The 57,671-nt window shown below is 42.3% G+C and carries 53 protein-coding genes, 1 other RNA gene, 1 pseudogene and 1 riboswitch (1 of these 56 only partly in view); of the genes and pseudogenes, 34 read left to right on the top strand and 21 right to left on the bottom strand.

Features of this window, described 5'->3' with window-relative positions:
- Positions 1–418: 418 nt before the first annotated feature.
- The 5 genes from HMO_RS0105925 to HMO_RS13970 form a co-directional block, all read right to left on the bottom strand.
- The gene (locus HMO_RS0105925) at positions 419–856 is read right to left on the bottom strand and encodes a hypothetical protein (RefSeq protein WP_010299974.1); all 438 of its coding nucleotides are present in this window, start codon (positions 854–856) and stop codon (positions 419–421) included.
- A gap of 48 nt (positions 857–904) precedes the next feature.
- Positions 905–1,414, bottom strand: a complete 510-nt coding sequence (locus HMO_RS0105920; RefSeq protein ID WP_010299971.1) for a hypothetical protein — start codon at positions 1,412–1,414, stop codon at positions 905–907.
- Positions 1,415–1,460: 46 nt separating this feature from the next.
- On the bottom strand, positions 1,461–4,844 hold the full coding sequence (locus tag HMO_RS0105915; RefSeq protein WP_010299967.1) for an FAD-dependent oxidoreductase: 3,384 nt from the start codon (positions 4,842–4,844) through the stop codon (positions 1,461–1,463).
- An 80-nt stretch (positions 4,845–4,924) separates the two neighbouring features.
- Complete coding sequence (locus tag HMO_RS17645; RefSeq protein WP_083821266.1) at positions 4,925–5,083, bottom strand: glutathionylspermidine synthase family protein; 159 nt, start codon at positions 5,081–5,083, stop codon at positions 4,925–4,927.
- Positions 5,084–5,249: 166 nt separating this feature from the next.
- Positions 5,250–5,705: an NUDIX domain-containing protein gene (locus HMO_RS13970; protein WP_010299966.1), complete on the bottom strand. Its 456-nt coding sequence runs from the start codon at positions 5,703–5,705 to the stop codon at positions 5,250–5,252.
- Between the two features lie 81 nt (positions 5,706–5,786).
- Between HMO_RS13970 and folK the strand changes: the two genes are divergently transcribed.
- Positions 5,787–6,254: a 2-amino-4-hydroxy-6-hydroxymethyldihydropteridine diphosphokinase gene (folK, locus tag HMO_RS13965; protein ID WP_010299964.1), complete on the top strand. Its 468-nt coding sequence runs from the start codon at positions 5,787–5,789 to the stop codon at positions 6,252–6,254.
- A gap of 109 nt (positions 6,255–6,363) precedes the next feature.
- Here folK and HMO_RS0105900 read toward each other — a convergent pair whose 3' ends face one another.
- The 4 genes from HMO_RS0105900 to HMO_RS0105885 form a co-directional block, all read right to left on the bottom strand.
- Positions 6,364–8,313, bottom strand: coding sequence for an acetoacetate--CoA ligase (locus HMO_RS0105900; RefSeq protein ID WP_010299962.1), 1,950 nt, complete (start codon positions 8,311–8,313; stop codon positions 6,364–6,366).
- Between the two features lie 55 nt (positions 8,314–8,368).
- Entirely contained in the window at positions 8,369–9,004 is a 636-nt protein-coding gene (locus HMO_RS13960) for a MarC family protein (RefSeq protein ID WP_010299960.1), read from the bottom strand.
- 9 nt (positions 9,005–9,013) lie between these two features.
- Positions 9,014–10,087: a Glu/Leu/Phe/Val family dehydrogenase gene (locus HMO_RS0105890; RefSeq protein ID WP_010299958.1), complete on the bottom strand. Its 1,074-nt coding sequence runs from the start codon at positions 10,085–10,087 to the stop codon at positions 9,014–9,016.
- Between the two features lie 129 nt (positions 10,088–10,216).
- Positions 10,217–11,026, bottom strand: coding sequence for a hypothetical protein (locus HMO_RS0105885; protein WP_010299955.1), 810 nt, complete (start codon positions 11,024–11,026; stop codon positions 10,217–10,219).
- A gap of 76 nt (positions 11,027–11,102) precedes the next feature.
- On the opposite strand from HMO_RS0105885, the gene rsmG reads away from it, so the two are divergent.
- From rsmG to accC, 6 genes are read left to right on the top strand one after another with little or no spacing between them, the layout of a single operon-like run.
- Positions 11,103–11,717, top strand: a complete 615-nt coding sequence (gene rsmG, locus HMO_RS0105880) for a 16S rRNA (guanine(527)-N(7))-methyltransferase RsmG (protein WP_010299953.1) — start codon at positions 11,103–11,105, stop codon at positions 11,715–11,717.
- 5 nt (positions 11,718–11,722) lie between these two features.
- Positions 11,723–12,517: a ParA family protein gene (locus HMO_RS0105875; protein WP_010299952.1), complete on the top strand. Its 795-nt coding sequence runs from the start codon at positions 11,723–11,725 to the stop codon at positions 12,515–12,517.
- Positions 12,486–13,361 carry a ParB/RepB/Spo0J family partition protein gene (locus HMO_RS0105870; RefSeq protein WP_033444552.1) on the top strand — a complete coding sequence of 292 codons (876 nt, stop codon included), beginning with the start codon at positions 12,486–12,488 and terminating at the stop codon, positions 13,359–13,361. The genes HMO_RS0105875 and HMO_RS0105870 overlap by 32 nt, the downstream gene beginning before the upstream one ends.
- On the top strand, positions 13,354–13,797 hold the full coding sequence (gene aroQ, locus HMO_RS0105865) for a type II 3-dehydroquinate dehydratase (RefSeq protein WP_010299946.1): 444 nt from the start codon (positions 13,354–13,356) through the stop codon (positions 13,795–13,797). The genes HMO_RS0105870 and aroQ overlap by 8 nt, the downstream gene beginning before the upstream one ends.
- A 1-nt stretch (position 13,798) precedes the next feature.
- Positions 13,799–14,287 carry an acetyl-CoA carboxylase biotin carboxyl carrier protein gene (accB, locus tag HMO_RS0105860; RefSeq protein ID WP_010299944.1) on the top strand — a complete coding sequence of 163 codons (489 nt, stop codon included), beginning with the start codon at positions 13,799–13,801 and terminating at the stop codon, positions 14,285–14,287.
- Positions 14,288–14,306: 19 nt separating this feature from the next.
- Entirely contained in the window at positions 14,307–15,659 is a 1,353-nt protein-coding gene (gene accC / locus HMO_RS0105855) for an acetyl-CoA carboxylase biotin carboxylase subunit (protein ID WP_010299941.1), read from the top strand.
- 742 nt (positions 15,660–16,401) lie between these two features.
- Here accC and HMO_RS0105850 read toward each other — a convergent pair.
- The 5 genes from HMO_RS0105850 to HMO_RS0105825 form a co-directional block, all read right to left on the bottom strand.
- Positions 16,402–17,364, bottom strand: a complete 963-nt coding sequence (locus HMO_RS0105850) for an F-box protein (protein ID WP_033444551.1) — start codon at positions 17,362–17,364, stop codon at positions 16,402–16,404.
- 549 nt (positions 17,365–17,913) lie between these two features.
- Positions 17,914–18,525 carry a LysE/ArgO family amino acid transporter gene (locus tag HMO_RS0105840; RefSeq protein WP_010299937.1) on the bottom strand — a complete coding sequence of 204 codons (612 nt, stop codon included), beginning with the start codon at positions 18,523–18,525 and terminating at the stop codon, positions 17,914–17,916.
- 166 nt (positions 18,526–18,691) lie between these two features.
- A complete protein-coding gene (gene ispG / locus HMO_RS0105835) occupies positions 18,692–19,948 on the bottom strand; it encodes a flavodoxin-dependent (E)-4-hydroxy-3-methylbut-2-enyl-diphosphate synthase (protein ID WP_010299935.1) in 1,257 nt (418 codons plus the stop codon).
- Positions 19,949–19,954: 6 nt separating this feature from the next.
- The gene (locus tag HMO_RS13955) at positions 19,955–20,707 is read right to left on the bottom strand and encodes a phosphatase PAP2 family protein (RefSeq protein ID WP_010299933.1); all 753 of its coding nucleotides are present in this window, start codon (positions 20,705–20,707) and stop codon (positions 19,955–19,957) included.
- Between the two features lie 167 nt (positions 20,708–20,874).
- Positions 20,875–21,726: a hypothetical protein gene (locus HMO_RS0105825; protein ID WP_010299931.1), complete on the bottom strand. Its 852-nt coding sequence runs from the start codon at positions 21,724–21,726 to the stop codon at positions 20,875–20,877.
- Between the two features lie 338 nt (positions 21,727–22,064).
- On the opposite strand from HMO_RS0105825, the gene HMO_RS0105820 reads away from it, so the two are divergent.
- Positions 22,065–24,179 (top strand): OPT family oligopeptide transporter, encoded by a 2,115-nt coding sequence (locus HMO_RS0105820; protein ID WP_217490991.1) that lies wholly within the window; start codon positions 22,065–22,067, stop codon positions 24,177–24,179.
- A gap of 198 nt (positions 24,180–24,377) precedes the next feature.
- Entirely contained in the window at positions 24,378–24,527 is a 150-nt protein-coding gene (locus HMO_RS17000; RefSeq protein ID WP_010299925.1) for a hypothetical protein, read from the top strand.
- 271 nt (positions 24,528–24,798) lie between these two features.
- On the opposite strand, the gene HMO_RS17640 is transcribed toward HMO_RS17000, so the two are convergent.
- Together HMO_RS17640 and HMO_RS0105795 are read right to left on the bottom strand one after the other, a co-directional pair.
- Complete coding sequence (locus HMO_RS17640; protein WP_425358517.1) at positions 24,799–25,137, bottom strand: leucine-rich repeat domain-containing protein; 339 nt, start codon at positions 25,135–25,137, stop codon at positions 24,799–24,801.
- A complete protein-coding gene (locus HMO_RS0105795) occupies positions 25,134–25,619 on the bottom strand; it encodes an F-box protein (RefSeq protein WP_010299919.1) in 486 nt (161 codons plus the stop codon). The genes HMO_RS17640 and HMO_RS0105795 overlap by 4 nt, the downstream gene beginning before the upstream one ends.
- 240 nt (positions 25,620–25,859) lie before the next feature.
- On the opposite strand from HMO_RS0105795, the gene HMO_RS0105790 reads away from it, so the two are divergent.
- The 7 genes from HMO_RS0105790 (at position 25,860) to HMO_RS0105760 (ending at position 33,558) form a co-directional block, all read left to right on the top strand.
- Positions 25,860–26,507 (top strand): hypothetical protein, encoded by a 648-nt coding sequence (locus HMO_RS0105790; RefSeq protein ID WP_010299917.1) that lies wholly within the window; start codon positions 25,860–25,862, stop codon positions 26,505–26,507.
- Between the two features lie 383 nt (positions 26,508–26,890).
- Positions 26,891–27,409 (top strand): DUF3576 domain-containing protein, encoded by a 519-nt coding sequence (locus HMO_RS15515; protein ID WP_010299915.1) that lies wholly within the window; start codon positions 26,891–26,893, stop codon positions 27,407–27,409.
- An 11-nt stretch (positions 27,410–27,420) separates the two neighbouring features.
- Positions 27,421–29,952 carry a leucine--tRNA ligase gene (leuS, locus tag HMO_RS0105780; RefSeq protein WP_010299913.1) on the top strand — a complete coding sequence of 844 codons (2,532 nt, stop codon included), beginning with the start codon at positions 27,421–27,423 and terminating at the stop codon, positions 29,950–29,952.
- A gap of 32 nt (positions 29,953–29,984) precedes the next feature.
- A complete protein-coding gene (locus tag HMO_RS0105775; RefSeq protein ID WP_010299912.1) occupies positions 29,985–30,497 on the top strand; it encodes a hypothetical protein in 513 nt (170 codons plus the stop codon).
- Entirely contained in the window at positions 30,494–31,111 is a 618-nt protein-coding gene (ruvA, locus tag HMO_RS0105770) for a Holliday junction branch migration protein RuvA (RefSeq protein ID WP_010299910.1), read from the top strand. Before HMO_RS0105775 ends, ruvA begins: the two co-directional genes overlap by 4 nt.
- Complete coding sequence (ruvB, locus tag HMO_RS0105765) at positions 31,111–32,097, top strand: Holliday junction branch migration DNA helicase RuvB (RefSeq protein WP_010299908.1); 987 nt, start codon at positions 31,111–31,113, stop codon at positions 32,095–32,097. Before ruvA ends, ruvB begins: the two co-directional genes overlap by 1 nt.
- A 114-nt stretch (positions 32,098–32,211) precedes the next feature.
- Complete coding sequence (locus HMO_RS0105760) at positions 32,212–33,558, top strand: hypothetical protein (RefSeq protein ID WP_139016840.1); 1,347 nt, start codon at positions 32,212–32,214, stop codon at positions 33,556–33,558.
- A gap of 75 nt (positions 33,559–33,633) precedes the next feature.
- On the opposite strand, the gene HMO_RS0105755 is transcribed toward HMO_RS0105760, so the two are convergent.
- Together HMO_RS0105755 and HMO_RS0105750 are read right to left on the bottom strand one after the other, a co-directional pair.
- Positions 33,634–34,206 carry an MATE family efflux transporter gene (locus tag HMO_RS0105755; RefSeq protein ID WP_010299904.1) on the bottom strand — a complete coding sequence of 191 codons (573 nt, stop codon included), beginning with the start codon at positions 34,204–34,206 and terminating at the stop codon, positions 33,634–33,636.
- A gap of 47 nt (positions 34,207–34,253) precedes the next feature.
- The gene (locus HMO_RS0105750; RefSeq protein WP_010299903.1) at positions 34,254–35,117 is read right to left on the bottom strand and encodes a lipid II flippase MurJ; all 864 of its coding nucleotides are present in this window, start codon (positions 35,115–35,117) and stop codon (positions 34,254–34,256) included.
- Positions 35,118–35,403: 286 nt separating this feature from the next.
- Here HMO_RS0105750 and HMO_RS0105745 point away from each other — a divergent pair, with 286 nt between their 5' ends.
- The 5 genes from HMO_RS0105745 to tssG all read left to right on the top strand — a co-directional run bounded on the left by HMO_RS0105745 (position 35,404) and on the right by tssG (position 42,880).
- A complete protein-coding gene (locus HMO_RS0105745) occupies positions 35,404–36,297 on the top strand; it encodes an O-antigen ligase family protein (RefSeq protein WP_175282094.1) in 894 nt (297 codons plus the stop codon).
- A 254-nt stretch (positions 36,298–36,551) separates the two neighbouring features.
- Positions 36,552–38,111: an Npt1/Npt2 family nucleotide transporter gene (locus HMO_RS0105740; RefSeq protein WP_010299901.1), complete on the top strand. Its 1,560-nt coding sequence runs from the start codon at positions 36,552–36,554 to the stop codon at positions 38,109–38,111.
- 363 nt (positions 38,112–38,474) lie between these two features.
- Positions 38,475–39,782 carry an MFS transporter gene (locus HMO_RS13940; RefSeq protein ID WP_083821250.1) on the top strand — a complete coding sequence of 436 codons (1,308 nt, stop codon included), beginning with the start codon at positions 38,475–38,477 and terminating at the stop codon, positions 39,780–39,782.
- 300 nt (positions 39,783–40,082) lie between these two features.
- A complete protein-coding gene (gene tssF / locus HMO_RS0105725) occupies positions 40,083–41,894 on the top strand; it encodes a type VI secretion system baseplate subunit TssF (RefSeq protein WP_010299898.1) in 1,812 nt (603 codons plus the stop codon).
- Positions 41,858–42,880, top strand: a complete 1,023-nt coding sequence (tssG, locus tag HMO_RS0105720) for a type VI secretion system baseplate subunit TssG (RefSeq protein WP_010299897.1) — start codon at positions 41,858–41,860, stop codon at positions 42,878–42,880. The genes tssF and tssG overlap by 37 nt, the downstream gene beginning before the upstream one ends.
- A 41-nt stretch (positions 42,881–42,921) precedes the next feature.
- On the opposite strand, the gene HMO_RS0105715 is transcribed toward tssG, so the two are convergent.
- From HMO_RS0105715 to HMO_RS0105705, 3 genes are all read right to left on the bottom strand, one after another.
- Entirely contained in the window at positions 42,922–44,178 is a 1,257-nt protein-coding gene (locus HMO_RS0105715; protein WP_010299896.1) for an MFS transporter, read from the bottom strand.
- Positions 44,170–44,282, bottom strand: a riboswitch (TPP riboswitch). (Overlaps the previous gene by 9 nt.)
- A complete protein-coding gene (locus HMO_RS13935) occupies positions 44,275–44,874 on the bottom strand; it encodes an exopolysaccharide biosynthesis protein (protein WP_010299894.1) in 600 nt (199 codons plus the stop codon). Its footprint overlaps the riboswitch before it by 8 nt.
- 247 nt (positions 44,875–45,121) lie before the next feature.
- Positions 45,122–45,589, bottom strand: coding sequence for a hypothetical protein (locus HMO_RS0105705; RefSeq protein ID WP_010299892.1), 468 nt, complete (start codon positions 45,587–45,589; stop codon positions 45,122–45,124).
- Between the two features lie 248 nt (positions 45,590–45,837).
- On the opposite strand from HMO_RS0105705, the pseudogene HMO_RS17635 reads away from it, so the two are divergent.
- The 13 genes and pseudogenes from HMO_RS17635 to HMO_RS0105645 form a co-directional block, all read left to right on the top strand.
- Positions 45,838–46,842, top strand: a pseudogene (locus HMO_RS17635) (MFS transporter); the annotation flags it as partial.
- A gap of 275 nt (positions 46,843–47,117) precedes the next feature.
- Positions 47,118–47,215, top strand: an RNA gene (gene ffs, locus HMO_RS16095) — signal recognition particle sRNA small type.
- 60 nt (positions 47,216–47,275) lie between these two features.
- A complete protein-coding gene (locus HMO_RS0105695) occupies positions 47,276–48,919 on the top strand; it encodes a DNA polymerase III subunit gamma/tau (RefSeq protein ID WP_010299888.1) in 1,644 nt (547 codons plus the stop codon).
- Positions 48,920–48,933: 14 nt separating this feature from the next.
- On the top strand, positions 48,934–49,254 hold the full coding sequence (locus HMO_RS0105690; RefSeq protein WP_010299884.1) for a YbaB/EbfC family nucleoid-associated protein: 321 nt from the start codon (positions 48,934–48,936) through the stop codon (positions 49,252–49,254).
- A gap of 354 nt (positions 49,255–49,608) precedes the next feature.
- Positions 49,609–50,307: a metal ABC transporter ATP-binding protein gene (locus HMO_RS13930; RefSeq protein ID WP_010299878.1), complete on the top strand. Its 699-nt coding sequence runs from the start codon at positions 49,609–49,611 to the stop codon at positions 50,305–50,307.
- Positions 50,300–51,139, top strand: a complete 840-nt coding sequence (locus HMO_RS0105680) for a metal ABC transporter permease (protein WP_010299876.1) — start codon at positions 50,300–50,302, stop codon at positions 51,137–51,139. The genes HMO_RS13930 and HMO_RS0105680 overlap by 8 nt, the downstream gene beginning before the upstream one ends.
- A 47-nt stretch (positions 51,140–51,186) precedes the next feature.
- A complete protein-coding gene (gene hemC, locus HMO_RS0105675) occupies positions 51,187–52,059 on the top strand; it encodes a hydroxymethylbilane synthase (RefSeq protein WP_010299873.1) in 873 nt (290 codons plus the stop codon).
- Entirely contained in the window at positions 52,056–53,555 is a 1,500-nt protein-coding gene (locus HMO_RS0105670; RefSeq protein ID WP_010299871.1) for a uroporphyrinogen-III synthase, read from the top strand. The genes hemC and HMO_RS0105670 overlap by 4 nt, the downstream gene beginning before the upstream one ends.
- Positions 53,552–54,886 carry a heme biosynthesis protein HemY gene (locus HMO_RS0105665; protein ID WP_010299869.1) on the top strand — a complete coding sequence of 445 codons (1,335 nt, stop codon included), beginning with the start codon at positions 53,552–53,554 and terminating at the stop codon, positions 54,884–54,886. The genes HMO_RS0105670 and HMO_RS0105665 overlap by 4 nt, the downstream gene beginning before the upstream one ends.
- A 49-nt stretch (positions 54,887–54,935) precedes the next feature.
- Positions 54,936–55,484, top strand: coding sequence for a flagellar basal body-associated FliL family protein (locus HMO_RS15510; protein WP_083821248.1), 549 nt, complete (start codon positions 54,936–54,938; stop codon positions 55,482–55,484).
- A 16-nt stretch (positions 55,485–55,500) separates the two neighbouring features.
- On the top strand, positions 55,501–56,532 hold the full coding sequence (gene fliM / locus HMO_RS0105655; protein ID WP_010299864.1) for a flagellar motor switch protein FliM: 1,032 nt from the start codon (positions 55,501–55,503) through the stop codon (positions 56,530–56,532).
- Positions 56,533–57,096 (top strand): DUF6468 domain-containing protein, encoded by a 564-nt coding sequence (locus HMO_RS0105650; RefSeq protein WP_010299861.1) that lies wholly within the window; start codon positions 56,533–56,535, stop codon positions 57,094–57,096.
- Positions 57,086–57,671, top strand: the 5' portion of a protein-coding gene (locus HMO_RS0105645) for a MotE family protein (protein ID WP_010299859.1). The gene runs 182 nt beyond the window's last position; only the first 586 of its 768 coding nucleotides appear in the window; the start codon lies at positions 57,086–57,088; its stop codon lies beyond the right edge, outside the window. Before HMO_RS0105650 ends, HMO_RS0105645 begins: the two co-directional genes overlap by 11 nt.

Raw genomic sequence — 57,671 nt, 5'->3', positions numbered from 1 at the left:
TATAAGAACTTTCAAGAAGAGGCTTTTGAGAAGGGTAACAAGAAGTCATGGTAGAGTTTCCTGTTCCAAAAATGGATGCATTTATACTAAAATTGTATATTAATTGTTATCTTTGTCTACTATTGCTGAATAGTTTAAAAAACAGTTAATTATTTGAAAGATTTAAAAAAACGAGGTGATTTAACTTTCTTTAGCAGCTAAATCTTATGAATATATGAGGTGGAAACGTTTGTTGAGAAGTGTTGTAGATATACTCAAGGACATCTTTAGGATAGGCAGGGCCTCGACATCTTGATCAGCGGTTTTAAGTGTGCATGAACGAGCTTTGCTTAGCCAGATAATCTTCAGCTATTTTTACCCCTGGGCTAATAAATTTAATAAAACTCCCAAGAGTTTCCGTTAATCATTAATCTTATGCCTACTTAACAATTTTCAAATTAGAATCACCGAGTTTAGGACTCCAAAGTGTAAGAATCTGAAGAATTTGAGGCGCATGGAAATCATTTAAAGTGAGCGGTGATAAAGGGCGAAATGGCTTATCTGGATTAGAAGAATGATAAGCAGGATTAGAATGAATAATGCTGATCACTTTTTGCTGCCTGTCCGTATCAGCAATGATAACGCCAAGGTAATCCTTAAGAGAATTCTTCTTTCGATACTTTTGGGACTCATAAATGTAGCCAGAAACTTCATCTGTCGGGATAAAGTCTTCAGGAAGAAGCGTTCCCGATGACCACTGCGAATTTAAACCCATGACTAAGCCGAGCGATAAAGTAAAATGGCTATCTTCATAATCCTTAAAGGTTTTAGGGGGGTAGCCGTTGCGGAAAATGATCCCAGTATGATGGGGAAGCATTAACTTAGTGCGATAGTCCTCTGGATCTTTGCTAAGAACTTCACAGACCTACAAGAGTTCAGTTTGGAGAGCGCCATAGTAAAACTCATAGAGCATAGGAATAAGCAAGGTATTAATTTGCGCTATGCCCGAAGATCTGCGATGTACATGAACCATTAATTGCTCCGGTTTATCGACATCGAGCAAAGCAATGTGGCGAATATGATCGATTAGATAACTCAGAATAAGTAAGCAGGCTTGATTAACTTTTTCCTCGCGGTACTCAGCAATCATGCTCTCTTTCAGCAAAAATTTATTGCTAGCATTTAAAACCGCTAAGATATGGCGATCGATAAGGGGCCGGTCAAGAAGAATATGAAAGCAGCTCCATTGCTGCTGCTCATTCAAGCAATCGGCTACCTGACCTCCTTCATTATTGCAAGCATCCGCATAGGTATGCAGCTGTTCTAAAGATAGGGTGGGAAGGTCTTGAGAGGGGTGGCATGGTTGAAGAAGAGTAATGTGACGCGTAAGAACAGGCTCATTGATAATACTAGAGTAAAATGTGCTCCCTTCCATCTTACAAAATCTAGATCAGTTATCAATGAAACATATCTTATTTTATTTAAATTTGTTTTAGCCACAAAGCTGTCATCTTTTCTTGAACACTATTTTGCTTTAAGCGCGTATTAAGATTTACAAAGTCCACCAGATCTAGGTCTTGGTCTTGATTGCGGCAGGAGTACACAATGGTTTCTTGGCCCGTCAGTGGATCAACGTGGCGCTGTAAGCACTGGGCACAAATTTCTTTCATCATGCATTGCATTGGCGAGTTTATACTCCCAATTGCCATATGATTGCTTTTGAGGAATGGCTGAAGCTGAGCATGACGGGCGGCTGCAACCGCTGCCATCATCCGGTCGGAGCCAATAGCTATAATTCGATCAACTTGGGACAAACTTATGGCTGCGTCTCCTAAATGGCCGAGGCCATAGTTTTCAATGGCTTGAACAATATTACCTGTAAAGCTTTTATCCTGAGGGCGGGTTGGCGCAAATCCAGGCGCCTCATCACAGCACCAAACAACCAGATCGGCTGCTTTTTCAATCTCGGCCACCTTATAACGATCTTCTATCTTTTTATAGCCGGCAAAGTATAAAACTTTACAGCCTTGAGCCTGCATAGCTTGGCCGATAGAAAAAAGAACAGCATTTCCAAGACCACCGCCTACGAGAAGTACTGTTTCATTTGCAGGAATATGCGTCGGCTCACCCGTTGGACCCATCAAGACTACGGGCTCTCCCAGTTGTAGACGTTGGCAAAGATCGGAGGACCCACCCATTTCTAATACAATTGTCGACAGTAAGCCTTTTTCTATATCTACCGCGGCCCCAGTTAGGGCTAATCCTTCCATAGCCAAACGGGTATTTTTAATGTAAGGAGCAAAGGACTCAAAATTCTGTAAACGATAAAATTGTCCAGGTCGGAAATTTTGAGCCTGCAGCGGGGCTTTTATGACAACTTCGACAATGGTGGGGGTGAGGCGATTGACCATCTCAACAGTGGCAGAAAGCGCTCGAGATAAGACTTCTGCTGGAGCAATGTCGGCGGGGGCCGCAGAACAACGCTGAAGTATTTTACTAATTACAGGATAGCCTTGCTTGGCGCTGGCCATGGCCTTGACAACGTTCCCCGCATAGGAAGGATGCATATCACCAAAAAATGACAGATATCGACCTGGTCGCATCTCCGACATGAGCACATGCGCCGCCTCAGGCTTGCAAAGGCGCTCAGGAGTAACAGGATGCCCATCTATATCAATGGCCTGAAAAGTTTTACCATCCAATTTAAAGCGACCGGGCTCATCGTAGGTTAAATTAATGTTGGGCTTCGTCCCCGCGGCAATTAAAATAGCTCTGGCGGGCAAAGTTTTTGGTTGGCCATTAATCGATAACTCGATAGAGATGGCAGTATTAGCTTGGTCAACATTAACGCCTAACGGTGTGGCATCCTCCAAGATCCGGATTCCTTCCTCTAAAGCTTTGGCCACTTCCTCATGGTTTAAGGTATAACTTGGCGCTTGTGTTAAAGCCCGGCGATAAGCTACCGTGACGCCCCCCCACTGTTGCACGAGTGGGGCAAAATTTGGTGTCTCTCCGGCAGCTTCTGCCCGAGTCCTTTCGGCGATAATTTGATCTCCATGACGCAAAAATTCTTGAACAATTTCCTGTTCCGCAGCGGGCCACTGGGCAAGCAACTCGCCTTCTGAAGACTGCTTGGCTAGTGCTTTAAACCGTTGAGTAAACTTCTCCACTTGAATGGGGTAATAAGCCATAATTTCTGTGGCTGTATCAATGGCCGTCAGACCACCGCCAATGATGACAGCAGGTAAGCGGATCTGAAGATTGGCAATTGAATCTGCTTTAGCAGCGCCCGTTAACTGCAAGGCCATTAAAAAGTCACTAGCTTGGCGCACGCCAGTAGCTAAACTATTACGCATGGGGATAAGAGTGGGGCTGCCTGCACCCATACATAAAGCGATATGATCAAACCCCATATCAAGGGCTTGATCAATGGTCAAGGTGCCGCCAAAGCGAATCCCCCCAAAAAGAGAGAACTGCTGTCGGCGTTCTAGAAGAAGGCGAATAATTTTTAAGAAATTCTTATCCCAGCGGACCGTTATTCCATATTCAGCCACCCCTCCAAACCCTCCGGTAATTCGACTGGAAAGTGGATCCATCACAGTGTCTATACTATAAATAGGCTGAGTTAATAGTTCAGTGGGCAAAGGCTCAATTTTAAGACCATCAATACCCACCACCTGATGGCCGTCATTCATTAAATGATGAGCCAGGGTAAAGCCAGCAGGCCCCATACCCACCACCAATATATTACGCTGGGTGGCTTCTCGAGGCAGAGGACGGTCAAAATTTAACGGGTTCCAACGGGTAAAGAGGCTATAAATTTCAAATCCCCACGGTAAATCAAGAACGTCGCGGAGAACTTGAGTCTCAACGGCCGGAATATTGACAGGGTCCTGTTTTTGATAAATACAAGACTTCATACAATCATTGCAGATGCGGTGGCCAGTGGCTGCTGCCATCGGATTATCAATGGTGACAATGGCAAGGGCTCCGATGGTATACCCTTGAGACTTAACCTCATTCATCTCAGAGATTTTTTCTTCTAACGGACAGCCATTTAATAAGGCGCCGAGAGGACTCTTCTGAAATTTTTCTAGACTGTTATTTTTAGGCTTTAACCCTTGTGAACATGAATCTTTACCTTGATGATGACACCAAATACAGTAATTGGCTTGATCTAAGGCTTGTAAGCGATCATAGCCAGAATCGGTTAAATTAAAGCCATCGCGTGGGCGATAATGGTCGGGATGCCCTATTAGGAAGCCGTTTTCTGCTCGCAAGTCAATCAAGCGAGCCCAATCCAATTTATGGGGAAGCTTAAATAATACATCGGCTTTGTGAGTTTGTTGCCCTTGAGGAGTGTGAACTGCCCAAGCACAATAACGAGCGGCTAAATCTAATTCGCCACTAAACCGGCTCTCCTCTTTCATCCACTGATGGATGGCGTCTGCTAAGCTTAATTGAGTTAAAGGTTGTCCCATTAGAGCGCTAAGATCTTCGCCAAGTTTTGCGCCTTCAAAGGTTGCTGCTTCTATCGGCGAATATTTACGGGCCGCAAGACGCTGGACAAACAGCCGTTTAACTGATGGCACAATAGCCAACTTATGGTGCTGTTGTTGACATTGACTGATTTCTTGCGAGATATTGAAAAGCTGTCCAATAAAATCTTCTAGATAAGGTGCAGTTTGGATAAGAAGCTCACTTCCACCCGTTCTGGCTGTGCGAGCTTGTACATAACTACGACATAGTTCAGGATCCGCTTGATTAAGGAAGTCCTGGAAAGCGAGATCTAATTTGATAAGGCCTTCTCTTCTATATAAGTCAGAAAAAGTTAAGCCAAAGGCAAGAGTAAGATTTGAAGTCATTGTCAATAATTATAATATCTGATAAGAATGTTGCTCTTAATGTAGCGTAATTAAGTTTTTTTTCAATAATGTCGGTAGCTTTATGAGAAGCAATGCGGTATAAAGCGTCTCTGATCCGTGAGAATAAATGACTCTTCTTCCCAGATGCCAATACCTGCTGCTTGACCATTAATGACCCAGCTGCCAATGGTCGGGTAATGGCCCTCAAATGATTTTAGTGTACTCCATTGCTGATAAATAAAATCTGCAAGATGATCTTACCCACAGCTGGCTATAATCGCTCTTATCTTAATAAAGAGGTCTCAATAAATTATTCTAGTCTGTAACTCCTAAGCCTTTTTTTGGATAAGATATAGAGAGTTTTTCTATTAGTCCTATCAAGTAAAATTAATTATGACATCCAATTTAACTGGCAGCATTTATATACTCTGCGTAATGCTGGCCTTTTGAATAAGCTTCTATGCCAAACTGGATATGGGGAATCATTTTATCTGGCATGTTATCGACTTTAAACCATGCCATCTTATCGTGTTTATTTGGTTCAACATTTACAGGATCTTGATCTAAGGCTTCTGCTTCAAAAAATAGGCACACATCTTGCCATATCTTTGTCGCATCAAAAAAGCTCTCGATGCGATTGTAAACTGTTAATACAAGCTTAGGCTTAATAATCATCCCTACTTCCTCGTGGGCTTCTCTAATTATTGTTTCTAATGGACTCTCATTTTTTTCAATTTTACCAGTCGGTAAGTGCCAATAGCCGCCATAAAACTTAGATGTTGGCGCCCGCCGCAACAATAAAATTTGATCTGAACGCTTGAGAATTAATTGAGGAAAGAGGGGTAAAGTGCTTTCAGACACGAACAAGCTTTTGCTTTTTAATTATTTAAGCTTTACTCTACAACTGAACAATAGGCTGTTCAAGACAATAAAGAGAAAAATATGCGTGTTTTTATAGCTTTAGGTAGCAATTTAGGAAACTGTCAACAAAATTTAAACCATGCAATTGCCGCCATTCATCAGTGTTATCCTGTTATCGCTCAGTCTTCTGTTGTTAAGACCAAAGCTCAATATATAGAGGACCAGCCTGATTTTTATAATCAAGTTATAGAAGTTCAAGGTCATGGTGATGCCTATGAGCTTTTAGAATTTCTGTCTGATTTAGAAGTTCGCTTGGGACGCAAGCGTACCATTAAATATGGGCCACGGATAATTGATCTGGATATCATCTTTTTTGATGAGGCCATTATTAATAGTGATAAATTGAAAATACCGCATCCTTTATATCATGAGCGTTTGTTTGTTTTGCGACCCCTCCTAGAAATTGCACCTGATTTAATTTGTCCTCAAACAAAAATGCCTATCCGTAACATGCTGGATGACCTGCAACGCATGGCTGCTTGCGTCTAAAGCTAACTTTTGAAAGTTAGCCTTTTATTTAAAGAAAGCGGGAACGTTATTTCAGGTGCAGTGTCGCCGCTTTCCTTTACCAAGTCTCAGGAAAAAACTGTAATGCGACTTAATCCGTTTGCAGGGCGGGGATATTCTGATACTCTGTTAGGACCTCTGGGTTAGCAATAGACTCCAAGTTTTTTATGGCTTCATTGTGAATGGTTTTCCTGACGGCAACCTCGACAATTTTTCCATTTCTTGTCCGCGGAATATCTGTGACTGGGATAATCTTGGCGGGCACATGGCGAGGAGTCGTATTAACCTTAATCTGTTGCTTAATTTTATTTGCTAAATTGTCATCAAGATTGATGTCCGGTTGCAATTTAACAAATAAAACAATCCTAATGTCCCCCTTCCAGTCCTGCCCTACTGCCAAACTTTCTAGAACCTCAGGGATTTGTTCGACTTGGCGATAAATTTCGGCTGTTCCTATTCTTATGCCGCCTGGGTTTAAAACAGAATCGGACCTTCCATAGATAATAATGCCATCATCTTTGGTAATTTCAACAAAGTCCCCGTGATGCCATACATTTTCATAAACGGAATAATATGCATCATGGTACTTTTTTCCATCTGAATCATTCCAAAAGCCTAGCGGACGAGATGGAAATGGTGCTGTACATACCAGTTCCCCCTTCTCTTGGATAACCGATTGCCCGGCGTCATTAAAGACTTCAACTTTCATGCCTAAACCTCGGCATTGAAGTTCGCCGCGTTTGACCGATCGTAAGGGATTTCCTAGGGCAAAACAGGAAAGAATATCAGTGCCGCCTGATATGGATGCCAAACAAATATCGGATTTGATTGAACTGTACACATAATCAAAGGTCTCTGCTAGTAATGGCGATCCAGTTGACATTATCATCCGTAAATTATCTAACTTATAATTAGTCTTCGTTTTTAATTTCAGCTTCGATAGGTTATCAAGATATTTTGCTGAGGTACCAAAATGAGTCATCTTCGTCTCTTCAGCAATTTTAAATAATTTTTTAGCCGACGGGAAAATAGGATTGCCATCGTATAGGATAAGAGTCGCTCCGCTTGCTAATCCTGATACGAGCCAGTTCCACATCATCCATCCGCAAGTGGTAAAATAAAATAGCCGATCATTGGCATGGATATCGCAGTGAAGTTGGTGCTCTTTTAAATGCTGGATTAAACTACCCCCTGCTCCATGAATAATGCATTTTGGAACACCAGTTGTTCCCGAGGAATACATAATAAATAATGGATGATTAAACGGTAAAGTTTCGAACTTAAGGGTGGTCTCGCCTCTTTGTTCAATGACTGTCTCAAAATTTGAATAAATCTCTGGTATCGGAAATGCCTGGGTATAAGGAATGACAACTACCTTTTCAATGGAAGTAATGGAGCTGCATATCTCAGAAATCTTAGAGATATTATCAAATGTTTTACCACCATAAAAATAGCCATCAACCGTGAATAAGATTTTTGGTTGAATTTGGCCAAACCTATCCGTTACTCCTTTTGCGCCAAAGTCAGGGGAGCAAGACGACCAGATTGCACCGATGCTTGCAGCAGCCAACATGACAATTATAGTTTCTGGGATATTGGGAAGATAGCCAGCTACTCGATCTTCCTTTTTAACTCCTGCCTCCTTTAAAAATGCTGCTGCCTTGGCGACAAGCAAATAGAGCTCAGCAAATGTTAGCTCTTTATAGTGTCCCTTTTCTGTGTAAGAAATGATCGCTGGAGTCTGGTCTCTTCTCCTTAAAAGGTTTTCTGCATAATTTAGAGAAGCGTTGGGAAAAAACGCTGCCTCTTTGACGTTTTGAGCGTTATGAATATACGGAGGAGTTCCTTTTGTTCCTATAATTTCGCAGAAATCCCACACCGAGTTCCAAAACTTCTCCATATTATTGATGGAATCGTTATACAGGTGCTCATAGGTGCTATAGCCCCCCTCATCCATAAACTTCTTCAGCAAAGATTTATAGTTATCTGCTGGGGTCCATAGGGTATGGTCAACGTATCCATTTTGCTTCTGTTTGTGCATACTAAACCTCGATTCTGGAGCAATGATTTAAGCGTAACCTGATTTCTAATAAAGGTTAAGAGGCCTTGCTTATCAGTTGATAAACACCATCAATAATATTTTGAATCGCAAGCGCTGTTAAAATGATACCAAAGACGCGCGTTAAAACGCTGATACCTGTTTTCCTGAGTACCTTCATGACAAATTCGGAAGATCGCATCACTAATAGGGTGATACCGACAACAATTAACATAGCGATAATTATATGAATTTGTTCCGAATACCCCCGCTCTTGAGCTTGACGCATCATAATTACAATGGATGTTAAGCTGCCGGGCCCTGACATTAACGGAATAGCGAGTGGGAAAACCGCTAATTCCATCACATTTGAACTAGGCTTTGATTCTTCTTCGGTGGGGCTTTGAATGCTGCTTGGCTTCGCCATAACCATGTCCAGTCCAGCTAAGGCTAAGATGACTCCCCCCGTGATTCTGAAGGCTGGCTCTGAGATGCCTAAGAAGTCCAGGATCATATCACCAATTAACGCAAATAAAGTGAGCAGGACAGCTGCAATAGCTGCAGCTTTGTTGGCTAAACGATTCCTAATACTCTTATCAAGGCCGAGCGTACTATCAATTAAAACACTTGTGACAGCAAACGGATTAATAATCACAAGCAATGTGATAAAAGTATTGATTGTTGTTTCGCTCACTTTATTCTCCTATGCACTAAGTTTATTTGAGCCCCATTTGTTTTCAATGTCCTGAAATCTTGATTCAGCTATAAGATCGCTTGCTCGGTTTGTTGATATATTTTTATCCTCGGCGTAACTAAGGATCTCATTTAGAGTATCATAGATTCCGTCAACCAGCTTTATTACCTTATCTTTGTTATAATTTGGTCCTTCAAAGGTAACATTAATTAAGCCTCCAGCATTTATTACATAATCCGGAGCGTATAAAATGGCTCTTTTCTTTAATTCATCACCATGTCTTGCTTCTGACAGTTGATTGTTGGCTGCTCCTGCAATAATTTTGCACTTTAATTTGTCGATGCTCGTATCATTAATTATTCCACCCAACGCGCATGGAGATAACACATCACACTCTTGATAAAGGATCTCCTCGGCTGCTACTGAAGTCACTTTATATTTATCCACTGCGTTTTTAACATTCTCTGAGTTAATATCAGCCACTGTCACCACGGCTTCATCTTTTACCAACCGCTCGACAACATAACTTCCTACATGACCTAAGCCTTGAACTGCTACTTTTACACCTCGTAAGCTATCGGTTTTTAATTTTCTTGCGACAGCTGCTTTTATGCCTACATAAACACCATAGGCAGTTATTATCGATGGATCCCCACTTCCGCCATCAGAATTTTCCAGGCCGACAACATGCCTAGTTTCAAGGCGAATATTTTCCATATCAGCCGGGCTTGTTCCTACGTCTTCAGCAGTTATATAAATTCCTCCCATCTTTTCTACAAAACGTCCAAAGGCACGCATTAGCTCTGGCGTTTTAATCTTTGAGGAATCTCCGATAATAACGGCTTTGCCTCCTCCTAATTGCAGATTAGCTAGAGCGGCTTTATATGTCATTCCCCGCGAAAGTCTTAAAGCATCTCTAATAGCATCTTCTTCAGAGGCGTAATTCCAAAAACGACATCCTCCTAAGGCTGGGCCGCGGTTAGTGTTATGGATGGCAATGATTGCCCTCAACCCTGTTTCTGCATCTGCGCAGAAACTAACTAATTCATGATTATCAAAAGATGTGTTGCTTAACAAAGCCATTCTAAACCTACTATGTCGTTATTGTTAACAATCTAACTTAAGGTTAGCTTAAGGTGAATTGTACTGCAATTATTTCTCGAATTTTATATAATCCTCTTTGATTTTTCTCCTTACGGGGCATACTGCCATCTAGAAGGCTCGTGCTATGCTTCCCAGTCCGCTCATCAGTGATGAGCTTGTCGATTGAGGCGTGCCCATGCCTGTAGCATAATTGGTTGCCGGCATCCCATAACCTTGCATGTTAGCCGGCATTTGTCCTGGATAAGTTCCTGGAGGCATGGTCCCGCCGCAGCTCATTTGCTTTGTTAGAACTTGATATTGTGGATTGCTTTCAATACTACTTACTAGGGCATTCCATTCATTTTGACATTCAAGGGCTGACTTTGTACAACTAAAATTCTTAGTAATGACGCCTTGTCCCCCCATTGCGAAATTTGAAAAGCTATTGCCTGAAGAGCCGCCTGAGCTATTTTTCATGCTGCCAAAGGCAGCTAGAGCCGCTGCTCCTAGGCCGGCAAGGGCAGCAGCACCTGTATCAACTCCTTGAGCAGAAGTTTGAGAGGCATTGCTAGCTTTTCCTTGCTGCTGCGCGTTTTGTACAGACTGGGCCTGTCCTGTGTTTTGAGCTGTTGCGGCATTGGTAGATAGGGTAGACTTTGATAACTGATTTGCATTTGACGGATTTAAGGTTCTTACTGAACTTTGAGCCCCATTTTGTAAACCTTGTTGCATGGTTGCAGAATTTGCAGTAAATTGCGATGACTGTTGTAACGTATTTGTTCCATATCTGGCCGCAAGGTTAGCCTGGCATGGACAATCAGTTGTGGGCTTGCCAAATTGTTGCCTTTTTATACCTGGCCATATACTCCAATCATAAGAGTGAGTATTGCTGAGCAGTATTAAGGGTATAATAAAATACAATTTTACACGGAATATCATGCTAAATTACTCTTCGGTCTGCATAATGTATTGTATGATGGAAGTGCTTAACAAATGATGAATATGGGAGTTTTTAATGAGCTCAAGGGTTGAGGATAAAATATTGAGCTATGTTTCACGTGAAACATATGAAAAATATAAACTTTATATGCAACTTATAGAAAATTGGAATCGTCAAACTTCTTTAATTCAAATCGATACCTTAGCAAATTTTATGGAAAGACATATTTTGGATTCTCTTCAACTATTAAGTATTATGGATATCTCAAAGAATACCATTGATATTGGAACAGGGGCTGGTTTCCCCGGTATGGTACTAGCAATTGCAGGGGTAAAAAAAATCACCCTATGTGATTCAAACAGACGCAAAACAGTTTTTCTTCACGAAATTCAGCGCGAGTTAAAAGTTGATGTTAATATTGTCTGTTCACGAGTTGAATCTTTATCCCCCTGTCATTTTGAACAAGTCATCACTCGAGCTTGTTCGGAATTATCTACTTTACTGGAACACACTCTCTATGTTTCACGTGAAACACTTGAAAAACCGATTTTAGTCGCTTTAAAAGGGAAAAGTTATCAGAGTGAAATTGAGACAGCACAGAAGAAATTTAATTTTAATTATGAAAAATTTAATAGTATGACCGATCGTAATAGTGTTATATTAAAGATAGGGGAAATTGTAAAGCTTTAGAAATAATGGCACACGTAATTGCAGTCTCAAACCAAAAAGGTGGAGTTGGTAAAACAACTACAACTATAAATTTAGCCACAGCTCTGGCTGCTGTTGGTAAAAGAGTTCTAATAGTAGATCTCGATCCACAAGCTAATGCGTCGACAGGTTTAGGCCTAAGTAAACAAAATCGGGTGATAAGCGTTTATGGATTAATGATCGGAGAGTATACTCTGGCACAAGCATTAATTAAGACGGCTATCCCTGGACTATCGATTATACCGTCATCTATTGATCTGTTGGGGGCTGAGGTAGAGCTGGTCGATATGCAGAGCAGAGAACGGCGGTTAAAGGATATATTGTCGCCCTATCAAGCCATGTTTGATTATATAATTATAGATTGCCCGCCTTCAATGGGCCTTCTTTCATTAAATTCATTGGTGGCAGCTGATTCAGTACTTATTCCTTTGCAATGCGAATATTATGCTTTAGAGGGATTAAGTTACCTTTTAGGATCTATTCAAAAAATTAAGAAGAATTTGAATCCAGTTTTAGATTTATTTGGTGTCATTTTGACAATGTTTGATAAGCGTAGCAGCCTGTGTCAGATGGTAGCAGAGGATGTACGAGATTATTTAGGAGAAAAGGTCTTTACGACGGTTATACCGCGGAATACTAAGGTTTCCGAAGCTCCTTCCCATGGTAAACCAGTGCTTTTGTATGATTTTAAATCTCCCGGTTCTCAGGCTTATATGGCATTAGCAAAAGAAATTTTGATGAGAGATAGACATGATGAAAACTTCAGAATTAAAGCGTCCTAATAGACCCAGCTTGGGCCGGGGCCTTTCAGCGCTTTTAGGGGATACCATAGATAATCCGGTTCAGCAAATTGAAGATTCAAATAATATTGATATCCATTTAATTAAGCCGGGTAAGTATCAGCCCCGCCGCCGATTTGATGATGAGCAACTCGCCTCTCTGATCGATTCTGTCAAAATGAAAGGTATTATTCAGCCGTTGGTTGTGCGACCTTTGGTGGTAGATGGAAGGCAAATATACGAGATCATAGCAGGTGAACGCCGTTGGCGGGCTGCGCGAACGCTAGGTCTAGAAAAAGTTCCTGTGGTGATTCGCGATTATAGTGATCGTGAAGCCCTTGAAACAGCTATTATTGAGAACATTCAGCGTGATGATTTAACGCCCATTGAAGAGGCAGAAGCATACCAACGTTTGATGAAAGAGTTTGACTATACTCAAGAAGAATTAGCCAGGTCCATCGGTAAAAGCAGAAGCCATGTGGCTAACATGTTACGGCTAATGAATTTGCCAGAAAATATTAAAGATTTAATAAATGAAGGTAAAATTAGCGCCGGCCATGCCAGAACACTCATTAAGTCGCCAAATATGGATGAAATGGTACAAAGCATTCTAACCGAGGGAATGAATGTCCGTGAAGCAGAAAAGCTGGCAAAACAGAAGAAAATGCAAGTTGAGCCCAGTGACCATGAAGTTCAATCTCAGCAGATTGAAGCACAGCTTGCACAATTGCTCGGGCTAAAATGTCAGTTAAAAATAAACCGTAGTGGTGGTACTTTGACGGTACATTTTAATTCTTATGAAGAAATAGATGATCTTATAACCAAGTTAAGGATGGCCAATGTTTAATGTTTGGGTTATTAACGGCCCAAATATTAATATGCTCGGTAAGAGACAGCCTCATATATACGGTGAGCAGACTCTTAAATGTTTGATGGCAGCCCTGCACGATAAAGCTCAAGATTTAAAACTGGCGGTCGATTGTCGTCAATCTAATCATGAAGGCCAACTAATTGATTGGCTGCAACAAGCGGCAGATCAGGCTCAGGCAGTAATTATTAATGCGGGCGGGCTAACCCACACTTCTATTTCATTGCATGACGCGTTAGAAAACTTGACACTACCAAAAGTTGAAGTCCATCTTTCAAACATATATGCCCGCGAAGAATTCCGCCAAAAATCCTTTATCAGTCCTGTGGTAAATGCAGTTATTGCAGGATGTGGTCAAAAAGGTTATATTTTGGCATTAGAATATATTCACACCCTAATTCAGGCACAAAAATAAAATGACAGACAAACTTTCTATTGAAAAAGATGCGATCCGTGCATTAGCTGACATTCTTGTTGAGACAGACCTTACTGAGATCGAATACGAAAACGAGGGGCATCGTATCCGAGTGGCTCGTAATTTAAGCGTTTCGTCAAACATAACCTTTCCCACCGCTGCCTCCATGGGTGCTGGAAGTGCTAATCCTTCTGGTGCCGCTGTTTATGCTGCTCCTGCTGCAGTCCACCCTAACCCACCAAGTGCAGCGGGTCCAGAAGGCGCATTAAAGTCCCCTATGGTCGGGACTGTTTATACATCACCTGAGCCTGGTGCCGCATCTTTTGTAAAAGTCGGTGATAGCGTAAGCCAGGGGCAAACTCTACTCATTATCGAAGCAATGAAGGTTATGAATCCGATTAAGGCACCCCGCGCCGGCAAGATTACCAGTATTTTAATTACAGATGCCCAGCCGGTTGAATTTGGTGAGCCTTTATTAGTGATCGAATAATTTCTTCTAGGACAAAATAATGTCAAACAAACCACTTTTTGAGAAGATTCTTATTGCTAACCGCGGTGAGATTGCTCTGCGCATCTTGCGAGCCTGTAGAGAAATGGGAATAAAAACTGTTGCTGTGCACTCTACAGCGGATGCCGATTCCATGCATGTCCGTCTCGCTGACGAAAGCGTATGTATTGGGCCGGCACCTTCACGTGAAAGCTATCTAAATATGGCGGCTATCCTGAGTGCAGCCGATATAACAGGGGCGGATGCCATTCATCCCGGGGTCGGCTTCTTATCTGAAAATGCGACTTTTGCAAGAATGGTTGAAGAACACGGTAAAGTTTTTATTGGACCCACACCTGAACATATTGAAATGATGGGCGATAAAATTACCGCCAAGAAAACAATGATCGAGTTGAAAGTGCCGGTCGTACCCGGATCAGAAGGGGCAATTAAGGATGAAGCCCATGCTTTGGCTACAGCCGAGCAAATTGGTTTCCCGGTTCTTATTAAGGCCACCAGTGGCGGGGGTGGTAAAGGTATGAAGGTTGCCTATAATAAAAGTGAAGTTTCCCAAGCTTTTAAATTAGCGCGCAGCGAGGCTAAAGCAAACTTTGGTAATGATGAAGTTTATATGGAGCGCTATTTAAGCCGCCCGCGCCATATTGAAGTGCAAGTGCTAGCGGATCAGTATGGAAATGCCATCAACTTAGGGGAACGGGACTGTTCTATTCAGCGCCGTCATCAAAAGATCTGGGAAGAAGCGCCGTCTCCAGCCTTAAATAATGAAATAAGAGAAAAGCTTGGCAGTATTGTTAACGAAGCAATCTCCAAAATGGGGTATAGAGGCGTCGGCACCCTTGAATTCTTATATGAAAATGGTGAATTCTTTTTTATGGAGATGAATACTCGGATTCAAGTGGAACATCCTATAACTGAATTAGTGACAGGCATTGACCTGGTTAAGGAGCAGATTAAAGTTGCGGCTGGACAGAAGCTGGAGATCACGCAACAGGATATTAAGATTACAGGTCATGCCATTGAGTGCCGAATAAATGCTGAACATGCAGAAAGCTTTATCCCTTCCCCGGGGGAAGTTACCCGTTATCATGCGCCCGGCGGATGGGGTGTGCGAATTGATAGCCATCTCTATCAAGGTTATCGAATTCCGCCTCATTACGATAGTCTAGTGGCTAAACTTATTGTCTATGGACATGATCGCAGCGAGTGTATCAATCGGGTTGACAGAGCTTTAAAAGAGTATGTGATTGATGGCATTGATACTATTATTCCTCTACACCAGAGGCTTGCACAGGAACCTGACATCCTCTCTGGTGACTATGACATTCATTGGTTAGAAAAGAAGCTTAACTCATAAACAATAAAGCAGAGGCAGAAGCTGATACTTCTGCCTATCTATAAAAAGCTATAGATTCCTTAATAATTTCACCTTTCTCTGCTGATCCGCCTCCGATATTAAACAAAAATTGGTAAGGCAATTTAAGAAGCCATCACTATCATAGCTGCTGTCCTGTATGGGTGGGGTTTTAGAGAAGAGGAGTAACAAACCCGAAAGAGGGTCACTCAGAATAAGATGTTGCCGTTAAAAATAGGTAAGGGTAAAAACTTAATCTTATTAAGTATCTGTTTTAAAGTGATGGTAAGTTGAGTACTTAGCTGCTTGTATAATCAGTTATCATCAGACGCCTAAATAACGATCAGGGGTAAGTCCTCCTAATCGTTAAAGTAAGCAATAAACAGAAATTAAAAAGTGAAAAAGAGATATAGTTAGAAAAAAAGATTTGCACAGAGACAATCCATGCAAATCTTTAAAGCACTCTATAAAAGGATTACTGATTATTATAGCTATCTTGGTTGAGAAGAATATCATTGTCCTCGCGGAGAAGGTAATCTTCACTATCTCTGCAAAGATGGGTAAGAATCATCTTTAAATTTGTGATCCTGTCCAATGGCTGTGGGAATGTTCCGGTTGTCCCAGCCTGATCAAAAAGACTCTCTGCATTTGTTAATACAACAGTTTGTGCCGGACTTATTAATCGGGGTTAAGGATTGATCAATTATCTCCAATTTCCCTTCTCCCTTATCTGGAATTGTTAATGCTAGAGGTTTACTGGTTGCACTTCTTTAGAGAATAATTCAGTTAAGATGGTATCTTCAGCCTTTAATTCTTTACCAAATTGAGGATAGTTCGGGTGCCACTTAGTAATATTTGAGTCACAATTACTCCAGACTATCCAGCCAAAATTTGCCGGAGGATTCATACCCGCATGTCCTGAAAGTAACTTGAACAAGACCTTAATAGGGAAGTCATTATAGGAGAAGCGTAAATAGTTGCGCGTGCCAGTTACTATATCTTTATAAGAGTTAGCAGTTACGTCCTCTTCTGGCTCTCCATTCTCTAAGCAAGCTTCTGTTGCTTTCGCTTCACTATCTTCTTCCTCCAAGGGAGGTAACTTTGACTCATTCATTTGTAGATAATGTAAAGCGTTACTTTTTGCTATAAACCGTGCAGAAGTTGTTAATTGCAGCTTTCGGTCCTGAGCGGTGACAAATGTTACCTCCACGCCATCAAATTTTTCCAAAGGAGCGTCTCCACCCCACTCACCAAAACTTCCAAAATGATGTCCATAAGCCATATCAAATTTGATTAAGGGTAAGTTTGGATAAGCACCCAAAGCTTTTACTCCGAAGCGATTCAATTCATATCTAAGTTGGGGTTGCTCAACATGACTCCAATAGTGGGTTATTATCATCCTGTCTCTGGCTGCCAAGCTTTTCCCTAGTGCCTCATTAAATTTAATAGATCTCAAAGTATGACAAGTATCCTCTAAATTCTTGAAACCTATGTAATCCAATTTCCAGAAGATGTTCTGCAAAATTTCTTCTGGTAGCTCTAGCAACGATGGCAGGCCAGGTGCTTCTCCCAGGTCGGCAGCGTCACTATTATAAGGAAATCCTTCAATCTCAGAGGATTTTCTTAGTTGCTCAAGACGATGTTCTAGTCTTTGCCATATGACGGGGTCAGAGCCATTGAGCCAAAGTAAATGGCTAAGGCTTTCCATATTAATTTTATCTTCAGGAAATAAGTAAAGCGAAATGCGTAGCCAGAATTCGCCCGATAATCTTAACAATGGAGAGGGGAAATCAAATGCCTCCGTTTGGGCTATTTTTTGTGGAGAAGTACTCTGAAGGCTTTCTTCACCTTCTATTTTCCTAAACTGCCTTTATCTTCCTTACGAGTATTTGGTTGCTCTTCGGAAAAATTGTGATGGTCCTCTGAGGCTTCTATGGCAATAATGCTGGAAAAACTAGCCAGCAACAGTACGCTTGTTAAACTTTTTAAGATTATTAAATATTTACTCCTATTACCCACCTTATTAAATGTAAATTAAAAAAATATTTTATTTCTTTTTATAAATGAGGAGTAGGCTATAATTTTTAAGAGGAAAAAACAAAAGATAATTTTTATAATTCTTACTGCTTTTACACTCTTAAGCATTAAAGGGGTAAAACTTCTGGTTTGAAAGGCACTAGAGAAATAAAAGGCTATCCCGTTTCCTGGGCGCGGAAATATATTTACCGCTCATCCAAGCAACTTCGGATGCTCGAGATTAGGTTATAAGAGCGATAGCAATGATCCACATCAAGCAACCCACAATAAAATCTAAAATCTTCCAGGCTTGAGGTCTTGTGAATAGAGGGGCAAAGAAACGGGCGCCGTAGCATAAGCTGAAAAACCATACAAAGGAAGCGAGCATAGCGCCGACAGCAAAAGAGGGCTGCTGTGCATCACTAAACTGAGAGCTAATACTTCCTAAAAGAACAACTGTATCTAAATAAACATGGGGATTGAGAAGACTAAAGGCTAAAGTTAACGAAATAATTTTTTTTAAGGATGGTTTATGGGTCGCATTACCCATCTCTATCGCATGGGAAGTAAATACATTCCTAAATGACCGAAATCCGTAATATCCAAGAAAGGCAAAACCACCCCATTTGGCAATTTGCATTAATATTGGGCTAGATTCAAGGAGTGTAGCAAAGCCAAAGACTCCACATAGAATCAAACAGGCATCAATAAGGGAACATAAGATAGCCATAGCAAGAACATGATTTCTTAAAATTGCTTGCTTTAAAATGAACGCATTTTGGGCGCCAATGGCGATAATTAAGCCAGCACTCGCTGCAAAACCTTGAATAAAGGCGGAGGGTTCAAATATCATTTTATCTTTCTAACAGGTTCTATAAGTTCTTTTCATACCACGACTTGAGAATTAAAAAATCGCGGTGAAATTCAGAGTTAAGTTCCCTAAGGCGCAGTTCATTATAACTCTATATTATCCCACACTTTAATAATTCTAAATAGGGTACCTATTAGAAATTATAGGCTTATACCGTTAGCCCTGTCTCGGATGACAGTGCTGTGTTAAAACGGGTTACAACATAGGTAGTCAAGATTTCCATAAATTCTTCAGCGATCCTATCTCCTCTCAGGGTATAAGCTTTCTGACCGTCAATAAATACAGGAGCTACCGGGGATTCCCCTGTTCCAGGTAAGCTGATGCCAATGTCAGCGTGCTTGCTTTCTCCAGGTCCGTTTACAATGCATCCCATTACTGCCACCTTCAAGGTTTCAACGCCGGGATATTGTCCTCGCCAGATCGGCATTTGCTGATGGAGATAAGTCTGAATTTGATCAGCTAGGGATTGAAAATAACTGCTCGTGGTTCTGCCGCAGCCGGGACAGGCAGTGACTTGAGGGCTAAAGGCTCTCAATCCAAGAGATTGAAGAATCTCGCAGCATACGGCCACTTCAGTCGTACGTGGTTCACCTGGGCGCGGCGTTAAAGAGGCACGAATAGTATCGCCAATTCCTTGCTGCAGCAGAACCGATAAGGCAGCTGTGGTGGCAACGATTCCTTTATAGCCGATTCCAGCCTCTGTTAGTCCTAAATGAAGTGCATATTTACTGCGGTTTGCAAGTTCTGTATAAACAGCCACCAGGTCTTGGGGGCGGCTAACTTTGCAGGAAAGAATAATTTGAGCGGGTTGAAGCCCAATGGACTCGGCCAGAAGGGCATTATTTAATGCCGATTGGACTAAGGCTTCTCGTAGAATATTTTCTGCAGGTAAAGGGGTAGCACGCTTCGCATTTTCGTCCATCAAGGTAGCTGATAAATCTTGATCTAAACTTCCCCAATTAACGCCAATTCGTACCGCCTTATTATACTGAATGGCTTTCTCAATCATCATTTCGAATTGTTGTGATCTTTTCTCGCCGAACCCCACATTCCCTGGATTAATTCGGTATTTATCTAAAGCAACTGCACAATCCGGGATGTCATTTAATAAGCGATGGCCATTATAATGAAAGCAACCAACTAAAGGAGTGGTATACCCCTCTTTAAGTAGTTGATTCTTAATCTCAGGCATAGCCCGGGCGGCGGCTTCAGTGTTCACCGTGAGACGAACAATTTCCGATCCCGCATCAGCTAGCTCCTTGACTTGCTGGACACTAGCAGCAATATCAGCAGTGTCGGTGTTTGTCATGGATTGAACAACCACCGCAGCCTCGCCGCCAATGTTAATATCTCCCACACGCACCATATGCGTTTTATGGCGATGAATAATTGGTAGAGCAACCATAATAGTCTATCTTCTTAATTGAGTTAGAATATGCGGGCTGTAGGTAGCCCAAAAACTGATAAGCGCGAATTTCATAACTTGATAAGTATAGTTAGTGAGATGTAACTTTGTAAATAAAATATCCAGACCAATAATGCCTAGCATGATAATTAAGAAGTCAACAATTGGATTGATGCCCCGATAGCCAAACATCTTTTCTAAAACAGTCGTAATGCTGATACCAAACAATGCCCCAATGGGAATGGCGGTATGGGTAACGATAGAAGGCAAAAATTGTTCCAAGCTTACCGCCACACCCGTTATGAGGAGGGCCAAAAGCATAAAGTTATCCTTAAATAGTCGTGACCTTTCTACAAAATGGAAAATAGTAAGCAATAATACGGCTACGCCCACTGCAGCTAGCACATCGCTCCAATCATGGAAATTGTTATGTATCAAAGCCCAGCAGATACCCCCTATCACAATAATTCCTATTAGGGTTACCAATATGTTCTTGAACTGGGAAACAAGGTACCCATAAAAGGTGGTCGAGGTGTTGGCGTGTCCACTTGGAAAAGCATACCACCCTTTTCCCAGATGGCTTTTAAGAGGAATCTTAAATATTAATTTTAGACAGGCATTAACGATCATACTGAATAAGGTAATGACTAAGGCGCGCATGAAGATACGGCGGTCAATAAAAACCAACCCCACAACAGCGATAAGAACAATAGTATAAAATTGCGTCCCTTGAAGAAATACCGTGGATAATATATCCATTTTAAATACCTATTAGAATTATTACTCAGAAAATACAATTTCACTCCTCAATCAGCAAGCCTAAAATGTAAGGAGGGTTAATAGTAGCCGACATTTACATGGTTACCGCCTAACCCTAAGCATTTGGCAGCTTAATTTGAGGAGCGTAGAGATAAGAGATCCTCTTACTAATTTATCAATTTCTTGATACGAGCGTTCTTTCTTTTCTTAAATTCTTTATATTTTATTCTAATTTGACCTTCAAAGAATTTAATATGACCTTTGATTTCTGCTTCAAAAATAGGGTAGGAAACTTTGTTCTCCTTTAAAGCAGCCTCTGTGCTGTTTAAAAGACGATTGGCCTCTCCTTGAATCTCGATGGTAAGTCGAGGGTACTGATCTTGAAGGCATTTAAATCTGTTAGTTATTAAACTTACTAGCGACTTATACTGCTGCTTTCTTTTATCATTGTCGTACCATTGAATGAGGTCTTCAGCCACAGGAATGACGTGTTGCAAAAGGTATTCATACATTTTCTCTATGATTTGTAATTTTTGGGTTGGAGTCTCACAACTGATTCGCTTGTTTTTTAGCTCTCTATCAATAAGCCCTGTAGCGATATCATAAAAATATTTACCGAATCTATTCGTATCCTTAGATAGTTTCATGACTTGAGGCTCTTCTGGCTGTGATTCATTTCCTTCACCTTCTTCTACCTCAAGCGCTGCTTCCTTAGCTTCCTGTAGATAAGTTGCTAAATTACGTGAATACGCTTCTTTAAAAAGGGTGTTGTGAAAATAATCATAGACTGCTTTTTGGAGCCCTTGAGATTGTGAGTCTGAGATGGAGGATGTAAAATAATTGGGGGGTAAGGGAGTGGCAGAAATGATAGATAGATGGGAGGTAAAAATTGACGCAATAGACTTTGGTGAGGAAGAGTCGACCATTGTAGGGGAAGGAGGGCTGAAAATGGCGTCCAGTTGCGCGGGTTCTTGCCCATTTGCTGACAGACACGTCATAAAGATTAGAAAAGCTTTCATTTTTTCTAGTTCCTTGTTTTTTAAGATGAAATTGATGTTATTTGCTTCGTAGCATGAGACCTTACTTTATCACGACGAGAAAAAATAATACGTTATTAGGCTTTTATAGCAGGAGGCAATGCAAATATAATGAGCTCTTGTTATTGCAGCCTTGTAGGGAGAGGATATATAATTTTTTACTGTTCAAAATAATCTTATGACTAATCTTCTTTCTCTATCTAGGGAATTTTTATAAAAAAAATAACGATTAACCTTGGTTAAAGATGAAATATTTGTTAGAGTTTATGGGTTTAGTCAGCTAACGTAGAATTAACAGTAAGTTAAAGAAAGGTTAATTCATGTCGAATGCAAATCTCGCACGAAAGAGTGAATCCATGGAACCACAACAACAAGGACCAGTTGTCCCCTTTATAAAATCTTCTGAAAATGTTCCTGAAACAACGCTAAAAGCAATTATTCTGGGCATTATCTTAGCCATTATTCTAGCAGGTTCAAATGCTTATCTAGGCTTAAAGATGGGGCAAACTATTTCAGCATCTATTCCCGCTGCCGTTATTTCGATGGCAGTATTACGTCTATTCAAAAATTCGACCATTCTTGAAAACAATATTGTTCAGACCATAGCGTCTGCTGGGGAAGTCATCGCTGCTAGTACCATTTTCACTATACCCGCTTTATTAGTGTTGCAATACTGGCAAACCTTAGATTACTGGCAGATTACCATGGTGGCAGTTATTGGCGGGATTTTGGGCGTGCTTTTCTCTGTGCCTTTACGCCGTGCCCTTATCGTTGAAGGCGGTCTAACCTTTCCTGAAGGGGTAGCCACTGCCGAAGTATTAAAAGCTGGCGCCAGTAAAAATGAAAACGAGGCCAGGGGCGGTGCAGGCCTGCTTCTAGGCGGAGCCATCGGTGCCAGTATTATGAAGTTTCTGCAAAGCGGCTTTCAGGTTATGAGTGAATCGATCTCCGGTTGGTTTAAAATAGGCGGAAGCGTATTCGGGTTTAGTAATGGGTTGTCTTTAGCGATGGTGGGCGCCGGCTACATTGTCGGACTCAAAGTCGCTATTAACTTATTAATTGGGGCTTTGATTGCTTGGGGCGTTATCGTTCCACTCTATGCTTATTTTGGCGGACCTGAAGCATTCGGCTTGGATGCCAGTGTCTCAGCACAAGACTTCGCCATGGCCATTAAGGGCACCAAAATCCGTTATATCGGTGTTGGGACGATGGTATTTGGTGGAATCTATGCCATCTTTAATCTTGTAAAGCCTATTAAAGCGGCTGTTCTTTCTTCCTTTGCTGCCATGAAACTGGCCCGTCAAGGTTTAGCTGAGAAACCTATTCGTACGGAGTATGATATTCCAATGACTTGGGTTATTGGTGGTACTTTATTGCTATCTATTCCGATCATGCTGCTGTTTAATCATGTCATGGGGGCGGCTAACTTGCCGTTGTCAACATTCACCTATGGTTTAACCTTAGTATTCTTAACTGTTGCGGCTCTCGTGATCGGATTTATTTGTGCCTCCATTGGTGGCTATATGGCAGGCATTGTTGGCTCTTCAGCTAATCCTCTGTCAGGTATTACCATTGGTGCTATTCTCCTGGTTAGTTTCTTGCTGCTTACTTTCCTTGGTCATGAAATTACCTTTGGGGTCGCGTCTAAAGAAGTATTGTCGCTCGCCGCTGTTGTCATCTTTATTGGCGGCGTGGTCGCAGCAGCTGCCTCCTTAAGCTGTGATAATTTACAGGACCTAAAATCAGGTCAGCTCGTCGGCGCCACCCCCTGGAAGCAGCAATTAACCCTTATTATTGGCGTTGTGGCTGGTGCAGCGGTTGTTGCTCCGATCCTGCAGTTGTTATTCGATGCTTATGGAATTGGTGGCGTCTTCCCCCGTGAAGGGATGGATACCACTAAATCTCTGGCAGCTCCCCAAGCTACGTTGATGGCCAGTGTCGCTCAAGGAATTTTCGAGAATAAACTTGATTGGGAGCTGGTGCTAATGGGGGCAGGGATTGGATTAGTTATGGTGTTAATTGACCGACTCATTCTCGCTCCTCGCGCTTCTGAGTATCGCCTTTCTGCATTAGCGATTGCGCTGGGGATTTATCTGCCGATGGATGTGACTTTGCCGATCATTATTGGTGGCGTGATTAGTTATTTTGCTCGCCGCAGCTTAACGCGCAAAGTCGCCTCAGACTCACTCGAGACTCGCGACAGGGCCTTTAATGCCTCTGAACGTAAAAGTCTCCTCTTTAGCGCCGGTATGATTGCAGGCGATGCAATGATTGGCATATTCTTAGCCATCCCATTTGCGGCCTATCAGAGTACAAGCGTGTTTGCCTTAGTTGATGATAGTTTTGCTCAAACGGCAGCTATTCTGGGGACCCTTGCTTTTGCGGCGTTTGGTTATATCCTGTATAACCTAGGCTCCAAGAAGCATGTAAGTTAAACCAGAAAGATGAGCTCTTTAGGAGGGGAGGCTATTGGCCTCCCTTTTTCTTTGGGAGAGATAATCGTCTTAAATGCTTTTCTTGTGGATTGCTGCCTACGATCTGCCTTAAAAGTTAATTATTTCTTAAGGGGGGCTTGACTAATAAATAAGTAGACCTAATTTTTTCTAATGTAAGTGCTAAATCAGGAGGTTGCTATGAGAACAGCTCTTGTTATTGCCCTCTTACTTAACGTCCCCTTAGTTTTATCAGCTTGCGCTAGCACCAATACTATGGATAACCAAGCCTCAAAGGCCCCCTTAAGCCGTCATGACCGTTTATGGAACTCTCATTTAAATGGATGGTAGATTGTAAGGTCTTAAATGGTGTGATGCTCCTCAGAGAGCGATCTGCCAGAAGTAATGCCTTCTAAGAATTCGCTTAGCGTCGCCAGTGCGAAAGCCAAGGGCAGGCGCTTTAGTAGGGGGAAGTAGTGAAGATAGCCATCCTATCCAAAATAATAGGCTCAGTGCCATTAAAATGAATTCCGTTTTAAAAAAGTTTTGGAGCTGAGTCCTAAATAAGAGAGGCTTGGCTCCTTGATAAATTTGACAATTTTTTGTTTTATGTTCTTTACTACTATCCATCCAATAGATACCGAATATGGCATCTACTAATAATTTCTTTGTAATTCTTACTTGCTTTTATTTCATTAACTAAATCTTTAGAGATAGTTACTGCTAATCCTTTAGGGGCGGTTTCAAGATATTTAATCACGGAAACAGAGGCTAGGGGGTTCTCCGAAAGGTCGAGTTTCTTCAACTTTTTTAAATTACTGAGGCCTTCAGGAAGAGCTTGCAATTGATTGTCGCTCAGATCAAGGTGTTCCAGCTCTATTAACTTACTTATCCCCTCAGAAAGGATCTGAATTTTATTACTGCTAAGATCCAAACTTGTAATATGGGTGAGTTTTTCTATACTGGGTGGTAATGAAACAATATCTTGATCATCGATGAAAACTGATTTGATTCTGAGAGGAATGACCGCTTCCAGATTGAGGGGAGAGCAGAAATCTCTGGAGTCATTACAAAGATGTGTATTTCAGGATGCATCACAAAGTACTGTTTATAATCATCATGAAGTTTCTTGATTGCTTTATATATCCCTTTCCACGATTCTCCAGCTGGTGGTTCCCCGTGATAATTTGGAAAATTCTGATTAACGCGCTGTTTCCAGGCGATGTCATCATTTGCGAGAGTATAAAGTTCTTTGCTTACCAGGCCAACCCTGACGGTATCTCTCCCATCAAGCTGACCGATAAGGTGGGCTTGGAGCTCTGTCACGAGATTGTTCCATCCAATGTTCTGATCGGAGGTGTTGCGATCCTCTTCAAGCTCCATAGCCATTAACGGTGGGACCGCCAATAGGGTTGCTAGTAAAAGACGGCTTAATTTTGACACATTATTCTCCTTAAGAAATTCTTTATATTTAAGCGCTACTACTTCTATGTGGTTATTTAAGTATAAAGTTCAATAAAATATTTTGAGACGGAAATCCTTTGAGGAAAGTTTATCCTAATTATTTTGGGCTCATTTACTAATGCTTAAGAGATTATCTCTAAGATGTGGGCGTGAATCTTAATGAACAGCTCTAAAGTTTTAGCTGTGATGTCGTTAATCATCTACTCAAAGAGGACCGGAATGCCATCATATTTCTTACGCAAAATAGCCTCCAGTTGCCTGTTAATTCTAATCCTAGCCGCCGGGTGTACATTAAATACCAGTATGGCGGCTGCTGTCGAAGGTGAACAGCTTGAGCACCCTCATATCTTAGCCTCCAATAACAATTTTGTTGATTTATTTCAACATATTCTTGAAGGAATAGAGGCGCCAGAGGAAACCCCTAATCTCAATCACCTTAAAAAACAATCGCGTCCTTTAACAGAGATTCTCGAGGTAAGCCCTGAAGAGGCGTGGCATTCAGTTGTTAGCTATTTGGCTAAAAGTGATTTCATCTTAGCTGCTGCTTATTCTTATCGGAAATTGGTCAATATTGAACTTTTGAATCGGTTGAAATTAGAGCAGAGCTCTTGGAAAAGCCATATTACGGCCTTAGGGGAACACTTAGAAGATTTTGGCAAAGTGCTGGTCAGCGATGCCCGTTTAGGGACGCAATTGCACGACGTCCTAAAATGCCGTTTCCAGATGACAACTTTCCTGTATCTGAAATCTTTAAGCCAAACTATCATGGATATCAAAGAGACGGATGCTAATTTCAATAAGCTGCTGGGCGGTGTCAAAGAAACTGTTGAGACTTATTTGGTGAAAAATAATTTACTTGCTTCCTAAGCAGGAGAATTCTAAAAAATTGTTTCACAACATAAAAAATAGGTCATAAAGTCTCTTTTATGACCTTGCTTTTAAATGCCTCTGCCAAAGCCAACAGTCAATTCTTTCGTTTAAACCCACTTAATAAGATTGGTGCTTTCCCTGATTCTCTCAAGACTTAAGCACAAAACTACTCGTCTTTTCAATATTAATGAGAAGATTTTATCTCATCAGGGGCTGTTAGAAAGTCATAAAATTTATCTCCTGTCAGCCGTCTCAATCTTACTTGGCAATCCTGCCAGTTATGGTTACAATAAGGCTACTTTAATGAATAGTAGAGTCCCTTCACCTTTGACGGGGAAGCCTCTATGATAAAAATATAAGATATGCTGAGGAGCGTTATAGTGAAACGTATTGTACTGAGTTTTGTTTGTGGTTCAATTCTTTTGTGTGGTTGCTCAGGAGATTACTCTCCAACTTCTGATCAAGAAGCTCCGGTGGGGAGAGATGATGCTCGCAAGCAAGGATACGGTAAACTAATGGGAGACGATATCCTTCTATTTGGTGCCTCTAAAAAATATGATCCTAATCAAGCTGGTGGCTCCGCAAATGTTAACTATCATTTATGGCAAGCTGCCCTCAGCGTATTGTCGTCTATATCTTCCCTTACTTCTGATTATGCAGGAGGAGTAATTACGACAGACTGGTATACGACCACAGATCGACCTAATGAAAGAATTAAGGTTACCGCCCGAATTACAGATCGCGTCCTGAGGGCTGATGCTTTACACGTTACCATCACAAAACAGGTCAAGAAATCGGGTGAATGGGTAAATGTAATTTCCGATCCGAGACAGGCGCGGACAATTGAAGATTTAATCTTGACCAGAGCACGCGAGCTTAAAGTAAAAACAGCAAGGTAAGAAGTAAGATAATGTCATATCCATTCCGCGAGATCGAGACTAAGTGGCAACAAATCTGGGAGCAGAATCAATCTTATAAAACTCCCCAGCCTTCTCAACGTCCAAAAAGCTATGTTTTGGAAATGTTCCCTTATCCCTCAGGAAAGCTGCATATGGGACATGTGCGAAACTATGCCATTGGTGATGCAATTGCTCGACTTAAGCGTCTTCAGGGATATGACGTCTTACATCCGATGGGATGGGATGCTTTTGGTTTGCCAGCAGAAAATGCAGCAATCCAAGGCGGTGTTTGCCCGGAAAAGTGGACCCTTGAGAACATTCAAGAAATGAAAAAGCAATTTAAAATGCTGAGCATTTCCTTTGATTGGGGTCATGAATTGGCTACATGCTTGCCCGATTACTACGGCCAAGAACAAAAATTCTTTTTAGAGTTTTATAAGCGTGGTATTGCTTATCGTCGTGAATCATGGGTTAACTGGGATCCGGTCGATCACTGTGTATTAGCGAATGAACAAGTCATCAGCGGCAGAGGCTGGCGTTCTGGAGCGATTGTCGAGAAGCGTAAATTAATGCAATGGTCTTTAAAGATCACCGATTATGCTCAAGAGTTGCTCGATGATCTAGCAACCTTAACAGGCTGGCCTGAAAAAGTTGTCAAGATGCAGGAGAACTGGATTGGACGGTCGGAAGGGGCGCTTATTAACTTTGAAATTGAGGGTCATCCTGATGCTTTGTCTGTTTTCACCACGCGTCCTGAAACCCTTTTTGGTGCTGCATTCTGCGCCATTGCGCCGACTCACCCCATTGCTGACAAGCTGGCCCAAGCCGACTCTAAACTTCTAACCTTTATTGAAGAGTGCCAGCGCACTCCAACCACCGAAGAAGCTCTAAGCACGGTGGAAAAGCAAGGGTATGATACTGGCCTAAAGGTTAAGCATCCCTTTATTGAGGGGGCAACTCTGCCGGTTTATGTAGCAAATTTTGTCTTAATGGATTATGGAACAGGCGCGATTTTTGCCTGTCCTGCCCATGATGAGCGAGATTTTGACTTTGCTCAGAAATATAATCTGCCGATTCGTTATGTGGTACGGCCTCTAGGTGAAGCTGTTGAAGTCAGCGGCGTTTATACCGGGCCCGGGGTCATGGTCAATTCGGGCTTCTTAGATGGGCTAGATGTGCTTTCCGCTCGCAAGCGAGCCATTGAAGAATTAGAAGCCTTAGGCATCGGTCAAAGACAAATTACTTTCCGCTTAAGAGACTGGTCAGTTTCGCGTCAGCGCTACTGGGGTTGTCCCATCCCCATTATTTACTGTGATGAGTGTGGAATTGTGCCGGTTCCTGAGAAGGACTTGCCTGTTAAGCTGCCAATGGATGTAACTTTCGACCAGACGGGTAACCCCTTAGAATATCATCCCACCTGGAAGCATACGACCTGTCCTAGCTGCAGCGCCAAGGCAACTCGCGAGACCGATACCCTCGATACTTTCTTTGAATCCTCGTGGTATTTCTTGCGTTTTTGTGATCCGCACGCTGAGGCTCCCATCAATAAAGAAGCTGTTGAGCATTGGATGCAGGTGGATGCTTACATTGGCGGAATTGAGCATGCTGTTTTACATTTGCTGTATTCTCGCTTCTTTACCAAGGCTTTGAGAGATTGTGGCTATATAAGTCTTAATGAGCCATTTAAGAATTTATTGACCCAAGGTATGGTTTGCCATAACTCTTTTAAAAGTAGCGATGGCCAGTGGTTGTTTCCCCACGAAGTAACAAAACTCTCTGAGAACCAATATATCTCAACTAAGGATGGTCAACCTGTTATGGTCGGCCGTGCTGAGAAAATGAGTAAATCTAAAAAGAATGTGGTTGATCCCAAAGAAATGATCGACACCTATGGCGTCGATGCTGTTCGTTTGTTTGTCATGTCGGATACACCGCCTGAGAAAGATTTCGAGTGGAGTGATGAGGGGTTGGAAGGAGCTTGGCGATATCTGAACCGTCTATGGCGAGTCTTGCAAACGGTCGCGGAGAATAAGGATCGTCCTGGTCAAGCAGAGGCCTCCTTAGCTTTGCGCAAAGTTGCTCACCAAACCATTGAAAAATTTGCTCAGGGTTATGAGCGGAACGGATTCAATAAGGTTATTGCCTTTGCTCGGGAACTGACCCGGTCTCTAGAGGAGGCTTGCCAAGAGGCGACGGTGACAGGAGAAGCCCTTATGGAAACCGCTAAAATCTTAATAATGGGGCTAAATCCTCTTATTCCGCACTTAACAAGTGAAATGTGGGAACAGATCAATAATTCCTCAAATATCTTAGAGGCAGCTTGGCCAGTTGCTGATCCTAAGCTTGCTACTAAGAGTGAAGTCACAATTGCTGTCCAGGTTAATGGAAAAATGCGCGGAAGCTTCCAGACGGCTGTCGATAGTGATCAAGAAAGCTTGCTCCACCAAGCAAAAGCTTTAGTAACGGTTCAACGTGAACTTGAGGGCAAATCTATCAGGAAAACAATTGTGGTGCCTAATCGGATTGTCAACATTGTTGTCTGAGACCATTTATAAGCAAGAGGGAGAACGAAATTATGCCATTCAATAAAAGGAGTTGGGTTTACCTCTGTGCTTTATTATCGTTGGCCGTTTTTACGGTTAGTTGTAACTTTGCCCCCATGTATTGCGGTGATAAATCGCAGAGCCAAGCTATTTGTATAAACGTTAAGGGTAATGGGTACACAGCCTATAAATTCCGTCGAGAACTTGAAAAACAGCTTGCTATTATTCCTCGGATTAATGAGCGAGAGTATCAGTTAAATGTGGTACTAACCGAAACCAAAAGTGCCGCAAGCTACGAGCAGGACGCCACTATAACCCGAAGCCAGACCACATTAGCTGCTCAATATACTCTCAAAGAAAAAGGTAAGAATTTCGGTGCTTATACCAGTGAGATTACAACCTCATATCCAGCTATAGCTGCGGATGAGTTTATTACGCGTAATGCGGACCAAGCCGCCGATACTCGTACCGCTATTTCTTTAGCGGAAGATGTAGCCCGGAATGTGACACGTTTAATACGAACAAATGGCCAGAACCCTCAATGATAGCAAAGCTTAAAGGTATTTTAGATGCAGCAGGATTAGATTGGGTAATTCTCGATGTACAGGGGGTTTGCTATAGAGTCTATGTTTCTAATAAGACAATGGTCTTGTTGCCGCCTCTAGGGGAAGCTGTCTCTTTAAATATACAGATGCTTGTTCGACAAGAGCAACCGATTTTATATGGCTTTGCTACTCTAGAAGAACAAGAATGGTTTGATAAATTGATTACCGTTCAGGGGGTAGGAGCGCGGGTTGCTTTGGCTCTGTTGTCCGCCTTAACCCCATCTGAGCTCATTCAAGCCATTCAGGGTGGCGACAAGACGCTTATATGTCGTGCTGATGGGGTCGGGCCTAAACTCGCTTCTCGCCTGGTCACTGAGCTGAGAGACAAAGTTAAAGGCATCGAACTGACGGTCGGAGCTAGTGCTCAACCGGGGGCAGTAAGCGGGAATGCCCAAGATGTCTTGTCAGCATTGGAAAATCTGGGCTATAAAAAGAATGAGGCAGCGCCGGCAGTAGCGCGGGCTATTGAAGAAGAAGGGATTGGCGCCCCGACAGCAGCGCTTATTCGCAAAGCCTTAAGTTTATTGGCCTCAAAAATTAATGGAGCAGCTTAATGGAAGAGCGGCTTGTATCGTTAGATGAAAATAGGGAAGATTCTTTAAATCATTCTTTGCGCCCGGAAAAACTATTAGAGTTTACAGGGCAAGAAGAGGTTCGCCAAAACCTTAAAATCTTTATCAATGCGGCAAAGACAAGGAGTGAGGCTTTAGACCATGTCTTGCTTTATGGGCCGCCGGGACTGGGGAAGACAACGTTAGCCCAGATTATTGCTAAAGAGATGGGGGTCAATTTTCGCTCCACCTCTGGACCTATTATTGCAAGAGCAGGGGACCTGGCTGCTATTTTGACGAATTTACAGCCGCACGATGTATTGTTTATTGATGAAATACATCGCCTCAATCCTGCCATCGAAGAAGTTCTGTATCCGGCAATGGAGGACTTTAAACTTGATTTAATGATCGGTGAAGGGCCCTCAGCTCGCTCGATACAGATTGATCTTCCTCCGTTCACTCTAATTGGGGCAACTACACGTTCTGGCTTATTAACACAGCCCTTACGAGAGCGGTTTGGTATTCCTCTCAGATTACAATTTTATACCCTTGACGAACTAAAGAAGATCATTACTCGCAGTGCCTTTCTTTTGGGGTGGGAGATTGAAGAAAAAGCTGCGGCAGAAATTGCTTCTAGAGCACGAGGAACACCGCGTATTGCTGGCCGTTTAATTAGGCGCGTTCGGGATTTTGCTGCGGTTTCAGGCGATGAAAGAATCATGCTGGAACTAACGAGAACAGCTCTTAATCGGTTGGGGGTTGATCCCTTAGGATTAGATGCTCAGGACCGTCGCTATCTGCATTACTTAGCAGAGTTCTATAAGGGCGGCCCTGCAGGTGTCGAAACCTTAGCTGCAGCGCTTTCAGAACAGAAAGATACTTTAGAAGAAGTCATTGAACCCTATCTTATACAGTGCGGCTTGCTGCAGCGTACACCGCGCGGACGAATTTTAACGGAATTAGGATACGATCATCTCAATTTAATGTGATCTTATCTGATCACAATTTCACAAAGACAAAATGTAATAGCTATAATAATGCCAAAATAGCCCAGAGAGATGGAAGGGGGGGTAGAGCGTTATTTAACTCTTGGGGGAGAAGCTTTGAAAAGTATAATTAATGGGGTGCATCTATTCATTTATCGTTATCAGATCCTTGGTGTATTGTTTTTACTGCAGTTAGCAATATTCTGGCCAGGGATTGCGGTCCCAGATAGCCAAGCTCAATACGCACAAGCCCTTACTGGGAATTATGATGATCATCATCCAGCGATGATGGCATTTATCTGGCATCACCTTCATCCAGTTATGCCGGGCTTTGGTTCAATGTACTTAATTCAGATATCTTTTCTGTATGGGGGATTGTTTTTTATCCTTAGAACCACAGAGTTATTTATTAATTTCAAAGAAAGGCCGTGGCTATTATACCTGCTATTTCTTCTCCCGTGGTGGCCGCAAATATTGGTGTACACAAGTTGTGTGCTGAAAGATAGTCATTTTACATTTAGTTTTTTAACAGTAGCAAGTACGCTAGCTTATTATACAATTCATAAACAGCCGCTGTCCTTATTCTATGCATTTCTATTAATCGTCGCTTTAATTTATGGCACTGCAGTTAAGTATCAAGCTCAATTCTGCTTGCCTGTTATAACTTTATGGTTGGGATTCTTAGTAGCTCGCAACTGTAATTTTATTACTAGGTTGGCTACTGGTAGCCTGATAACCTTAGCTGTTTATTCGAGCATTCACAGCATTAATATATTTCTAACTCCTAAAACTCAGCAGAGTAATGCCTGGCAGTATGTAAAGCTTTATGATCTGGCGGCAATTTCTCTCGAAACTGGCAAGGATTTAATTCCAGATTTCAATAAGACTCCTTATTATAGTGCTGAGCAGTTAAAGAGCAGGTTTAAGCCTAATCTTGTGGATCCGTATATTTATGGTGATCAACCTCTGTTTCAAAAAGGAGCCACAGAGCAGCAGCGAAAAGAATTATGGTCAGTGTGGTTCAATACGATTAAAGAGCACCCATTCCTTTATCTTAAATATCGCTTAACAAACTTATCTTACTGCTTTACAGCAATCCCTGGTTATTCACAGTTAGATGCGATATTGTCTCGATTCTTACCCCCTCATACCCCCCTGTATGCTAGAGTAAAAAGTATGGTCGAGACACTTGGATATATATTTCTTAGCCAATTATTGGTTTCTGGGTTAGGTGTCCTTTATCTATTTCTTGGATTGATATATTGGCGCAGATCGCAACTCGCTAGGATTCTTTTAGGGTTTACTCTACCTGCTTTTCTCTTAGTAGCAATCCTGGCTGTGCTTTCAATGGCCGGAATCCCACGGTACACGTTCTTTAGTTCTGTTATGATTCATGCCAGTCATTTGTTTGCCATAGGGTTAATCGCAGAGATAAAGGGAAGAAGAAATAACTGTGGCTTGTAAAATAAATTTCACTTATCTACTTATCTTAGGTAAAAGACGACATCAGTTTTAATGTACCCATTTGGTCATTCACACTTAACCTTTTTTAGTCTGATTTATAAAAGAGTGAATGAAACTATTTTTATGCAAATACAGAACACTCAAAGTTAAGAATAAACAAGCAGCCGCATTCAAGATTAAGGCAGATAAACTTATGCTTGAACTCTTTGATAATAGCCAAGATAAGAGGGTGCCGGCCAAGCCAGGTAAAGTGGCCCATAAAAACTCCGACCAGTTTAAGACGTTAATCTGATCTCTTTTAAGAAATTTATGCTGGACAATAATCAATACAAAGCTTGCTATAATAGCACATGCGGGGATAGAAACTATCCCTATCACGGGTTTAAGCACTAAGGTTAATCCTACTTGAACGCTGGCTATAAGGATCGTGGCTATCAGTAAGGCCCCTGACTGTTGACAGAGATAATTTAAGCGTGACAAATAAATGTTTAACCCAGCCACAACAATATAAGGTGAGAACCACTGTATAAGCTCGGCTATTGAAATGAGCGAAGCCTGGCTTATAGCACTTCCTCCAAACAAAATTAAAGTTATTGGATCTGCAAAAAAATATAAAAAGCTTGCAGCTAAGCTTAATAACATCAGCATAAACTGGCAGCTGGTTTGAATCACCTTGGTATTTTTTGTCTGTGTTTTTATTTCCTCGATAAAACGAGGAAAAAAGTAGTAGAGACGCTATACCCTATTAGATAAATAGGAAAAGAAATTATTTTTAAAACATATCCTACTTCAGATAGAGTGCCATCACCAAAAGAAGCAAAGCAACTTTTGATCCATAATTGCATCAATTGCTCAACGCAGCTTATCATCAAAATAAAGCAACCATCCCGAAGAAAACCGAGTTTTAAAGAAGATGGTCCGGAGAGTTTAACGTTAGAAGCATAGATAAATTGGCTACTTTTAATAATTGGATAGGCTGTGAAGACCCAGCATGTAATCATCGCAATTAAAAAGATCTTTGCAAGCCATATAACGTCTAAAGGACCCCAGAACAGTAAAATGAGGATCATAAGACTATGAACCAATTGTCCTATTGAGGGATAAGAAAACTGATTATGGCTATGAAAGTAGGAGTGCAAAATCCCAAGGGTCGCATTGATTACAATAATAGGCACCATTATCCGTAATAAAGTGCTTGATAGGTTGATCTGGTCAACATTGAATGAAGAAAAGACAAAGGATATTATTTGGGGAGCACGGAGATAAATAATCAGAGAAAATAATCCCGTAATAGCGGTTAAATATAACCCGTACTTAAGTTTTAATTGTAAAGAAGAATTATTATTCTCTAGACGGGTCTTATGATATTCAGGCATAAATAGAGATTGAATGTTCTGCTGATTAAATAGCACTAGAAAGAAAGAGATAATTGAGAAAGCAGCAACAAAACAATCATAATCATTGCCCGTTCCCAAATTTCGAGCTATAAACACCTCTCTGAGCAGGCCCAAAAAGTTTGCTGCTAATAAGCAAAGGGTAACAATTGACAGATTAAACAAGCAGAAGTACCTTAATTTATGTAAGTTAATGGAGCAACAGCTTTTCCGATTACGTTATTTTAAAGAACCTTCTTTTACTATGCAGCCTTTTTTATTAATTATTCCGCTATTCAGCTTTTTTTTCAAGTTTAATAGTGATCAGCTACCCCAGATTCATATCTCTCTTCATGATATATGTGTGCCAATACTTTTCAGTTTATTAGTTATTTACTATAGAAGAGACGAAAATACAAAGAAAATATTTTCTATTAGCGAGTGGTCTTTTGTGGGTCTATCAGTTCTTGGGATGCTCATAACTTTACAATTCAGCGAGATCTCTTATCCAAATGTGGTTAAGGATTTAATCAAGCTGATGATATTTATGATGGGGATGGCAGTATATCGCCATTATCTTGCAGATTGGTATAATCTGAATTGGATAGGAGGGTTATCAATTATGGCGGCTATTGCGATAGTCTTAATAGATAATCCTTATGAAGGTCACAACTGGCGGTATCTCTCGCCGTTTGCTTTCTATATCTTCTTCACATGGTTAGTAACATGTATCGCCTCATGCCATCTCGAGTCCCAGAAACTGAAAGTATTTGGCTTAACCACTCTTACAATTTTGTGCGTTTTTCTCCTTTTTAAGCGCTTAGAGCTTCTAGGACTTATAACTTTATCGCTAGTTACGTTTGTTTTTGAGAGGTATCGTTTAAATAAGAGCATCTTGGTGCTGTTTTTATTTCTAGCCTTTATGATTGTTGCGAGCCTCGTCTACTGCTATCAAGACGTATTCTTACAGTCATTGGGAGTCCGGTTGAATTTATGGCAACAAGCGTGGGAGGTAGGTGTAAAAAATTTCCCTCTTGGACTGGGGCTAGGCCAGTACCAAGCATTACAACTTATGCCCGCCGCTCACCTTGTTGAAGGAGCCCGATGTACAGAGTTTCAATATCCTCATAATCAGTTCCTTTATTGGTTTGCTGAACTAGGTATAGTGGGAATTTTACTAGGAGGCGTGTTTATTAAGATGATGGGGGAAGCAACCAAAGGATTATCCCCTTTATGGCGCTTGGTAGTGCTCGTTATATTGCTCACCATTAGCTGTACCCACGATTCGATAAGCTTAAGGGCACTTCCGATCTTTTTTGCCCTCCTAATGATTCATAGTCGTCGTCGTTTAATGCAGGCGCGTTAATAACTTGTACACTTTTCTATTGACTGCAATATGAAATTGACACTATATTCACGCTGTAAAAAGGAAAGTTTGATAGATGTTTTTGAAGGAAACTTTAGGAGCTCTGTCCACTTTTTTATTTGTACAATACTAAGTTAACAAAATAGCCTCAACTCTATACAAGCATACATTATTCAATAATAATAACCTGTATCTTGACAGACTTTTCTTGTAGGAGAGTTGGTTATGATGTTGCTAAACAAAAGGATAATAGCATGTCACAAGCGAAAGAAGCTGTGAAACAACCAGAGTTTACAGGCTTACGCGCCATTCTCTGGCCGATTCACAATTACGAAATCAAAAAGTTCCTACCTATGGGACTCATGATGTTCTGTATCTTGTTTAACTATACAGTTCTACGGGATACAAAGGACGCTCTAGTTGTTAACGCTCCGGGATCCGGTGCAGAGGCTCTAGCCTTTATTAAGCTGTTTGGAACAACTCCTGCTGCAATACTTTTTATGATTGCTTATGCAAAGTTATCCAACGTTTTAAGCCGTCAAGGTTTATTTTATGCAGCTTTGATTCCATTTCTGGTATTTTTCGGTGCATTTGCTTTATTTATCTATCCTAACCGTGAGTCATTCCATATGACCGAAGCTGCAATTGCAGCTATGAAAGCAGAATATCCTAATATTGCTTGGTTTGTGCCGGTGATCGGTAACTGGAGCTATAGCTTGTTCTACATTCTTTCTGAACTGTGGGGCAGTGCTGTTATTTCATTGCTGTTTTGGCAATTTGCTAACGAAATCACTCGGGTAGCAGAAGCTAAAAGATTTTATGGTATGTTTGGCTTAATCGGAAACTTTGGCCTAATTCTTTCTGGCTATACCGTTTACGCTTTCTCTAAGAACCGTGGTAATCTTCCTGAAGGCGTTGATCCCTGGGGATGGACGTTAAATTACTTGATGACCTTTGTGGTCATTTCAGGGTTAATCGTTGTCGCAATTTATGCATGGATGAATAAAAACGTTCTAACTGATAAGCGTTATTATGATGGTGAAGCTAATGCCGATGCTGGCGCCAAGAAGAAGAGCAAGCCTAAATTATCTCTGACCGAAAGCTTCATGTATCTTGTTCGCTCGCCATATTTGGGCATGATTGCCATGATTGTTTTAGCTTATGGCGTTTCTATCAATATCGTTGAAGGCGTATGGAAGGGACAGATTAAAATTGCATTCCATGGCGATAACAATGCTTATAACGCGTTTATGGGACAATTCTCAGCCACAACCGGTGTTATTACTGTTCTACTTATGATTGCAGGTAATAACATTCTGCGTCGGTTTAGCTGGCTGTCAGCAGCGATGATTACGCCAATTATGATTCTTGTTACCAGTTTAATTTTCTTTGGCGTCATTATGTACTCCGAGAGCATTGGTAATCCTGAATATGCAATTGCTGGTACCACCATGGTTATGGTTGCGGTGATGGCTGGCTTTACTCAGAACGTCTTGTCTAAGGCAACTAAGTACTCTCTATTTGATCCAACCAAGGAAATGGCTTACATTCCCCTTGATCAAGAGCTTAAGGTTAAAGGTAAAGCGGCTGTAGATGTGATTGGTGGTCGTGCTGGTAAGTCCGGTGGTGCAACCATTCAAGCAGCCCTATTAAGCGCCTTTGCCGGTCAAACATTAGCTAGCTTGTCTCACATTTTAGCTGTGGTTACAATTGTTGTTGTAGCCTTGTGGCTTGCTTCTGTCTTGTCCTTGTCAAAGCGCTTTAAAGCGTTGACAGAGCAACGTGAAGCAGAAGCTAGAGCTCAACAGAGCTAAGCTGTTTAGCTGATTCTCACCTCAAAGAGCTGCTCATCGCAGCTCTTTTTTTATTTAAAGTCGGAACGGCTTATGGTTCTAGATGGGCTATTCTACTTAAATAGATATCATTGTCTTGGCTTTGCTTTATTAGCCACGCTTTGATAAGGTGGAGCGAGTCACCTCCAGGGTTAATTTGCAGACCAGCCGTCCCAGGTTTCTGAGGGGTGAAGGTAGCTCACGTCATAACTTCCAAATAATTATATAAGGCTACAGACCTAAAAACATATTGCCTGACCATTAATTTCGATAAATGTTTATTGCAAAAATACTATAATTCTCTTTAGATATAAATTATGCTGGTTGTAATAGGCTCAAAGGGAGATGGCTCACGTCATGAAAAGGTCTTTATTTAAAACCGTAACGGCAAGTCTGGTTGGAAACCTGTTTGAATGGTACGACTTTGCCCTTTTTGGTTACTTTGCCCCCGTTATTGGGAAATTGTTTTTCCCCTCTAATAATAAAGCCGTTGAGCTCATCTCTGCCTTCGGAGCTTTTGCTGCAGGTTACCTAATTCGGCCTATTGGTGGCATGATTTTTGGTTACATTGGTGATCGTATGGGCCGCAAAAAAGCAATGGTGTTATCCATTTTATTGATGGCAGTGCCAACTGCTTTAATCGGGATACTGCCAACTTATGCAGAAATCGGAATTTGGGCGCCGATATTATTGATGGTTATTCGAATGCTGCAGGGAATCTCAATGGGAGGAAACTATGGCGGTTCAATTACTTTCACGACCGAACATACGGATTCAAGTCATCGAGGCCTCATTGGTAGTTTTGCTGTCACCAGCTGTTTAGTAGGGATTCTTGCAGGTTCTGGCGCGGCGGCTCTGGCGAGCAATTTCTTTTCGGAAGCGGATCTCATAGCATGGGGCTGGCGCCTTCCTTTTGTTGTCGGCATCCTTATTTGCTTTGTTGGATTTTACATTCGTCGTAATGTGCCAGAATCTCCAGAATATATTGTCGCCCAAGCAGCGGGTGAATTAAAACAGAACCCCATCAAAGAAGTTTTTGCTTCCCATGGCCGTACCTTAGTCAAGGTAGTTATGGCGGTTATGTTACATGATTTAAGCTTTTATATTTTGCTCGTTTATATGGCAACCCATCTGAGCACGCAACTGGGATTATCCCAAGGTATGGCGTTAACCATTAATACAGCAAGCTTAGTGGTCGTTAGCATTTTCACGGTATTTTCGGCCTGGTTATCGGATAAAATTGGCCGTAAAGCTGTTCTGGGGGGCGCAGCCTTCCTGTTTGTGGTAGGGACGATCCCCTTATTAGAAATTGTTAATAAGACAAGTGATCCAATGGTAATTTTAGGAGCGCAGATGTTGCTATCAATTGCTGTGGGTGGATATTTCGGACCTCTTCCTGCTTTGATGGTTGAAGCTTATCCTACGTCTGTGCGTTTTTCGGCTGTTACCATCACAACAAATATTAGTGGTCCTTTATTTGGTGGCACGGCCCCCATGTTGGTCACCTTCCTGATTGATAAAACTGGTAGCAATATGGTTCCGGCCTACTATCTAACCTTTGGAGCTTTAGTGGCGCTACTTGTGCTGCGATCGATCAAAAATCAGGATAAGAAGGCAGTAGACAATTTAGATAAACTTCAAGCCATCGCTTAAATTATTTAAGAATTACCTTTCATAGCCTTGCGATTGCAGGGCTATTTTATTTAGGTTTGAATTCATTCAGAGTCACCATGCTTAGCTCGGTATGCTTTTTTTTAACTGCTGCCGTAGACAGTACAGGTCACCATTGAATGCTACCCTTGCGGCGGCTTAAACAGACCGTCTGATTCTGATCTTACTTGGACCCTTAAAATTAAGGAAGGGGCCGCCTCAGAGTTAGGGATTGCAATTTCTTGAGAAAACTTATCAAATAATGTTAAAATTTTAATAAAGGGTTGAATGTAGCAAGATAATGTGACCTCCATTTCTCAGGATAAGTTTTTAGGATATTATCATCGGGAGCTAAGCTATTTGCGCAATGCTGGGCAGATTTTTGCAGCTCAACATCCCAAAATTGCGCGGCGCTTACAGTTATCTGACAGTGAATCTCCGGATCCGCATACTGAACGGCTTCTAGAGTCCTTTGCTTTTTTATCCGCGCGTCTGAGTCAAGAAATTGATGATCGTGTGCCGCAGATAGCCTCGGCCCTTCTGGAAGTTCTCTACCCCCATCTTATTAATCCTGTTCCCAGTATGGCGATAGCTCAGTTCGTGGTTGACCCTTCTAAAGGAAAGTTAACCTCCGGCTTTGACGTGAGTGCTAAGACCCGTGTCCAATCTTTTTCGGAAGAAGGGGTTGCCTGTCGGTTCCAGACAGCTTATCCTGTCACTTTGTGGCCGATCACTGTTGAAGCTGCAGAGTTTATTCAGCCCCTGGATTACCAGTTCGAGACGCCGCAATTGCATAAGTCATATTTAAGACTGAAGCTTTCGTGCCAGGGATTAGACTTTTCAGACCTTGATCTGCAAACATTAAGATTCTTTATTAATGCTGATGATGCTTTAAGTCTGGTGCTATATGAGATTATTTTTGCTCAAACCGCCATTCAAGTATTGAAGGTGGTTAAGGATCGCCAAGCCTATTGCTTGCCTAAAGGCTCTATCCAACCGGTGGGTTTTAATGCCAATGAATGTATTTTGCCATCCCCTGAGCATTCGCACCCAGCTTATCAGATTCTGCATGAATATTTTCATTTTCCCAAAAAATATCTTTTCTTTGATATTAATAACCTTAATTTCAAGCAAGCCGAACAAACGGTTGAAATTCTAATTGGTTTAGACTCCCATCACCCGCTCGAAAATATCTCCATAAGTGCTGATAATTTTCGGTTAGGGTGCACACCAATTGTTAACCTATTTCCTAAAATTACTGATCCATTAAGGTTAGACCATCGTAAATTTGAGTATCGCCTGGTTGCTGACCAACGTCGCGAGCGTACAACAGAGATCTATTCCATTGAGAAAGTCCTAGCCGGTGTGGATGGTAGTACTGAAACCCTAGTCTATCATCCCTATTATTCATTTGATCATCAAGCGCAACAGACTGATCCGTCAATATTCTGGACGGCACGGCGCACGCCCTCAGAGCGACGAGATGTGCCTGGCAGTGATATCTATTTACGCTTTGTCGATCTGGATTTCAATCCGCATACTCCCCCTACCGAAACTATTTATGCTCAAGCATTATGTACCAACCGTTTTCTGGCAGAGCAGATCCCGGCTGGGTGCTTGCTGCAATTGGAGGACAAAGCTCCTATAAGTAAGATAATATGCCTCACCAAGCCAACCTCACAAGTTTATACTCCTAACGATGGCGAGACTATGTGGCGCTTAATCTCAATGTTATCTGTGAATCATCTAAGCGTAAGCGCCGGCTCAACCTCTTTAAAGGCGTTAAAAGAGAGCCTTTTGTTGTATGCTAAGACTGCAGGCAATTTTCATCACAATGAAATCGATTCACTGGTAAATATTGAGACACATCCAACGTCACGACGACTGGGCGAGCAAGCATGGCGCGGCTTTGTAAATGGCTTAAAAATTACATTGACTGTCAATGAGAGAGCTTATACAGGTGAGAGTGTCTTTTTACTTGCCAGCGTATTACGGACGTTTTTTGCTCTGCAAACTTCTTTAAACTCCTTTGTGCAATTACAGGTCAATAGTGTTCAACGACAAGGCGAATGGATGTCATGGCAACCCTTACACGGCGCTCAGATTGTACTGTAGCCAATCTTTTATTTACTCAGCCCTATGAATTTGAGTATTACCAATCGATAAGGATCTTAGCCGCTTTAAGACCCGAAGCTCAGCCATTTGGGGAGTCTGAGCATCCTAAAGATGATCCAGTACAAATCCAATCACGGATCAGTTATGCGGCGCCGGCAAGTGATATTTATAGCTTATATTCTAACAGGCTGTATGATCGTCCCCCCATCATGACGATCAATTTCTTGGGAATCGCCGGAATCCAAGGCCCTTTACCTCAGCCCTACACCGATTTAATTGTCGAACGACTTCGCCATAAAGACACAGCTTTTAGAGACTTTCTGGATATATTTAATCACCGCTATGCCTCTTTTTGGTATCGCTTGCAAAAGAAGCATACGCCTGGCTTAGAAATGGTGCCTCCAGAGCGGACCTCGGTGGGTAAAGCAATCCTTGACCTTGCTGGCTTAGTGAATATTGACATCCAGAAGTCGTTAGGGGTTCACACTCGCTCAATCCTCCATTTTACCCCTCTGTTTTGGCAGCGCCAACGCAACGCTGCAGGCTTGCAAAAGCTTCTCCGGGGCTATTTCAAGATAAAGGTGAGCTTGGAGGAGTTTAAAGGGGCGTGGTGTGTTGCTCCTCAGGAAGATTGGAGCCGTATTGGTACGGCTGGACAACATCAGCGCTTAGGCGTGAGTACCCTTTTAGGACGGCGAAGCTGGAATCAAGCATCTGGCGTATCATTACAGCTAACAGAATTAACCTGGCAGCAATATTTAACGCACCTTCCAGGGGGACAAGGGTATGCGGAGTTGCTATCGCTAGCTCGCTTTTATTGCGGGCTTGTCCATAACCTTCAGCTATGGGGATCAATTCGACACCAAGACATTCCCCCCTCAGTCTTAGCAGGCAATTTTAAGCTTGGCCAGACTACTTGGTTGACACGTGGAAAAGGGCAAGGATTTAAACATGATCCGCAGGTATTACTCGCCAAAAATGCTTAGGCAGTATTCCTGATCTCCTATTATGAAAGGTAATGGATAAATTACTTTAAACTCACCTTTGTTAAGGTGGAGCAAGAGCTGTTCTGGTCATAAGAGCGAATCTTAAAATGTTTAAAAGTACTCAATATGACGCCACTAAACCCTAAAACTAACAAAATAATTAGATGATTAACAAGGCTGGTGGGACTATGCCATTTTTGCCAAAAATAGGTCGCTAATAAGGGTGCAGTTCCAGACATTAATAGCGAACCCAGGGAATGGCCAATGCTCAGATGACGATAGCGAGAACTAATGTTAAATTGGCGCATCAGTAACACATATCCTGGGGAATGCATCAACGCCAAGGCAAAGCTCATCCCACATAAAAAGGGAGTGTTTTCTAAGGGGGGCATAAGCAAGAAAGGACTCAGAGCAACTGCCGCTAGAATGCCCGTGAGCGCGACCCATTCACCGCGGAATTTCTCACTCAAGATAGCAGCTATAAAAAGCCCCGGAATATAGCAAGCAAGACATAAGCTAATAATGGATTGCGCTTGAGTGGCCGAAAGGGCGGATAAGATTGCAGACCAATAATTAGGTTGATAGACAAAGAAAAGATGATAAGTGCCACCGACGGCGCCACATAATAAAACGGTAGCCGCCAACCCTAGTGCATCTGGTTTATCCCTTAAATTGTGAGGTCTTTGGAAATGAGGAGACTCAGTAATGTGGCGCCGGGCTTGCAAAAGAATTAATCCTAGAATGCCTCCCACCAGAAAAGGAAGGCGCCAATAGTCAGGGTAACATTTTGCTAAAGTTGCGCCCTGAGACGCTAGAAAAATCCCGAGATAGCTGGCAAGACCGACACACGCATTGTTGAGAAAGGGGTAACGGTTATGGTTCTCAAAGAGACGAATCTGTACGCCATCGCTTTCGCCAGCTATAAAAATCCCTTGCAGGATACGGGCTCCTAGGACAATAAACATGGCGCTTTGACTATCCATCCCTTGAGGTAGGACCGTAATAATTAGAGTGGGCAGCGCAATGCCGATCATACTCCACCGCAAGGCAGGGGCTCGGCCATAAAGGTCACCAATATAACCAAAAATACAGGCGCCAATAGGCTTGGCCAGCGAGCCGGCACAGAAGATTAAATATGTTTGCAATAAAGCGCTGTCAGGGGATAATTCTGGAAAAAGTTGCTGGGCTAAAAGGCTGGCACAAAAACCATACAAGGCGTAATCATAATACTCAAGAATAGTGCCATATAACGCTAAACGGGATTGAGTTTCCCTAAAAAGTGACCGTAAATAGTGCATAAGTGACCTCCCTCCGTCGGTATTAACCGAATCAGGTTCTAAGGGTTAGGACACAGGCCTCGCCACATATCCTTCTCAGCCGAAAGGCACCCCTGGTTAAAATAAATCAGATAGAAAACCGATTAAGTTTCCAGCAATTCTAACCATAGCCAAGCCCATCAGGGTTGTCAATATTACCGCCAGAAGCGCAAGCACGCCATCCTTTTCAATCAAAGCCAAACTGAAGAGCATAACTCCCCATCCGCCCAGAAAATTTCCGAAAGGGATGGGTAAAGTAATGATTACTCCGAGAATGAAAATGAAAACGCCGAGAAGCTGCTCCATGTACTTATCCGTCATGAATGGCCACCGCGGTTTAATAAAGTGCTCAATCTTAAGAAGATAGCGCGTGGAATTCCTTAAGATAAGCAGTAATGTCTGGCGGGAAACCTGTTGAGATCTTAGTCGTTGAGGCAGCCAAAGATGAGAACGGCGCAGAATCAATTGTAGGGCGAGAAAACATATCGGTAGACCAAAAAAAGTAGAAGTGCCGGGAATTGCGGTCAATAATAAAGCATTCGGCAAGGCTAAGACTAAAAGTGCCAAGCCATACCCTCGATCACCTAAAGAATGGAGAAGGTCATTCACGGAGATATGAGCTTCTGGATGATGATCAATATAACTTTCAAGTAATTGCAGGATGGTCCGCCGCTTCATAAATAAGATCTCAGGCTTAACTTTGCTTTGACCAGCATATCAGCTCAACTCTGAAATTAGGGTTAACGATTAAGAGGTGCAGGGCTGCGTATAAACGGATTATATGGATACAAGTAACACCCCTTAAATAACTAAAGGAGAAAAGTGATTGCTTTCTTTTCACCGTAAAAGAAAGAAAAAAGGCTCACTGATGCATAGCAGTGATCAGTAAGCTTCCTCTTTTTGATAAATTAACTGTGAGTTAGAATTATTCCTTACTCTTGGCGATGGCTTCTTCCATTAAAGGCTTAAGGCAGTTCAGATGTTTATGTTTAGCTAGATGCTGTTCTATCTTTCCCGGCTCTTTAGGGTCGAGCTGAGAGAGAGTCAGGCGAAAATAAGATTCGAGAGCTCCTTTAACTTCAGCACCTATCCTAACTAAGTTAGTATTCTGAAGGGCGAGGGCTTGGTGCAATTGTGTATGTTCAAAAAAAACAGGTAGATTGAGGTCGATACAGCTACTTTGCTTAAAAGCATCCGCTTGCATAATATCGATAGTACACGTTTTGGTTTTAAGGGCATGGGTTATATTGTTCTGAATTACCTCTGCTGAACCAAGGTGAAGACAGAATTGAAAGGGCTTACTCGGTTCAGAGCTGGGCTGGTCTGCAGCCTCAAGTAAAGTTAGGGAGAAAGGGGCGATAAAAAGTCTTAACCATAATTTTATTATTATCATTTTAAATTCCTTTAGAGTGCTTGAGATACATGGAGTATTTAAACTATTTAACCAAGAGTAGCAATAGGAAAATACTTTTCCCTTATCTTCTGAGGTGAAGGGAGGTAGTGGAACCTATTTTATTGTTAATCGCTGGAATAGATAAGAAATAAGCGCAGATTTAAAAGCGCTTAGGGCTGGGGTACGCCTTGATGTCCTTGTTATAAAAGTGTATTCTGACTTTACATTAACAGATAAGAATAAATCCTATGTCTTCTATTTCGAGACGCGGCCTTGGTGTGTGGTTTGCGGCAGTCATTTATTATCTCTATCAGTATATTTTGCGCGTTTCCCCGGGAGTTATGGTTGACGATTTAATGTTAGCCTTCAACTTAGATGCTCAATCTCTTGGTTATTTAGTTGCTATTACCACATTTTTCTATGCTTTGGCCCAGCTTCCGGTCGGTATTGTGGCGGATTTGTTTGGCGCCCGTAAAATGATTCTATACTCGTTGGCAGCTTGTATTGTCGGGGTTGCCGCTGTGGCTTGGACAGAAAACCTGACTGTTGCGTTTATTGGACGTGCCTTAATTGGTACCGGCAGTGCCGCCGGATTTGTTTGTGTCAGCAAGATTGCCAGCGAATGGTTTCCTGTTTCCCAAAAAGCCCTGTGGCTAGCGCTTACTGTTTTAATGGGAACTTTAGGGGCAATGCTCGGGTATGCTCCCCTTGCCCGATTAACTCAGGCCGTGGGGTGGCGGGATAGCTTAAGTTATTTAACTTGGCTGGGAGTGGCCGCCTTTATTCTTAACATTCTCCTTTTAAAAGATCGGAGTCGAATCACCGCTCAGATTGTCGATCGCCAAAAAATTGTTCAGCAGATTAAGGATGTATTGATGAGCCGGTTTGCCTGGATGTATGCCTTAACTGCCTTAGGGATGTATTTGCCCATATCCGTTTTTGCTGATTTGTGGGGCGTTTCCTTTTTGACTCTTAAATATGGATTCTCCAAAGAAACGGCCGCCAGCATTTTATCCTTATCTTATTTGGGAACCTGTGGGGGAGTAATTTTTATTGCACTCGCTAGTAATCTTTTAAAGGGCCCGCGTCTTCTCATCGGAATTTCCGCGGCGTTGGTGACGACGTTGATGGCCACGCTGGTGTTTATGCCCACCTTGTCACCGATGACGATTTCTGTCCTTTTAATTACGCTTGGGGTATTAGTTGGGACCGAAATTTTGTGCTTTTCAAAGGCGTGTCAAGAAAATGATATCAGTGTCGCGGCCACAGTGACAGGGTTTTTAAACTTTGTGGTCACCATCGGGGCTGCTTTTATCCAGCAGCTTGTCGGGGTGGTTTTAAAATGGTTATGGGATGGCCAGATTAATGATGTTGGCTTGCCCATCTACGGTGTGCAAGATTATCAAGCTGCGTTATCTTTAGTGATCTTGGTGTCTTTCAGTTCCTTTATCTTAGCCTTCTTTCTAAAAGAAAAAATCCCGCCTTTAAAAGACAAGACAAGGAAGCTTAACTTTGCTATAGTGCTAACTGGAAGGTTGCATGGGCAAACACCCTGCTAACCTGGTCAGAGCCGGAAGGCAGCAGCCATCGTAGGATCCACGTTTGGGTCATGTTAACCTTCCACCATTGAGCTGTTTACCAGACTCATTGATTCTGTTTAGTCAGGGCCTAATTCAAAGGTTATTTATGTCAGAGACTCCTCAAAATTATCGTGTTCTAGCCAGAAAATATCGACCTCAGACCATGGGTGAAATGGTCGGTCAAGAGTTGCTGGTCAAAACTTTAACCCAAGCGATCGAAACCAATCGATTGCCGCATGCCTTTGTTCTGCATGGAATCCGAGGCGTGGGCAAGACCACAACCGCCCGTATTCTGGCTAAGGCCTTAAATTGTCAAGGACCCGATGGGCAAGGCGGTCCAACGGCTAACCCGTGTGGGGTGTGCACTTCCTGTGTTTCTGTAACGGAAGATCGCCATCTGGATGTTATTGAAATGGATGCGGCCAGCCGCACCGGCGTCGATGATATCCGGGAAGTGACAGAATCGGCACGATATAAAGCTGTCAATGGCCGCTATAAAATCTTTATCATTGATGAAGTCCATATGTTATCAAAGAGTGCTTTTAATGCCCTGCTGAAGACGCTGGAAGAGCCGCCGCCCCATGTCAAGTTTATCTTTGCCACGACGGAGCTTAAGAAAATCCCGGAAACGGTGCTATCTCGATGTATGAAATTTGATCTGGCGCGGATTAACCCTCAAGTTTTATGCGATTACTTCAAACAAATCTGCAGCAAAGAGCAAGCCACCATAGAAGATGAAGCTCTTGCCTTATTAGTTCGGGCCGCCGATGGCTCTGCTCGGGATGGATTGTCCCTCCTCGATCAAGCGATTTCTTTGTCACAAGGGCAAGTGACCACCGCAATTGTACGTGATATGTTGGGTGTTGTGGATCGCGGTCGTATGTTTACCCTTCTTAATCTGTTGATGGAGGGGAAAATTGCGGAAGTTATTACTGAAGTTCGCGATTTATATGCCCGAGGTAGTGAACCGACAGTTTTGTTACACGATCTGTTAGATTTAATTTATTGGGTCACCAGTCTTAAAGTTAATTCATCCTTGTTAACGGATGTTACCTGGCCTGACTCTGATCGGCGCCAAGGTGGAGAATTAGCCAGCAAACTCTCTATGCCGATCTTGATGCGCGCTTGGCAAGTGCTTTCCAAAGGTTATGAAGAAGTTCTACGATCACCTTTACCCAATCAAGCCGTCGAAATGGTCTTAATCCGCTTGGCTTATTTAAGTGACCTGCCGTCGGCGGAGGATTTACTAAAACTAACCTCCGGTGGCTCCTCTGGTGGGGGAATGTTACCCTCTCGGGTCGCTTCTGGCTCTACCGGTGCTGCATCTACACCGTCTCAACCTGCGGCGGCAGCCGTAGCCGTTCCAGTGCCGTCTATCTCCGCCATGCCAGAAAGCTTTCAAGAGGTGCTAAAAATTGTTGCTCAGTCCCGCGAACCGCTTTTGTATAGTAGCTTGATGCAAGATATTCATTTAGTTTCATTTAATCCGGGTAAAATTGTTTTACGGCTAGGAGAGCGAGCGTCCACCTCGTTGCCAACGCAGTTACAGACATTGCTAACCGATAAAACCGGTCAAAATTGGGACGTCCAAGTGGTGAAAGAGGGGGGAGCGGCCACAATTGTGGACCAAAACCGCCAGCATGCTTTGCAAATGGAGCAAGCCGCTCTCGCTCATCCGATTATCTTAGAAATGATGGCACAGTTTCCCGGCATTTCAGCAAAAGTTGAACGACAAGAATCTATTCATTAGGAGTATATTAGAGAATGAAAAATATTGGACAGTTAATGAAACAAGCTCAGCAGATGCAGCAGAAAATGGCTGAAATGCAACAGAAGATGGAGCAAACAGAGATTACCGGCGCAGCAGGGGCTGGGTTAGTCCAAGTTACAATTAATGGTAAAAGCGAGATGCGCGCTCTAAAAATAGATCCCTCTTTGGTTGATCCAGCTGAAGTTGAGGTGCTTGAAGATTTGATTGTGGCCGCATTTAATGATGCTAAAGCTAAACTTGAGACCCAGATGGCTGATGAGATGAGCAAGGTTACCGGTGGCTTGAATATTCCAGGAATGAAGTTGCCGTTCTGAGCGCTCAGGTAGAGGTACTGCTCTGGTTTTTATTGTCCCCCGCTTGGGGGATTTTTAATATCCAAGCCTAAGGTTGCCTGGGCTGCTGGATAAGAGAAATTAGTGATAAGGAACCTCTAATTTCCTTTTAGGTTTTAAATGGTAAAGGTCTTTTACTAGGCCCTTTGACATCATGTCGCAGTTGCTTAACGAAGGCTTTTCCTTGACTTTTTGCTTAATTAAGAATAATTCTTAATTATAAAAGGAGCCATAAGATGAGAAATCCATTATTTTCTAGTGTTATTGAACGCCTCATAATTGTATCCTTGCCCCTATTTGGTTTATGGGCTGGGGTTGTGGCATTAGGATAAAGCCTTGTCTGCCCTTATTAACGTTGCTATAAATGATCATCATTACGGTGCTATTCAAGCCTTAACCTCTTGTCATCTGACAATTTACCCCAAAGATATGATCGCGATCGTGGGACCTAATGGTGGCGGTAAAAGTACCTTAATGAAGCTTTTAGCTGGCCTATTTGACCCTACCCAAGGATCAGTAAGGCGCCAAAATCTTCGCCCTCAAGATATTGCTTATCTGGCTCAGCGCACTGAGATCGATCGAACTTTTCCTTTGAAAGTTGAAGATGTAATTGCCATGGGGTTATGGCCAAAAACAGGAGGATGTTATAGGTTGGGCCCTCAAGAGCGTGAAGAGCTTCTCGATATCTTGGATAAAGTAGGATTGAAGGGATTTGCAAAAAGATCGATTTCACAGTTAAGTGGTGGGCAGCTTCAAAGATTGTTTTTTGGCCGTGTTATGGCTCAAGATGCCAAGCTTATTCTGCTTGATGAACCTTTTACTGGTATTGATCAACCGACCGTAAATGATTTAATTTCCCTCGTGCATCAATGGCATGCTCAAGGGAGAACAATTATTGCGGTTTTGCATGACATTAGTCTTGTGCGCAAAATGTTTCCTTTAGCCGCTCTTGTAGCGCGCTCATTAATTGCTTATGGACAGACAGAGCACGTTCTAACTCCTGAAAACTTAACAATGGCAGCATTTAATGTATGATATTTTTATAGCCCCTTTTATGGAATACGTTTTTATGCGCCGTGCTTTACTGGCGTGTATGGCGATTTCATTTAGTTGTGGTCCCATCGGTGTGCTGCTGGTGTTACGCCGCATGAGCCTACTAGGAGATGCCCTCTCGCATGCGATCTTGCCCGGCATTGCGGTAGGATATTTGATTACAGGTTTATGGCTGCCAGGGTTAAGTTTAGGCGGAATTGCTGCCGGTTTATTAGTGGCAGCAGCCAGTGGTTTGGTTACTCGCAGGACCATATTGCATGAAGATGCCAGCTTTACAGGATTTTACTTAATTGCTTTAGCTTTAGGCATATTAATTCTTTCCGTTAAAGGTGGCAATATGAACTTAACCCACTTCTTATTTGGGAGTGTTTTGGCGGTGGATCATCCTACAATGATATATATCGTTGGGGTGACGACGTTTTCTCTTATAACCCTTGCCGTGATTTACCGTCCTTTGGTCTATGAATGCTTTGATCCGACGTTTGTTAAATTATTAGGATCAAAAGAAGGAAAATTTCATGCTATTTTCATGATTTTAGTGGTAATTAATTTAGTCGGTGCCTGTCAAGCTTTGGGAACCTTAATGGCGTTAGGGATTATGATGCTGCCCGCTATTACGGCGCGCCTCATCTCCACGCAAGTGTGGTCGACGGCGCTACGGGCAGTGATCATTGCAGCAAGCTGTAGTTATTTGGGGTTAATCCTTTCCTTTCAGTTTAATTGGCCATCCGGTCCAACCATTATTTTGTTATGTGGCTTGGTTTATCTCTCTGTCCTATCCCTTACTGCATTAAAAAGCCATAGCCATTCCTAGCTATCCATGATAGCATCGCCCATATATGTCTTAAATTTTAGAGTTCAATGGACCGTATACGTTTAGGGACTCGAGGAAGTCCTCTTGCACTCAAACAGACAGAAATAGTCAAGCGAGAATTGGCGAAAGCAGGTGTTAAAGTGATGGAAACCATCATTATTAGCACCACTGGTGACCAGATTCTTGATAAACCCCTTTATGACATCGGCGGCAAGGGATTGTTTGCCAAAGAGCTGCAGCAAGCCCTTCTGGAAGGAAAAATCGATGTGGCGGTCCATTCTCTTAAAGATATGGAATGGCACTTTCCGGCCGGCTTGCAACTGACTGCTGTTTTAGAACGCGACGATCCCCGGGATTGTTTCCTATCGTTAACCCACCCCCATTATGATGCCTTGCCCCCCAATGCGCTGATTGGTACGTGTGCGCCGCGGCGAATTGCACAGTTACGATATCGACTGCCAACCGTAGTAACGATCCCGCTGCGCGGTAATGTCCAAACACGGCTGCAGAAAATGAAAGAGATGGGGCTGGATGGCATTATATTGGCCGCTGCTGGACTAAAACGACTCGGTCTGGAGTCGCAAATTAAGGCTTACTTTGAGACAAACTTAATGGTGCCTGCGGCGGGGCAAGGCGTAATTGCCCTTGAAAGCCGTGTGGATGACCATAATATTAATGCGATTCTGCAGCAGATAAATCATGCGGCCACCTGGTCATGTATAACCGCAGAAAAGGCGGTGTTAGCCCATATCAAGGGAACATGTCATACCCCTATTGGCGTCTATGCATATCCACTAAACAATGGTAGGCTAGCCTTACAATCGGTCCTCGAGAATGAGGGCCGTATACGTACCGCCTTAGCTGAAGGCGACGATCCCTATGAACTGGCAACCCAAGTAGCAAGGAGTCTTCTCGCATGACATATGTTCTCCTGACCCGCCCTCAAGAAGATTGTCAAGAGTTAGCGAAAAAGCTTATTGTGCCCGTTATCTCTTCACCGCTATTAATAGTTAAACAAACTTTAAAGCAAGTTAAATTACCCAAAGGTGTTACCGACCTTATCGTGACCTCAGCTCGGGTATTTGAAATGGTTGCGAATATTAAATCAATGACGTCAACTCCGGTGTGGTGTGTAGGAGAGGCTACAGCAGCCGCGGCAAAGGCTGCAGGATTTGAAACCATTTTCCAAGTAAATCGGTCAGCTCATGAAATTCTAGAGCACATTGTTAAAGAATGCCCTAAAGATTCTTCCCATTTTGCCCATATTTGTGGCTCAGTTGTTTATGTGGATCTAGCCGATGCCTTAACTAAGCTTGGTTATAAGGCGGATAAGATTGTAATTTATGAAGTTGACGCGGCCCACAGCTTAACACCAGAAGCTGAGAAGATTATGAGAGCAGGTTTGATCCACCAGGTCCCGTTTTTCTCTTTGCGAACGGCAGAAGTGTTTGTAGAAATAGCAAAGAAAAGCGAATGGGCAGACGAGATACCTAAGATTACGGCTTTAGCACATAGTGAAGCAATTGCCCGATGTTTGCGGCAGTTGCATTGGAAAGAAGTTATTGTCGTCCCTGGCTTATCGGCAGATCGGATTACTGAATATTATAAGCGACCAGGAGATTATTCGATGAAGCACGGATCATTTGTGAAGCAACTCCTTTTAGCAACAATTATAGTGGGTGCGGTTTCAGTCCTTACCGTAGCTTTATGGCCAAAGCCGGCTCAGGAAGCGACTATAGAAATCGTCCAGACTCAGCTTCAAAGTCTCATGCAAGATATTAATACCCTTAAAGACCGCTTGCAGCAAGTGCCGACGTTAAAGGAGGAAAATGAAAAGCTAAATGAAAGATTAGCAAGCTTACAAGAAGCCTTTACGACCTATACTTCAGAGCATTCCTCATCCTCTTCTACGCCAGCGTCATCAATTGCGACTGAGCGCCATGAGCCTCAGTCTGGGGCGGTACCAGTAGCTGAAGTCACTTTCAAAGCCCTTTATGAGGACTTTTTAAAGGGATCGGTAAAACCAGAAGCAATTATCAGTGTTAATAAACAATTATCTGAGAAGCAGCAATTACCGGCTTCAGTTTTATCAGTGCGTGATCTGTTGGACCAATTACAGCTCTTACCTGATTTGAAACGAGAAACTAATGTGCAAGTCAAAGATTCTTTGTCGCGCAAAGCGATGGATTTTATAGGCTTAAAAATACGTCGTACTGAGGCAACCTCCTTAAAGGAGGATGCGGCCAAAGCATTGAAAACAGGCGATTTCAGCTTCCTAAGTGCCTTTAAAGGAATGGTGTTACCTTCGGCATGGGCTGCATGGATAAAGGACTGCTCTCAGACTAAGAACGCATTGCAAATTATCCGGGACCATATGGAACAGGGATCAGCAAAAGCTGAGGAGGAACACAAATGAAACGGGCATGGCTAGGACTATTATTTCTACTTTTTAAGCTGATCTTTGCAGGCATATTAATTGCTGTGGCTTACTATGTACCCGGCCAAGGCGAGACGCAGCTACGATTTATTGATTATGTGGTTGATATTAAAACAGGCGCCCTTGCTGCCGGGGCTGTTGCTGTTTTAATTTTAGCTTTTTATGCTTTTAAATTTTTTTCTTGGGTTAAGAGAATTCCCTGCGATCTTAAACGCCAACTGCAGCAACGTCGCCAACAGCGGGCAAAGGAATATTTGTTAGAATCCTATACAGCGATGGCTGCCGGAGAGATAGATCTGGCTATCGATATGGTGGCTAAATCTAAGAATTTGGATAATAGCAGTCTTTTCCAAGATATATTCGAAGCCCAAGCTCTTTTTATGGCAGGAGAGCTGGATAAAGCTGAGAACAAATTTAGTAAGTTATCTAATGGCTCCGCAACTAGATTCTTAGGTTTAAGAGGTCTGGTTATGTTGCGTAAGAAACAAAATCGTTTTCAAGACATTCGCCTTTTATTGATTGAAGCTTTAAAAGATCGGCCTAACTCAGTATGGGTTTTGAGGGAGTTACTAGATTATAATCTTAAACAATTGGAATTTGATAAAGCCACTACCGTTGTGGATCAGCTCCGCATAAACGGACATATTGATAAGCATCAAGCAAATCGTTATCACGCGTTGGTGACATGGCTGCAAGCTCAACAAGAGCAACGTAAGGGCGATCAGAGTAAATTTGAAAGCTATGCTCAACAAACCTTGAAATTAGAGCCTAAACTGACAACAGTGACCTTAGAATTAGCCCAATATTATCTGGCCCATAATCATTTAGCCAAGGCTATTAAAACTCTTGAGCGCGGATACGAGCACCTACCGCATATCGATTATTTGCCTGTATTTCGAGCAGTTTTTGCCTCTGAATCAGCTTTAGATCAATACCGCCATGTCGAAGAAATTCTTTCTAAAGCGGCCAATCATCGCATTTCACATTTAATTCTGGCTCATTTAGCTATTGCGGCAAAGTTGTGGGGGCAGGCGCGTCTGCATATCACCATTTTAAAAGAGAAGCTCACCAAAGAAGTCTACAGCTTGCTCGCAGATCTTGAAATGGCTGAACATCCTCATAATGAAGTTAAGATCAAGGAGTACTTACAACTGGCTGTTCAAGCAACCAATGAAGGGGAATGGATGTGCCAAAATTGTCACACTCATCAAAATTCTTGGTCAATATTCTGCCCTAGTTGCCAAGCTTTTGACCAGATTGGATGGGAAAAGCCTGAGGTTGCGCCTAAAACTCTCTCGTTAATAAAGTGATAGTCAGAAATTAAGTTAATAAAATTTTAGTAAAATAAGTTTTATCCTAATGGTAAAGAGAGCGATTACTGTTGAGGATAAAATGTCAGAGAAAAATCCAAATAGCGAAGCGGCAGCACCTGGTGAAGAAGGCAGTAAAAAGAAGATCATTATAATTGCGGTTGCAGCTCTATTAGCTATTGCTGCAGCTGTCATATTTTTTACGCCGCTCGGCGGGCGTATGCTTGGCCATACCTCTGAAGCAAAAGAGGAGAAGAAAGCTGAAGAGACCTCCCAATCTTTAGACATTACTAAGGTCGCTTTTACAACGCTGCCTGAAATCTTGTTAAATCTGCGTAACGCCAATGGTAAATCCAGTTTCTTAAAAGTTACATTTATTGTTCAGTCCCCTAATGAAGAAGTCGGTAAAAAGGTGGAAAAATTAAAACCCATTATTGTTGATCAATTCCAAGATTATTTAAGAGGGTTAGATGTGGAAGATTTAGCCGGATCAGCGGGTTTGCAGCGCGTAAGAAGTGAACTGTTAACCCGAATAAATAATATTGTTGCGCCAGAAAAAGTTTCAGATATTCTTTTCGGCCCATTTTTGATCCAGTAATCGCAGAGGCAATGCCATGATTGACCAGGATGATAACTCACCGATTAATTCTTCTGATGAAGCTCAAGGGGGCAGTAGTTCAAACTTTACTGCTGATGAAGTGCAAGGGCAGTTTGACGAAGAGGATACCGCTGAGTCATTAAATCAAGCTTCTAATGTACAGCAAGGGGTATCGTCCCTTGTTACCAGTAGTGCTGTTTATTATGAGCGGTTGCCCATGCTTGAAGTGGTCTTCGACCGCTTGGTACGATTGATGACAACGACGATGCGTAACTTTAGTGGTGAAAATGTTGAGATATCATTAGAATCTATTTCTTCAATCCGCTTTGGCGACTATTTAAATAGTATTCCTATTCCAGCCATGGTTAACGTCTTTCTAGCCGAAGAATGGGATAACCATGGAATTGTTCTGATAGATACAGATCTCATTTACACCATGATTGATGTGCTATTAGGCGGCAGGCGGGGTAATGCTCCTATGCGCTTTGATAATCGCCATTTTACCACCATTGAGATGAATTTAATTGAACGAATGGTGATGGTGTTCCTTTCGGATTTAAGTGCTGCCTTTGACCCCATTTGCCCGATTACCTTTCGCTTTGATCGCATGGAAACTAATCCAAAGTTTGCTTCTATTACCCGCCCGACCAACGTGGCTGTGATGGTGCGGTTAGGCATTCAGCTGGAATCGCGCGGGGGGTGCATTGAGCTTTTAATCCCGTATGCGACCCTTGAGCCCATCCGTGAATTGTTATTGCAGAATTTCATGGGAGAAAAGTTTGGACGGGACTCAATTTGGGAAAGCCACTTAATCCGCGAGTTATTGCATACAGACTTAGAAGTAAGTGCGATCCTGGATGAAATTATGATGGATTTATCTTCAGTTATGAGCTGGAAGGTCGGAAGTCAAATTCAGCTTAATGCTACCCCCAGCTCCTTGGTCAAAGTTGTCTGTGGGGATATCCCTTTATTTAGGGGGGCGGTTGGAACTAAATCGGGCAATATTGCCGTCAAAATTGACCATATTATAAGTCATGAGGAGATGTAAATGCCAATACTTGTTGATATAATTATGATTGGGCTGTTGGTTGGTGTTATCATTCACTCTGCACGCCTATCCCAATCCCTGACAAATTTTAAATCCTTGCATTCTGAGATGCTACCGATGATGAAGGATTATGCCAAGACATTGATTGATACCCAAGCTCAGATTAATGAATTGAAAAAAGTTTCTAAGGAAGTTGATCACATTATTAGTTCTAGAATCCCACCCGCCCTTATGGTCAAGAATGATTTAGATTTCTTGGTCGGCCGCGCTAATGAATTAGCCGATCACTTAGAAACGCTGGTTTCACAAGGACGCCTGCAGGAATTTGCAGTCTTAAATAAGACCCTTAGCGAAGATATGCCCAAAGCAAGTCCTCGGGACTTATCAAGCCAAACAGTACCACCTCCGAAACTAAGGGCCGCGCAAGAGGACAAGTTGGAAGCGCCCTTGGAAGAGGAAACCTTAGAGGAACCAGGGATTAAGAAAAAGCCAACCATCGAATCATTTTTCTCGACTAAAACCCTGAAGAAAATCGCATCTAAAGGACGTATGAATGCAATATGAACTTATCAAGATAGTATTAAGGCTTTTAACGTGGCGCCCAGACCTGATAATCATGGTGATCCTTGTTGCGGGCCTGTGCGTCTTGAATAGATTTGAGGACCTTGTAAACCGAGGCAAACATATTGATTTAAATCAGATAACTTTAGTCTCGCCCGCCAATGCGGCGGTCTCTGAGTCGGCAGCTGCCAGCAAGGTCGAGGAAGCCGCTAAAAATAGTGAATCTGCAAAGAAAAAGGATGGTACGCCGAGCCCTCAAGATAGGCCTAAAGATTCAAACGATCAAAGCAAAGAGTTTGATCCTTTGAATTTGAATGAAAATCAGGTGAAAATCTTAAAAGCGATGTCCAAAAAAGAAGGTGATCCGACTATTGCTGATGACCGCGCCGAGCTGGTAAAACAGCAAGAGATGGTGAAGGTTGCCGAAAATAAACTGAGTGATCAAATTAAGCAGCTTGAAGAAGTTCAGAAGAATATTAATGAGGTTAAAGGCAGCTTAACGCAGCAAGAAAAACTGAATCTAGAGCAAATGGTCAAGATTTACGAAGGCATGAAACCAGAACAAGCCGCTGAGATTC

Source organism: Candidatus Odyssella thessalonicensis L13, assembly GCF_000190415.1.
In the GTDB taxonomy this organism is placed as follows: Bacteria; Pseudomonadota; Alphaproteobacteria; order Paracaedibacterales; family Paracaedibacteraceae; genus Paracaedibacter; species Paracaedibacter thessalonicensis.
Note: the sequence above shows the minus strand (reverse complement) of the source record. Positions and strands in the feature narration are given on the sequence as shown.

What these genes read in the sequence shown, in the direction of transcription:
- HMO_RS0105670 (WP_010299871.1), top strand. Translation starts at nt 52,056, where the DNA reads ATGACATATGTTCTCCTGACCCGCCCTCAAGAAGATTGTCAAGAGTTA.
- HMO_RS0105775 (WP_010299912.1), top strand. Translation starts at nt 29,985, where the DNA reads ATGCCATTCAATAAAAGGAGTTGGGTTTACCTCTGTGCTTTATTATCG.
- tssG (WP_010299897.1), top strand. Translation starts at nt 41,858, where the DNA reads ATGGCAACCCTTACACGGCGCTCAGATTGTACTGTAGCCAATCTTTTA.
- HMO_RS0105745 (WP_175282094.1), top strand. Translation starts at nt 35,404, where the DNA reads ATGCTCATAACTTTACAATTCAGCGAGATCTCTTATCCAAATGTGGTT.
- HMO_RS0105715 (WP_010299896.1), bottom strand. Translation starts at nt 44,178, where the DNA reads ATGCACTATTTACGGTCACTTTTTAGGGAAACTCAATCCCGTTTAGCG.
- HMO_RS0105870 (WP_033444552.1), top strand. Translation starts at nt 12,486, where the DNA reads ATGATGAAAACTTCAGAATTAAAGCGTCCTAATAGACCCAGCTTGGGC.
- HMO_RS0105925 (WP_010299974.1), bottom strand. Translation starts at nt 856, where the DNA reads ATGCTTCCCCATCATACTGGGATCATTTTCCGCAACGGCTACCCCCCT.
- HMO_RS0105875 (WP_010299952.1), top strand. Translation starts at nt 11,723, where the DNA reads ATGGCACACGTAATTGCAGTCTCAAACCAAAAAGGTGGAGTTGGTAAA.
- ispG (WP_010299935.1), bottom strand. Translation starts at nt 19,948, where the DNA reads ATGGTTGCTCTACCAATTATTCATCGCCATAAAACGCATATGGTGCGT.
- HMO_RS0105850 (WP_033444551.1), bottom strand. Translation starts at nt 17,364, where the DNA reads ATGGAAAGCCTTAGCCATTTACTTTGGCTCAATGGCTCTGACCCCGTC.
- HMO_RS13935 (WP_010299894.1), bottom strand. Translation starts at nt 44,874, where the DNA reads ATGAAGCGGCGGACCATCCTGCAATTACTTGAAAGTTATATTGATCAT.
- HMO_RS0105820 (WP_217490991.1), top strand. Translation starts at nt 22,065, where the DNA reads ATGTCGAATGCAAATCTCGCACGAAAGAGTGAATCCATGGAACCACAA.
- aroQ (WP_010299946.1), top strand. Translation starts at nt 13,354, where the DNA reads ATGTTTAATGTTTGGGTTATTAACGGCCCAAATATTAATATGCTCGGT.
- HMO_RS0105650 (WP_010299861.1), top strand. Translation starts at nt 56,533, where the DNA reads ATGCCAATACTTGTTGATATAATTATGATTGGGCTGTTGGTTGGTGTT.
- ruvA (WP_010299910.1), top strand. Translation starts at nt 30,494, where the DNA reads ATGATAGCAAAGCTTAAAGGTATTTTAGATGCAGCAGGATTAGATTGG.
- HMO_RS0105790 (WP_010299917.1), top strand. Translation starts at nt 25,860, where the DNA reads ATGCCATCATATTTCTTACGCAAAATAGCCTCCAGTTGCCTGTTAATT.
- HMO_RS0105740 (WP_010299901.1), top strand. Translation starts at nt 36,552, where the DNA reads ATGTCACAAGCGAAAGAAGCTGTGAAACAACCAGAGTTTACAGGCTTA.
- HMO_RS0105915 (WP_010299967.1), bottom strand. Translation starts at nt 4,844, where the DNA reads ATGACTTCAAATCTTACTCTTGCCTTTGGCTTAACTTTTTCTGACTTA.
- HMO_RS0105920 (WP_010299971.1), bottom strand. Translation starts at nt 1,414, where the DNA reads ATGGAAGGGAGCACATTTTACTCTAGTATTATCAATGAGCCTGTTCTT.
- leuS (WP_010299913.1), top strand. Translation starts at nt 27,421, where the DNA reads ATGTCATATCCATTCCGCGAGATCGAGACTAAGTGGCAACAAATCTGG.
- accC (WP_010299941.1), top strand. Translation starts at nt 14,307, where the DNA reads ATGTCAAACAAACCACTTTTTGAGAAGATTCTTATTGCTAACCGCGGT.
- HMO_RS0105755 (WP_010299904.1), bottom strand. Translation starts at nt 34,206, where the DNA reads ATGCTGATGTTATTAAGCTTAGCTGCAAGCTTTTTATATTTTTTTGCA.
- HMO_RS0105885 (WP_010299955.1), bottom strand. Translation starts at nt 11,026, where the DNA reads ATGATATTCCGTGTAAAATTGTATTTTATTATACCCTTAATACTGCTC.
- HMO_RS15510 (WP_083821248.1), top strand. Translation starts at nt 54,936, where the DNA reads ATGGTAAAGAGAGCGATTACTGTTGAGGATAAAATGTCAGAGAAAAAT.
- rsmG (WP_010299953.1), top strand. Translation starts at nt 11,103, where the DNA reads ATGAGCTCAAGGGTTGAGGATAAAATATTGAGCTATGTTTCACGTGAA.
- HMO_RS13955 (WP_010299933.1), bottom strand. Translation starts at nt 20,707, where the DNA reads ATGGATATATTATCCACGGTATTTCTTCAAGGGACGCAATTTTATACT.
- fliM (WP_010299864.1), top strand. Translation starts at nt 55,501, where the DNA reads ATGATTGACCAGGATGATAACTCACCGATTAATTCTTCTGATGAAGCT.
- HMO_RS0105900 (WP_010299962.1), bottom strand. Translation starts at nt 8,313, where the DNA reads ATGCACAAACAGAAGCAAAATGGATACGTTGACCATACCCTATGGACC.
- HMO_RS0105705 (WP_010299892.1), bottom strand. Translation starts at nt 45,589, where the DNA reads ATGATAATAATAAAATTATGGTTAAGACTTTTTATCGCCCCTTTCTCC.
- hemC (WP_010299873.1), top strand. Translation starts at nt 51,187, where the DNA reads ATGGACCGTATACGTTTAGGGACTCGAGGAAGTCCTCTTGCACTCAAA.
- HMO_RS0105680 (WP_010299876.1), top strand. Translation starts at nt 50,300, where the DNA reads ATGTATGATATTTTTATAGCCCCTTTTATGGAATACGTTTTTATGCGC.
- folK (WP_010299964.1), top strand. Translation starts at nt 5,787, where the DNA reads ATGCGTGTTTTTATAGCTTTAGGTAGCAATTTAGGAAACTGTCAACAA.
- HMO_RS0105690 (WP_010299884.1), top strand. Translation starts at nt 48,934, where the DNA reads ATGAAAAATATTGGACAGTTAATGAAACAAGCTCAGCAGATGCAGCAG.
- ruvB (WP_010299908.1), top strand. Translation starts at nt 31,111, where the DNA reads ATGGAAGAGCGGCTTGTATCGTTAGATGAAAATAGGGAAGATTCTTTA.
- HMO_RS0105695 (WP_010299888.1), top strand. Translation starts at nt 47,276, where the DNA reads ATGTCAGAGACTCCTCAAAATTATCGTGTTCTAGCCAGAAAATATCGA.
- HMO_RS0105890 (WP_010299958.1), bottom strand. Translation starts at nt 10,087, where the DNA reads ATGGCTTTGTTAAGCAACACATCTTTTGATAATCATGAATTAGTTAGT.
- HMO_RS17000 (WP_010299925.1), top strand. Translation starts at nt 24,378, where the DNA reads ATGAGAACAGCTCTTGTTATTGCCCTCTTACTTAACGTCCCCTTAGTT.
- HMO_RS13940 (WP_083821250.1), top strand. Translation starts at nt 38,475, where the DNA reads ATGGCTCACGTCATGAAAAGGTCTTTATTTAAAACCGTAACGGCAAGT.
- HMO_RS0105665 (WP_010299869.1), top strand. Translation starts at nt 53,552, where the DNA reads ATGAAACGGGCATGGCTAGGACTATTATTTCTACTTTTTAAGCTGATC.
- HMO_RS0105825 (WP_010299931.1), bottom strand. Translation starts at nt 21,726, where the DNA reads ATGAAAGCTTTTCTAATCTTTATGACGTGTCTGTCAGCAAATGGGCAA.
- HMO_RS0105840 (WP_010299937.1), bottom strand. Translation starts at nt 18,525, where the DNA reads ATGATATTTGAACCCTCCGCCTTTATTCAAGGTTTTGCAGCGAGTGCT.
- accB (WP_010299944.1), top strand. Translation starts at nt 13,799, where the DNA reads ATGACAGACAAACTTTCTATTGAAAAAGATGCGATCCGTGCATTAGCT.